The organism is Microbacterium sp. BWR-S6Y (genome assembly GCF_041379845.1).
GTDB lineage: Bacteria > Actinomycetota > Actinomycetes > Actinomycetales > Microbacteriaceae > Microbacterium > Microbacterium hydrothermale.
Map to the genome: position 1 here is coordinate 112,354 of NZ_JBFECV010000007.1, position 57,671 is coordinate 170,024.

The following is a 57,671-nucleotide window of genomic DNA, read 5'->3' on the forward strand; positions in this document are numbered from 1 at the left end:
CGGCGATCGCGAGGATCGTCTGTCCCGGGATGACGGCGTTCGCGCCGACGTAGCCGGGACCGGTGATGCGCTCAGACGGCTCGACGAGGGAGCGGAAGCGGTCGAGCCACAGGCTCGCACCCTGCAGCAGCAGGTACAGGCCGGCGAGGATCGCGAGCTGGATGCGCGCGGCCTTCGAGATGCGCAGCTCGCGCTGGCCGACGCGCACCGAACCGTAGAGGTACGACACCACGGCCGTCAGCAGCAGGCAGACGAGCACGACCGCCGACGCGAACCCGAGGGCGGCAGCGTAGAACGGCATCGCGAACAGATAGAAGCCGGTGTCGAGACCGAACTGCGGGTCGGTCGTCGCGGTCGAGACGCCGTTGGCCCACAGCCAGGTGGTCTCCCACTGCGCGGATGCCGCGAACCCGGCGAAGAAGCCGAAGAAGATCGGGATGCCCCACATCGCCAGACGGCGCAGCGGCTCGACGACCTCCTGGTAGCGGTCGAGCTGCGAGCTCAGACGCGCGTAGACGGGTCGGAGGCGGTACGCCAACTGGATCGCGCCCCACACCGGAACCGCCATCGCGAGGAACCCGACCGCGAACATCACGGTGCGCGCGATCCACTGGGTGGTGAGCACCCCCGTGAAGCCCAGCTGCTGGAACCACAGCCAATCGGAATAGAGGTTCGCGAAGACGAAGAACGCGACGACGAGCGCTGCGATCACCGCCAGGGTGATCGAGATGATCCGTCGGGAGCGGTTCGGGGGCGTGGCCTGGTTCGGCGCTGAGGTCGTGGTCACCTCTTCATCCTAGGCGCGCCGTTCTCGGGGTTCGCCGTGAATGCTACGATCCCGAACCACACGTCGGCAGGGCGTCGAGATCGCCGCCGTCGCGGATGGTCTGCAGTACCGTGAGCGACTGTTCGAGGGTCGCGGTCGAGAACACCCGGATGCCGTCGGGCACGTGCCCCACCACCTCGTTGCAGTTCGACTCCGGGGCGAGGAACACCGTCGCCCCGGCATCCCGGGCTCCGTAGAGCTTCTGCCGGATGCCACCGATCGGACCGACGTTGCCGTCGGCGTCGATCGTCCCGGTGCCGGCGATGTGCTGGCCCCCGGTGAGGTCTCCCTCGCTCATCTTGTCGATGATGCCCAGCGCGAACATCATGCCGGCGCTGGGTCCGCCGACGCCGTTCAGCTGGATCTTCACGTCGACGGGAAGGTCGAACGACTGCTGCAGGCCGATGCCGAGCAGCCACTGCTGCTGGCCGTTCGCCTCGGTCGACTTCGGCGTGATCGTCGCGGTGCCGGCGACGCCGTCGCGCGTGTACGCGACCGTCACGGGCTTTCCCGCCGCGGCCTGCACCGCGGAGCGGATCGCGTCGATGTTCGCGGCGGCGACGGCGTCGACCGAGGTGACGACATCGCCCACCTGCAGCGCGCCCGCGGCGGCCCCCGCATCGTCGACCGTGCCGATCGCGATCTCGCCGGGCACGTCGTACCCGAGCTCGCGGAGGGCTGCGGCCGACGCCTCGAGCTGCGAGTCGCTCATCAGGGCGGCGTTCTCGGTGTTGCGCTGCTCGGTGGTCTGCCCCGCGGGGAAGATGCGGTCGATGGGAACGACCGCGCGGGAACGGTCGAACCATGCCATGGCGAGCTCGATCCACGACGGCGTGCGCTCGCGGTTGCCGCTGACCTGCACGGTGAGCAGGTCGAGCTGACCGGTGGTGGTGCTGTCCTTCTCCTCGGGCACGGTGATGAGGGGCGTCTCCACGCCGTCGGCGTCGGTCGACGTGCCGAGCGTGTTGTAGACGGGTCCCGGCTGCTGGATGACGTACGCCGTGGGCAGGAACGTCATGACCAGGAGCACCACGAGCGCCACGGCCAGAGCCCACACGCCGGCGACGGTGGCGCGGCTCCATCGCTGTCGGGGCGCGGGCACGAGGGAGACGTTCTCGTCGAACAGCGTCACAGTGGGGGTCCTTCGTCCGGGTCGTTCGCGCGCGGCGTAAGCGGCGAGGGGCCGGGCCGACTGTTGCGGGGAAACGTGCGACTAGCGTAGATCTCGTTCCCCCAGACCTGGCTGAAAGGCGGCTGAAGTGGCAGACGACGACCGGAGCCCCGAGGAGGAGTTCCAGGAGCTCATGCGTCGCCTCATGTCGGGCGACACCAGCGGGATCGACCCCGAACAGCTCTCCCGCCTGTCGGGGATGCAGATCGATCCGGCGATGCTGCAGCAGGTGATGAACCAGCTGCAGGGCGCGTTCTCGGGCACGCAGGAGGGCGTCGACTGGAGCCTCGCCGAGCGTCAGGCGCTCCACATCGCCAACCAGGACGGCCTCGGCGTGACCACCGGTCAGCGCACCGACCTCGATCAGGCGTTCACTCTCGCGGGCCTGTGGCTCGGCGAGGCGACGACGATCAGCGACCTCCCGCGTCCGCCGCGCGCCGTCACCCGCGGCGCCTGGGTGAGCGCGACCCTGCCCGTGTGGCAGGAGCTCGCCGAGCCCGTCGCGACGAGCATCGCCGACGCGCTGACCACGGCCCTCGGGCAACAGGCCCCCGAGGACATGCAGGACATGATCGCGGGCGCCGGGCGCCTCATGCGCACGGTCGGCGGGTCCCTGTTCGCCACGCAGCTGGGGCACGTCGTCGGGCGCCTGTCGACCGAGGTCGTCGGCGGGGGCGACGTCGGCATCCCCCTCATGCCCGACGGGGACGCGGCGATCCTGCCGCAGAACTTCGCCGATTTCGGCCGCGACCTCGAGATCCCCGACGACCAGCTCGCCCTGTATCTCGCGACGCGTGAGCTCGCGCACGCCCGCCTGTTCCGCCACGCCCGCTGGCTGCGCCTGCACGTCATCTCGCAGGTGCGCGACTTCGCGCACGGCATTCGCGTCGACACCGACGCCCTCGAAGAGCTGGCGTCGCGGTTCGACCCCTCGCAGCCCGACGAGCTGCGAGGTGCGCTCGAGAGCGGCGCGCTGCTGCCCGAGCGGTCCGAGGAGCAGACGGCGGCGCTTACCCGGCTCGAGAACCTGCTCGCGACCATCGAGGGATGGGTCGACGTCGTGACCGAGGACGCCACCTCGCGTCTCCCCTCCGCCGCGCGCATCGCCGAAGCGGTGCGTCGCCGCCGCGCCGTCGGCGGACCTGCCGAGCAGGCGCTCGGCTCGCTCGTCGGTCTCGAACTGCGCCCGCGACGCATGCGCGAAGCCGCCGCCATGTGGCGCGCGGTCACCGCGGCGGTCGGCGTCGAGGGGCGCGACGCGCTGTGGGACTACCCCGACCTCATGCCCTCGTCCGACGACATCGACGACCCCGCCGCCCTCATCGCCCGGGTCACCGCGGCGTCGCGGGGAGAAGCCGCCCCCGCCGACGCGATGGATGACGCCCTCGCGCAGCTGCTCGCCGAAGAGGCGAGCGGCGGTCGCCCGGATGCCGAGGACTCGGCGCCCGCCGATCGCGCCGGTGCCGCCGGGGCGACGGATGACGCGACCCCGGCGACTGCGGACCAGGCCGACGAGAGCGGGGCGGCGGGTGCCGACGACTCCGGGCCCCGTGCCGACCCCGACGACGACGCCGCCCCGGGAGACCAGCGACCGGTCTGACGACGCACGGTCGTGGCGCGGCTCTCCGCCGCGCCGCGGCCGTCCCTTTCGTGCGCGGCGACGCTTCTGGAAAGGGCGAGAGAGCGGATGACGGATCGCCCTGATCTCGGCAGCCACCCGTGAGCGCGCCGTGGGGATGACGCGGCACCGCTCCTCCCCACCGCCATAGGTCGGCGCAGGACGTGTGGACAACGGCATCCAAGGGCTGACGGCGCGCCATGATCGGGCGATGATCCGTCTCTCCGCCTCCGCCCTCCCCCTGTGGCGCGACGACGGCCGGGTGCAGTTCGGTGCGCCGCCGCTCGCCGTCGCCCCCTACGCCGCCGACTGGGTCGACGTCGTGGTGGCCGCCCTCGTGGAGGGCACGACGCGCGCGGCCGCGCGCAATCTCGGACAGCTGTGCGGCGCACCCGAGGGGCACGTCGACGATCTGCTCGCGGCCGTCGCGCCGGCGTGTCGCTCGCGGCGACGGCATGCCCCGGTCGTCGTGCAGACCGCCGACGATCTGCCCGCGCGCGCCGTGCGGGCGGTGCTGGCCGCTCTGCCCGCGCGGGCGCGCGTGCTGTCGTGGGCCGGACCGGCCAGCGAGACGGCGCCGCCCGGATCAGCGGTCGTGATGCTGGGCGCCTACCGCGTCGAACCCCGACGGGCGGCGACGTTCATGAGGGACGACATCGCGCACCTCCCCCTCGTGCTCGACGGCGGCCGGGCCCGCATCGGACCCGTCGTGCGACCGGGCCTCACCGCCTGCTTGGCCTGTATCGACGCCGATCAGCGCCGCGACGACCCCAACTGGCCCGTCATCGCCGCGCAGCTGGTCGGGCGACCGCGGCCCGAGGTCGACGTCGCCCTCGCGGCCGAGGCCGGGCGCGCCGCGCGGTTCCTGCTCACCGCTCCGCGCGCGCCCCAGACGCGGTCGTTGCGCCTCGACGTCGATTCGTTCCGGCGGGTCTGGGAGATGCATCGGCCGAGCGCAGACTGCCACTGCCGATCTCTCGCAGAAAACGCGACGGAGACCGCTCCATCCGTCCGAAACCCCGAGCCCAGCTCACCGACAGGGTGCGCGCCGCGCGCGTGACACCGACGTAGGCGAGACGGCGTTCCTCGTCGACCGCCTCGAAGGTCTTCGCATACGAGATGGGCAGCAGCCCCTCGCTGACGCCGATGAGGTACACATGGTCCCACTCGAGTCCCTTGGCCGCGTGCAACGTCGCGAGCGTCACGGTGCGCGTCGTCGGTTCGTGCTGGTCGCGCGCCCGCGCCTGCAGGTCGTCGGTGAATCCGCGCAGATCGGTTCCCTCTGGAGCCTCCTCGGCCAACCTCAGGAGAGCGGCGCGCGCCTCCCACGCCTCGCGCAGGGCGCCGCCGGCCTCCGGCGGATCGTCCGTGAGTCCCACGCTGCGCAGCACGTCGCGCACCGTGCCGAGGAAGCCCGTCTGCATCGGAGCGACCGACGCCGCCCGCAGTGCCATGAGCGCCTGCCGCACCTCGGGCAGGTCGAAGAACTTGCGCCCGCCCAGCACCGAGGCGGCGATCCCCTTCGCCGCCAGGGCGGTCATGATCGCGGCGGACTGCGCGTGAGAGCGGTAGAGCACGGCGATGTCGTGCGGGTCGACTCCCCCGGCGAGGGCCTCGGCGATCGACCGGGCGACCGCGACGGCCTCGGCCTCGTCGTCGTCGAAAGCCCGCACCGTCGGGACGGGGGCCTCCTCGGCGCGCGCGGCGACGAGTTCGAGCGCCCCCGCGCGTCCGCGCATGAGGTCGTTGGCCACGGCGAGCACGGGAGCCGCGGAGCGGTAGTTGCGTTCGAGGCGCACCACCCGCGCGTCCTCGTGCGTGCGCGCGAACTCCAACAGGTAGCGCGCGTCGGCACCCGTGAAGGAGTACACCGTCTGACTCGCGTCGCCCACCACGCACAGGTCACGGCGGTCGCCGAGCCACAACTCCAGCAGGCGGTTCTGCAGGGGCGACACGTCCTGGAACTCGTCCACCGTGAAGTGGCGGTACTGCTCCCGCACTGCCGCCGCCACCCGCGGCTCCGCCTCGATCATGCCCGCGCACGTGAGCAGCACGTCTTCGAAGTCCATCTGCCGCCGCTCGTCTTTGAGCTTCTCGTAGGCGCGCTGAAGGGCGACCACCTGATCGACACCGAGACGGCCCACCCCCTCGGGGCGGTCGGCCGCGTACTGATCGATCGAACGGAGCGTGACCTTGCGCCACTCGATGGACGCCGCCACGTCGCGCAGCGTCGCCGTGTCGGGGGCCAGGCCCACGCCGTCGGCCGCGTGAGCGAGCATGCGCACCTTGTTGTCGATGATCGACGGCGCCTGATCCCCCGCGAGGGTCGGCCAGAAGAAGTTCACCTGCGCGAGGGCGGCGGCGTGGAACGTGCGCGCCGAGACGCCCGAGACGCCGAGGGCGCGCAGTCGCCCCCGCATCTCACCCGCCGCCTTCGCCGTGAAGGTCACCGCCATCACGCGCTGCGGAGAGTAGGCCCCGGTGTCCACGCCGTGCGCGATGCGTCGCGTGATCACCCGCGTCTTGCCGGTGCCGGCGCCCGCCAGCACGCACACGGGACCGCGCAGGGCCCGAGCCGCCTCGAGCTGGTGCTCGTCGAGCCCGTCGAGAGGACCTGTCACGCGACGCCCCGATACCAGTCCTCGATGAGCCGACGCGCGATCGAGGCCGGGCCGGGCAGCTGCGCCGTCCCCTCACCGCGCAGGGACGCGCCGATCTCCTCGCGATCGAACCACCGCACCTCGACGATCTCCTCGCCGTCGGCGCGCGCGTCGTCGTCGTCGATGACGCGCGCCCGGAAGCCGAGCATGAGCGAACGCGGGTACGGCCAGGCCTGCGACCCGCGATACGCGATGTCGTCGAGACGGACGCCCGACTCCTCCCCGACCTCGCGCCGCACCGCGTCCTCGAGGGACTCCCCCGCCTCGGCGAAGCCGGCGAAGCAGGAGTACCGATCACCGCCCCAGGCGGCGTTGGCCCCCAGGAGGATCCGATCGTCGGACTCCGCGGACTGCACGAGCACGATCACGGCCGGATCGGTGCGCGGGAAGTGCTCGCGGCCGCAATTCGGGCAGTGCCGCGACCATCCGGCGTGGCGCACCTCGGTGCGCGTTCCGCACGCCGGGCAGAACGGAGCGTCGCGCAACCAGCCCGCCAGGGCGACGGCGTTCGTGAACACCTCCGCCTCCGTCGCCGGGAGGTCGCCCCCCGCCGCCCGCAGCGCCGCCCACGCGGCATCCGGGACGAGATCATCGGGAGCATCGTCGTCCACGACGGCCAGCAGCACCGCCGCGCCGTCGGCCGAGCGGCCGAGGAACGCCCACTCGCGCACGGGCACGCCACCGGATGCCGGCGATCCCGCCTCGACGAGGACCAACCGCCCGTCGCGCATCGGCGCCGCATCGCGACGCACGAGCAGGACGCGGCTTGACCGGTCAGCACGCAGACGGCCGAGCAGAGCGTCGTCGACGCGCTCGTCTCCGGAACGGGCGACGCGCAACGGCTCCGAAGCGTCGACCGGGATGGGCGCGGAAAGCGGCATCGGGCACCTCTCTGGTGGCGGCTGCGGACGGGGAACGGGAAGGCCCGACCTCACCGCAGAAGGGCGTGGCGCAGGCCGAGGGGTGAAGCCCCGACCTACCCTGGGGGGCATGGCACGCTCGCCCCTCATTTTAGCCGCGTCGGCGACGGCGGCCCTCCCGCGCACCGCGATCTCGAGCGTCAGTGCGCTGACCGAGAACAGCGGCGGACGCTTCGATTCCGCGCTCGCGACGACCGACGACGGACGCGATGTCGTCGTGCGGATGCCCGCGAGCGACGAGGCGTCGTCGGATCTCGCCGCGGAGGCTCGAGCTCTGCACGCGCTGACCGCGGGAGTCCGCGCGCTCCTGCCGTTCGCCGTGCCCGAGGTGCTCGGCGAGGCCGGGTCGGGCGCGCAGCGCGTGCTGGTCGTCGACCACATCGACGGGTACCGCATCGACCCCGCGCACCTGCCGAAAGGCCCCGGCTACGCTCCGGCGATCGGCGCCGCGCTCGCGGCCGTCCACGCCCTGCCCGTGTCGATCGTGCGCACCGACGGACTGCCGGTCCGCTCCCCCGAGCAGGTGCGCGACGACGTGAAGAGGCTCCTCGATCGCGCCGACGCCACCGGACGCGTCAGCGACGATCTCATGCTGCGCTGGCGCCGCGCCGTCGACGTCGACGACCTGTGGCGTTTCGAGTCCGCCGTCGTCCTCGGCGGGGCCACCAGCGCCTCGGTCGTGCTCGCCGACGACGAGCACGACGTGCCGCACGTGGTCGGCATCCTGGAATGGGGCGGTCTCAGCGTCGGCGACCCGGCGGTCGATCTGCGCTGGCTGGCATCCGCTCCCCTCGCCGCCGACGACGTGCACGAGGGTTATGCAGCGGCGGGCGAACGCTCCCCCGATCCGTTGCTGCGCGAGCGCGCCCGTTTCTACGCCGAACTGGAGTTCGCCCGCTGGCTCGTGCACGGTCACGACGCGGGTGAGAGCGACGTCGTCGCCGACGCGGTCGCCCTGCTCGACGCCCTCGCCGACGGGGTGCGCGGGGACCACATCGTGCCCGATTCCCGCAGCGACATCGACGACGCCATGGCCCTCGTCGAGTCGGTGCCTCCCGTCGCCGCGCCCGCCGTCGTCGACACGTCGATGCAGACCGACGCTTACGACCCCGAGGCCCTGTCGCTGTACCTCTCGGCCGAGCGCGATCGCGTCGCCGCCGCGGAGGCTCTCGCGGAAGCCCTCGACGACCACGATCCGGATGCCGACACCGGAGCGATCCACGTCGATCAGCTGCCCGCTCGAGACGACGTCGACCCCGAGGAGACCGCCCCCCTCGACCTGGACGGCTGGGACGACGACGACGCGCGCACCCAGGGGCCCGCCCTGCGGGGCGAGACCGCGACCACCTCGCTCTGGGGCTCGTCGGCCGTGTCCGGCGACGCCGGCGAGGGGGCCGAGCCCGCGATCCGCGCGCACCGCGACTCCGCCGAGCCCGACCCCTCCCCGGTCGACGATGAGGAGGATGCCGCGCGCGCGAGCCGCGCCGCCCTCCGCCGCTGGGGCGTCGCAGACGACACGGTCTGACACCGCGGCGGCGGGCTCTCGCGGCTCTTCCGGGGGCGGCGGGTTCCCGCAGCTGATTGCCGTGGGCTCCCACGGCGGCGGGTTCCCGCAGCTGATTGCCGTGGGCTCCCATGGCGGCGTGCGCTGCGTGTACCCCCGCAGCAGGGGCTCTCCGGATCTCCCCGCCGCAATGGGCGCCCCGTGCCGGCGGCTCCCGCTGTCCCTCGCGCCGGTGGAGAGGTGCCGCCGGCTCAGTCAGCCCCGGATGACCAGTTCGTCTCCGACGTAGAACAGCGCGACGTCGATGAGGTCGAGGTCGATGCCGTGCTTCGCGTGGTACGCCTCGCGGTACAGCTCGAGCTGCACCATGCGCGATCGACGCTCGGCCTCGGTGGTCGGCGGGCGCCCCGTCTTCCAGTCGACGATCTCGTAGCGATCCCCGTGCCGGTAGACGGCGTCCAGCTTGCAGATCACCACGTGGTCCCGGCCGTCGAGCCGCCTCGTGACGTAATCGATCTCGGTCTCGACCTCGATCGGGCGCAGTGACGCCCACTCGGACCGCTCGAAGCACTCGCGCAGCCGCTGCAGCTCGGCCGCATCCGCGGCGGAGGAGCCGGCCTCGTCGTCGTCCCACAGCGCGTCGTCATCGAGCCCGACCCCCGACCCCACGAGCCCCGAGCGCTGCTCGACCCACGCGTGGAAGAGTGTGCCGAGACGGGTCTGCCGATACGGGCGTTCCGGCATCGGTCGACGCAGATCCTCGACCGCTCCGCCGTAATCGGCGACGAAATCCTTGAACTTCGACGCCGGGATGCGGGTGGGCGCGGGCGCATGCTCCGGGCGGAGCCGCTCGGCCCGCTCCGCCAACAGCAGATCGAGGTCGGGGTCGGGCGCTGCCGGCGGAGCGTTCCTGGCCGCCTGCGCGTGCGCGACCGCCGCCGTGACGGCCGTGCGGCGCGCACCCAGCGGATCGAGCGGCCAGTGCAGCAGGCGGCGTTCCCCGTCGTACGGGTCGTCACCGGGATCGTCGATCACGAGGTCGATCCCGAGCGCCTCGAGGGCTTCGTCGAGGAAGACGCTCGGCCGGCGCGGGCGCTTCGTGCCCGACCAGCTCGACCCCGACAGGAGCAGGTGATCGCGCGCGCGGGTGAAGCCCACGTAGGCGAGTCGACGGTCCTCGTCGAGCTGTCGGCCGCGGTTGTCGGCGACGAAGGACTCGATCGCGGCCTTCAGATCCTGTTGGGTCTCGGCCCCTCGCCACCCGAACACGGGGAGCCAGGCCGCATCACCGCGGAATTCGGACGGAAGGATGCCGAACCCCAACCACCCCTTCGTGTCGCGCGCGAGCGAGGGGAGCTCGTCGGTCACGAGACGCACCACGGCGACGGCATCCCACTCGAGACCCTTCGACCCGTGGATGGTGAGCAGCTGCACGACGTCGTCCTCGGGCGGCTCGGTGCGCGGCGCGAACTCGTCGGCCTGCTCGGCGTGGTCGAGCCACGCCAGCAGACTCGACACCGAGCCCGATTCGTCGGCCGCGAGGAAGCCGCGGATCTCGTCGACGAAGGCCCGCAGCTGCGCCGAGGCGACGCGCGCGGGGCCGCGGGATTCGTTCGCGGCGAGCTCGATGTCGAGCCGTAGCTCGGCTTCGATGAGGCGGATCAGTTCGGGGATCGGCGCACCGAGGCTCCGGCGCAACCCGGCGAACACCGCGCCTGCCTCGCGCAGCCGCGCGCGCCCGTCGGGCGTGATGTCGGCGAGCCAGCCGTGACCGTCGCTCTGACGCGCGACGAAGTCGAGGGCGTCGACGAGCGACGCGCGGTCGGCACCGGGCGTCGAGCGCAGCCGATCGACGACGTCGGGCTGCAGCGGCTGCAAAGCGACGTCATGCGTGGCGAGACGCTTCGCGAGCTGGGCGAGCGCGCGCAGATCGGCCAGGCCCACGGCCCAGCGCGGGCCCGACAGCAAGCGGATGAGCGCCGACCCCGCCTCGGGGTCGCTGATCACCCGGAGCACCGACACCACGTCGACCACCTCGGGGGTCGTGAGCAGTCCCCCCAGCCCGAGGATGCGATGGGGGATGCCGCGTCGCCCGAGCGCGTCGCCGAAGCGCACCATGTGCTTCTTGCTGCGGAACAGCAGGGCACCGGTCGTGGAGCGCCCGTGCGCAGCGCGTTGCGCGCGCACCCCGACGAACCAGGCCGCCACGCGGTCGGCCTCGGCGTCGAGGTCGTTCTCGAAGACCGTCTCGACGAGTCCTTCCGGTGCACCGGGTCGCGGTCGCAGCTCGTCGACCGCCACGGCGGCGCGCGGCGCGAGAGGAGCGAGTACCGCGTTGGCCGCGGTGAGCACCTGCGCGCTGTTGCGCCAACTCGTCAGCAGCGTGAACCGTCGGCAGTCGACGCCGGGGGCGAACGCCGCCGGGAAGCCGCCCAGGTTTCCCGCGCTCGCCCCGCGCCACGCGTAGATGGCCTGATGCGGATCGCCCACCGCCATCACCCCGGTGCCGCCGAACAGGGTCGCCAGCAGGTCGGTCTGCACGACGGAGGTGTCCTGGTACTCGTCGAGCAGCACCACGCGGTAGCGAGCACGCAGCTCCGCCACCACCGCGGGGTGCTCGCGGGCGATGCGCAGGGCCCCGGCCACCTGGTCGGCGAAGTCCATCACGCCGAGCCGGGCTTTCTCGCGGTCGTAGGCGGCCGCGAGCGTCGCCAGGAGCGACAGCGCCGAGACCTTCGCGGCGGCATCCCCGACCTCTTTGTAGACGCTCACGCGCGCGGAGGTCGAGGGCCGCTCGACGATCCGCCCGAACTCGTCGGGGAACGCGGCCAGGTCGTCGAGGTCGACGAGGTTGTCGACGCCGTCGCGGGCGATGCGCAGCGCCGCGTCGATCAGCGTGCGGGGGGATTCTTGACGCTCCTCCAACCGCGGGTCGTCGGAGGCGAACACGACACGTCGCATGAGCAGCCACGCCGCGGACTCCGACAGGATCGCCGCCTCGGCATCCCGACCGATGCGCAGGCCGTGCTCGCGCACGATCGAGTCGGCGAAGCTGTTGTACGTCGACACGGTGGGGCGGTGCAGCAGCTGGTCGCCGTCGTGCGCGTCGGGCACCTCGGCCCCGGTCATGGCCACGAGCGCGTCGAGTGCCTCGCGCCGCGCCGCGTCGCCGCGCGCCCCCTCGAGCGCCGAGAGGTCGGCGAACACCTCGAGGCGGCCCTCCGCGTGCAGACGCGGGAGGAACGGCAGGAGCCCGCGCGCCTCGAATTCGGACAGTCGTTGCAGGCGGCGCTGGATGCGCTCCGCCAGCTCTCCCGCGGCCTTGCGCGTGAAGGTGAGTCCGAGCACCTCGTCGCGACGCACAAGGGCGTTCGCGACGAGCCAGACGACGCGGCCCGCCATCGTCTCGGTCTTGCCGCTGCCGGCCCCCGCCACCACGAGCGCGGGTTCGAGCGGGGCCTCGATCACGGCGGTCTGTTCGACCGTGGGGGGGAACTGCCCCAGAGCCGCGGCGATGGTCGCCGCCGACAACACCTCGCTCATGACGCGCTCACCGCCGAGACGGTGTGGATGCGGCACAGCCCGTACGAGAACTCGTCGCGGCAGTGCACCTCATAGGGGGCCGCGAACGTCGTCCCCCGCATGACGTCGACCGCGCTCTGCACACGCGAGACGAACGCGGCCCGCTGCTCCTCGTCGAACGGCTTCTGCGTCGGCTCGGCGTAGTCCTTCGTCGCGGCCGTCGGCCGAAGAACCAGCAGCTTCGCCCCGCCGGCGGGCGGGCCCGCCACCTGGTCGATCGCGCCCGACGAGAACGCCAGCTGATAGGCCGCGAGTTGCGGATTGTCGGCGACCTTCGCGTCGGTCTGCGGTTCGCTCTTGCCCGTCTTGAGGTCGACGATGACGACCTCGCCCGACGGGGTGAGCTCGACCCGGTCGATGTCGCCGCTGAGCACGGCCCCGTGCGCGCCGGCATCGGCGATCGGGATCGGCACCTCGAAATGCCGCTCGGCGGCGATGAGCCGTCCACCCGCGTCGTCGAACCGACGCAGGTAGGCCGCGAGCCGACGCACGAGGTCGCGCGCACGCACGCGCTCGGCGCGCTCGCGCCACGCGGCGTCGAACACGAGCTCTCCCCACCTCTCGTCGACGACCGCCCACAGGTCGTCTTCGGACGAGGATGCCGCGGTCTCGAGCGCCGCGTGGATGATGGTGCCGATGCCCGCCGTGGTGCCGCCGCGGTCGCCGCCCAGATCGGCGATGACCCAGTCGAGCTGGCACTCCTCGAGGGCGTGCAGTCGCGAGGGCGAGACGCGCACGTCTTCGCGGTCGAGATCGCGCAAGGGGGCGGTGGAGCTCGGCGGAGCGACGCCGTACCACTGCTCGACAGCGGCACCGGCGACACCGGCGTTCGCGAGCAGGGCGAGTTGCCCGGCGGCGTGCACCCGCTCGGCGGCGGTGACGCGCGGAGCGGTCAACGAGCGGCGATGCCGGGCGACGAGCCCGCGCAACGACAGCGGGTGCTCCGGGATCGCCGCCGCGGGCTCGGGGGTCGGCAGCATCTCGAACAGCACGCTGGGCCCGGTGTCGTCGTCGTCGACCGCGGTGACGACGAGCAGGGAGTCGGCACGGCTGATCGCGCGGACGAAGAGGCGCAGCTCGTCGTGCATCGCGGCGCGGCGGCGATCGAGCATGCCCGCCGCGGGAAGGTCGGGGTTCTGCACGGCGTCGGCGAGACGCCACGTCTCGAGCAAACCGCCGCGCAACCGCGTGTTCGGCCAGACGCCGTCTTGCACACCGGCGATGACGACCGTGTCGAACGCCGTGCCGGCGGCCGCAGCGGGGGTGAGGATGCGCACGGTGTCGACCACGGCCGGCTGCTCGATGCGGTCTTCGGCGACATCGCTGTCGAGGACGGACCGCAGGAACACCGCCGCTTCGCCGTCGGGTTCGCGTTCGGTGAAGCGTTTGGCGGCTTGGAACAGGGCGACGATCGCGTCGAGGTCGCGATCGGCCTGCTCCGCGATGGGCCCGTGACCGCGGGCGGCCTCGCGCCAGGTGCGCGAGAGGGCACTGCGCTCCCACGCCGTCCAGAGGAGCTCGTGCGCGGTCGCCCGGCCCTCCGCCTGGCCGCGCAGCGCCGCGAGGGTCTCGCCGAGACGGATCGCTCGGCGAGCCTCCCGGGAGTCGATCGTGGCCAGCTCGAGGGGGAACCGCACGCCCGACACCAAGAGTTCGGTCGCCGCGCGCACTCCCCCTGCCCCGACCTCTTCGTGGCGCAGGGCCGTGCGCAGTCGCCGCAGCTCGATGGCATCCAGGCCCCCGAAGGTGCCGAGCAGAGCGTCGACGACGTCATCGGCGACCCACTCCTCGGGGGCGGTGGTGCCGAGCTCGACCAGGCGCACGAGGTCGCGCACCGGTCGCTGCGCGCCCAGGGCGAGACCGGGCCCGCTGGCACGAGCGGGCACCTCGCGAGCGGCCAGCTCGGCCTCGAGGGTCGCGACCTGTCGTGAGTCGTGGGCGATGACCGCGCACGAACCCCAGGCCACTCCCTCGATCACGTGCCGTTCGCGCAGGATGCGCGCGATCGCGTCGGCCTCTTCGGCGGGCGAGCGAAGCAGGTAGGTGCGCACCGAGCCCTGCCTCGCCACGCCGACGGGCGCGCTGCGGTGCGCCACGACGCCGGCCGCGCCGATGCGGGATGCCACCTGGCGCACCAGGTCGATCTGTTCGGGCGTTCCACGGTGGGGGGTGCGCAGGGCCGCGAGGGTCCCGAGTTCGCGCGCGAGACGCGCGAAGTTCTCGGGCGTCGCCCCACGGAAGGCCCCCGATCCCACGTCGGGGTCGCCGAACGCGACGACCCCGATCCCGAGGGCGCGACAGGCGCGCAGCAGGTCGATGCCTCCCGCGGTGAGCTCCTGGGCGTCGTCGACGAGGATGCACCGCAGCGTCGCGAAGCGCCCCAGCAGCGCGCGGTCCGCGAGGGCTTCGTCGAGGACCGACACCGCCTCGCGCGCGAGGTCTGCCGCGTCGCGGTGCGCGCCGCGCATGGCCGCCCGCACCGCGCGGTATTCGTCGGCGAACGACGCCAGCGACGCCCACACGGGGAGGTCGTGTCGCGCGGCCAGCGCGGTCAGGTCGTCGGAGCCGAGTCCGAGCTCGGTGCACTCCGCCAGGAAGGCGCGCAGGTCGCCGCGGAACCCCCGGGTGGCGCGGATGGTCGGGCCCAGCCAGTCGGGCCAGCGCGACGCGCCCTCGAGCTCGTCGAGGGCGTCGCCCTCGAGCAGGTCGCGGATGATCTGGTCTTCGTCGCCGCCGGTGAGCAGCTGAGGGGGCTCGCCGCCCCGCCGCACCTCGGCGCCCCGCACCAGGTGGAACGCGAACGACGCCACCGACCGCGCGAGCGCACCGCCCGTCGCGCGCTCGACCGCGAGCGCGAGGGGATCGCGCAGCGCCGTCGCCGCGGGCCGCGTGGGGGTGAGGACGAGCAGGTGGTCGGGATCGACACCGGATGCCACGAGCTCGCGCACGCGCGCCAGCAGGGTCGTCGTCTTGCCCGACCCCGGAGCCCCCACGACGACGCCGCTGGCGGTGGCGGGCCACGCGACGATCTCGCGCTGGTCGGCGTCGAGACCGTCGCTCGCCGTCGCACCGCCGGGGGTGGCGGCATCCGTCATCTGCATGCGTTCCACGCTAACGGCGACCTCCGACATCGCTCCGGTGCGACGGGCGGGGCGGCATCGATCGGCGACGTTCGACGGTGTGCGCACCGCGGCCGGCGCACGCCTGGCGCGTCGCGTTCGCCATCCGCGAAGCGGCCCGCGCGACGGGCTGCCGTGTCGGAACCCTGCCCTAGAGTCGAAGCACGCGCCGGGCCGACCGCGGCCCGCGGGGAAAGGACGCATCGTGGAGATCCGCATCGGCATCACCAACACCGGCCGCGAGCTCAACTTCGAGACCAACGAGAGCTCCGACGCCGTCAAGTCGGCCGTCGCCTCGGCCCTCGACAGCTCCGCCAGCCACGTCACCTTCACCGACGTCAAGGGCAACTCGTACCTCGTCCCCACCGCCAACCTCGCGTTCGTCGAACTCGGCACCGAAGAGTCGCGACGCGTCGGCTTCGTCGCCTGATCCTTCCGCCGTGCAGATCCTGCTCGGTCTCCTGGTGGGCGCGGTGATCGGCCTCGCGGCCCACGTCGCGCTCCCCGGCCGCGACCTGCGCGGAGCCGCGCTCGCCCCGTTCGCGGGCGCGGCGGCGGCCGCCGTCGCGTGGACGGCGCTCACCTGGACGGGGCTCGGCGACTCGCCCCTCGTCTGGGTGGTGGCTGTCCTCGCCCCCGCGGCCACGGTGTTCGCGCTGATCCCGCTCGTCAGTCGTGCGCGTCGCGCCCGCGACGACGCGGATCGCGCGCACCTGACCGTCTGACGCTTCGCGACGCACGGCCTCCCGTCTCAGCCTCCGCGAGGGCCCGCACGGGAGCCACGGAGCCGAGCCGCGACAGCGCCCTCACGAGCGCACCGATGGCGCGTCCGAGCCACCGCGACGGCGCCCCGCACGAACGCAGCGGTGTCAGGCCGCCAGGCCCATGGCATCCATGCGTCGCGCGTGCGCACCCATCAGCTCGCTGAAGACGGGCTCGACCTTGGCCTCGTCGGCGCGGTCGAGGTGCCCGTGCCGCAGCGCCGAGCGCGCGACGAGCAGCGTGTCGCCGACGAGCCGGCGCCCCCACAGCGCGAGGAGCCAGCGCCACTCCTCATCGCTGTCGATCGTGGCGCCGAGGATGTCGACGATCGCCTGCCGGTCGTCGTCGGCCTGCAGGATGCGCGCCACGCGCTTACCGGTGTCGCCGTAGCTCGAGGAGAGCGCCAGGTAGAAGTCGTCGAGCATCCCGGCCGTGATGTGGACCGTCAGCATCGTCTCCTGGGGACGGATGCCGTGCGTGTTGCGGCGGAACTCGTCGAGCGACTCCCGGAACGGCAGCATCAGCTGCGTCGGGTCGGCCCCGCGCTCGCGGATGAGCGCCACGAGCTCCTGGTGCTTGATCAGCGCCGCGCCCGCCGCGCGCGACAGCGACTCCTTCTCGGCGAGCTCGGGCGTGAGGGCGATCAACTCGCTCAGCGTCTCGAAGAAACCGAGCTGCAGGTAGGCGGCCTGCCCGAGGAAGGTCTCGACGTCGGGGGCCAGCTCGGCGAAGTCGACGCGCATGGCCTCGCCGAGGTCTCCGCGCGAGCGCAACTGCAGCGTGCGGCCCACCGGGCGCTGACGACGACGAAGCCACTCGAACACAGACCACAGCCTAGGCGCGGTGTCGGGGGCTCGCGAGACACGCCGGGTAGAGTGGTCGGGTCCCGGCGATGGATCGGGACCCCGCGCCTGTGGACGAGTGACGGCGTGGATACGACTCCCCAGGCGGTCTCTCGCCGCCGGAACAGGCTGTTTCATGACGACCTTCGCCGAGCTCGGCATCGACCAGGACATCGTCGATGCCCTGGCATCCAAGGGCATCACCGATGCCTTCCCCATTCAGGAGCAGACCATCCCCCTGGGCCTGCCCGGCCAGGACATCATCGGTCAGGCCAAGACGGGTACCGGAAAGACGTTCGGCTTCGGCATCCCCGTGGTCCAGCGCCTCGGGCTCGACCCCGAGCCGGGCGTGAAGGCGCTCATCGTCGTCCCCACGCGCGAGCTCGCCGTGCAGGTCTACGAAGACATGGACATGCTGACCTCCAACCGCTCCACGAGCGTCGTCGCCATCTACGGCGGCAAGGCGTACGAGGGCCAGATCGACCAGCTCAAGGCCGGCGCCCAGATCGTCGTCGGCACACCCGGCCGTCTGATCGATCTCGCCAACCAGCGCCTGCTCGACCTGTCGCACGCGACCGAGGTCGTGCTCGACGAGGCCGACAAGATGCTCGACCTCGGCTTCCTCGCCGACATCGAGAAGATCTTCTCGAAGGTCCCCGCCGTGCGGCACACGCAGCTGTTCTCGGCGACCATGCCCGGGCCGATCGTCGCCCTGGCGCGCCGGTTCATGTCGAACCCGATCCACATGCGCGCCAACGACCCCGACGAGGGCCTCACGCAGGCGAACATCAAGCACCTCGTCTACCGCGCGCATTCGCTCGACAAAGACGAGGTCATCGCCCGCATCCTGCAGGCCGAGGGCCGCGAGAAGGCGGTCATCTTCACCCGCACCAAGCGCGCCGCCCAGAAGCTCGTCGACGAGCTCGGCGACCGCGGCTTCAACGCCGCCGCCGTCCACGGCGACATGAGCCAGGAGGCGCGCGAGCGCTCGATGGCGGCGTTCAAGGCCGGCAAGAAAGACGTGCTGATCGCCACCGACGTCGCCGCGCGCGGCATCGACGTGAACGACGTCACGCACGTCATCAACCACACGATCCCCGACGACGAGAAGACCTACCTGCACCGCGCCGGCCGCACCGGCCGCGCCGGTCGAACCGGTATCGCGGTGACGTTCGTCGACTGGGACGACGTGCACAAGTGGGCCCTCATCAACCGCGCCCTGGAGTTCGGTCAGCCCGAGCCCACCGAGACGTACTCGTCGAGCCCCCACCTCTACACCGACCTCGACATCCCCGAGGGCACGAAGGGCCGTCTCGTGACCGCGCCGAAGGCGGCCGAGTCCAAGCCCAAGCCCGAGCGCAGGAGCGAGGGATCGACGGATGCCGAGGGCGAGCGCGCCCCGCGTCGTCGCCGTCGTCGCGGGGGCTCGTCGAGCGGCGAGTCGTCGACAGAGGGCGCTCCGCGCACCGAGGGCGGCGCCGGAACGCACGACGGCTCCGGCAAGGAGCACCACGACGGCAACGCCGCACCGCGCCGCCGTCGTCGCCGCCGCAGCGGCGGCAGCTCGGGAGCCCCGACCGCTCCCGTCGCCTGACACGCGCACGTTCCGACGGCGCCGATTCCTTCGGGGGTCGGCGCCGTCGCTCGTCGCGGTCGGACGGCGGCATCCGGCCCCTCTGCTCCCCACCCGGAGGGCGCACCCCGCCCTCACCCCCGCGAGAAACGCCTCCTGTGTCGAGACACGCTTCGAGGACGCGTTTCTGAGCACAAACGGCGTTTATCGCGGCTCCCACCACCCCGGCCCGCACCGGCATCCCAGCCCGCACGAGCACCCCGGCCCAGACCGACGCCCGGCGGCCCACCCCGGCGCCCCGGCCCGCACCGGCGCGGCGGCCCCCGCCTCAGGCGTAGATCGGCGCCGTTCCGCGGCCGCGAGCGACGATGCGCGCGACCATGTCGTCGGCCGTGGTGTTCTCCCCCGGGACGTTGGGTTTGCCGAGGCCGTGATAGTCGCTCGACCCGGTGACGATGAGGTCGCGCTCCGCGGCGAGGGCGGCGAGCAGCGCGGTGGGCTCGGGAAGGTTCTCGCGGTGCGCGAGCTCGAATCCCGCCAGGCCCGCCCGGAGCATCGCCTCGATCACGCTGTCGGGCAGCAGGGCACGACCGGCCGGGTGTGCGACGATCGGCACGCCCCCCGCCGAGACGACCAGCTCGACGGCGGTCACCGGGTCGGGAGCGTAGAGCGCGACGTAGTAGTCGCCGGAAGGGTGCAGGATGCCGGCGAACGCCTCGGTGCGGTCGGCCACGATCCCCCGCGCGACGAGGGCGTCGGCGATGTGGGGGCGTCCCACGGTCGCGCCGTCGGTGGTCTGCGCGACGATGTCGTCCCACGCGATGTCGTAGTCGTGCGAGATGCGCTCGGCCATGATCTGGGCGCGATCGAGGCGGGACGAGCGGATGCGATCGGTCATCGCGCGCAGGCCCGCGTCGTCGGGATCGACGAGGTAGGCGAGCAGGTGGACGCTGCGCCACCGGTGCCGGGCCGACAACTCCATGCCGGGGAGGAACGTCATCCCGAGCGAGGTCGCCGCCTCGGCGGCCTCGGCCCAGCCGGAGGTGGTGTCGTGGTCGGTGAGCGCGGCCGTGCGCACGCCGTGGCGGTGGGCGGCCGCCATCACCTCGGCGGGGGGCTCGGTGCCGTCGGAGTGCGAGGAGTGCAGGTGCAGATCAGCCGGTCCGTGGAATCGACGATCGTGTGGCACCCGTCGAGCGTATCGCTCCGGGTTCCGCCGCGGCGCGCGCGGGCACCGCGGGGCCTCGTCGTGCCGCGCGGTATCGCGCCCTGCCGTCTCCGGGCACCCCGTCACCCACCCTCACAATGACGACGCTCGGGCTCCACCCTGCCGGCATCCGCCGATCTCCCAGACGGCTGTCCTAGGGTCGGTCGGGTGCGTCGGCTGCTCGGATTCCTCGTCGCGCTCGTCTTCGCGGCGGGCGCTGCGGTGCTCACGTGGCCCTCGGCCTTCGGACTCGAGCGCACCTTCCCCCTCGCGCAGATCATCTCCTTCCGCGCGGCGCTGGCGGCCGTGTTGGTGGCCGCGACGCTGCTCATGCTGCTGTTCGCCCTCATCCGGCCCCTCCGCGCCCTCGCGCTCGTGCTCGCGCTCATCCTGGGCCTGGCCGGCGGGGTCAACGTCGCCCTGCTGAGTCAGCGCGGTCTCGGCACCGAGGCGCTGCCGGCCAAGACCGACACGAGCCTGCGCGTGATGACCTGGAACACCGCGGGATCGGCGACCTCGGCGGAGTCGATCGCGCAGTTCGCCGTCGGCATGCAGGCCGACGTCGTCACGCTCCCCGAGACGACGATCGACACGGGCGCCGAGGTCGCGAAGCTCATGCGCGACATGGGCCAGCCGATGTGGGCGCACCACGCCGAGTACGGCGAGTACGGCATCACCGGATGGGATGCCACCTCGACCACCGTGCTGATCCGGCCCGAGCTCGGCGACTACTCCGTCATCCAGTCGTCGCTCGACGGGTCGAGCAACACCTCCACCGTGCCCAGCGCCGTGGCGATGCCCGTGTCGGGAGACGGTCCGATCATCGTCGCCGCCCACGCCGTCGCCCCGCGCGAGGAGTACATGCCGCAGTGGCGCAGCGACCTGCAGTGGCTCGCCGACCAGTGCGCGAGCGACAACGTCATCCTCGCGGGCGACTTCAACGCGACCCTCGACCACATGACCGGCATGGGCGTCGACGGCGGAACCCTCGGTCGCTGCCACGACGCGGCGTCGGAGAGCGGCAACGGCGGGGTGGGCACCTGGCCGACCGATGCGCCCGCCCTGCTCGGCGCCCCGATCGACCATGTCATGGCGACGCCCGACTGGACCGTGTCGGGCTCGGTCGTGATGCGCTCCCTCGACGGCTCCGGCAGCGACCACCGGCCGATCGTCGTGCAGCTGGAGCGCACCGGGGGCTGAGACGGCTCCTCCCCGCGCGTCGGTGCGGGGGCATCCGTGCGCGACGCGGCGACGGGTGCGAGACTGGAACGATGGACGCCCCCTCCACCAGCGACACGACCGCACCCGCCGAGCCCACGACCGCCGAGCCGCAGACCGACGAGGTCGCCCTCGACGCCCCCAGCAACCGCAAGGCGCCGTTCCCCCGCGGCTTCCTCGACACCATCTCTACCGGTTGGGCGGAGCACCCGGCAGCGCTCCCCGAGCCGCGCGAGCAGGCCGCGTGGGCCGCGCGGCGTCGCGCGCGCGTCTCGCGCGCCTTCCCCGGCCAGCGCGTCGTCGTGCCCGCGGGCGGCCTCAAGCAGCGCAGCAACGACTGCGACTACCCCTTCCGCGCCCACTCGGCCTTCTCGCACCTCACCGGCTGGGGCAGCGACGCCGAGCCCGACGCCGTGCTCGTCTTCGAGCCGCGCGACGAGGGACACGAGGCCGTGCTGTACTTCCGCGAGCGCGCCGACCGCACGACGGCGGAGTTCTATTCGGATGCCACGATCGGCGAGTTCTGGATCGGACCGCGTCCCGCCCTCGACGGCGTCGCCGCCGACCTCGGCCTGACCACGGCGCACCTGGACGCGTTCTCGCCCGAGGCGGACGACCGCACGGTGGGCACCGACGACGAGCTGACGCGCTTCGTCTCGGAGCTGCGCCTGATCAAGGACGACTACGAGCTCGCGCAGATGGCCCTGGCCGTCGAGGTCACCGGCCGCGGCTTCGACGACATCGTCGCCGAGCTCCCCCGCATCATCGAGCACCCGCGCGGTGAGCGCGTGGTCGAGGGCGTGTTCCACCAGCGCGCGCGTTCCGACGGCAACAGCGTCGGATACGACACGATCGCCGCGTCGGGCCCGCACGCGTGCTATCTGCACTGGACCCGCAACGACGGCGCCGTGAAGCCGGGAGATCTGATCCTGGTCGACGCGGGCGTCGAGGTCGACAGCCTCTACACCGCCGACATCACGCGCACCCTCCCCGTCTCGGGAACGTTCACCGATATCCAGCGCCGCATCTACGAGACGGTGCGCGAGGCCGCCGACGCGTCGTTCGCCGCGGCCCGCGTGGGCGTGCCGTTCCGGCGCCTGCACGAGGCCGCCATGGAGGTCATCGCCAAGCGCGTCGCCGAGTGGGGCCTGCTCCCCGTCACGGCCGACGAGGCCCTCGACGCCGACAAGGGCGGCCAGCACCGCCGCTACATGGTGCACGGGACGAGCCACCACCTCGGCATCGACGTGCACGACTGCGCGCAGGCCCGTCGCGACATGTACTACGACGGTCTGCTCGAGCCCGGCATGGTCTTCACGATCGAGCCCGGTCTGTACTTCCAGATCGACGACCTGACGGTCCCCGAGGAGTACCGCGGGATCGGTGCGCGCATCGAAGACGACATCGTCATGACCGAGGACGGGCCCGTCAACCTCTCCGCGGGCATCCCGCGCACCGCCGACGAGGTCGAGGAGTGGATCGCCCGGCAGTCGCGATGACGTTCACGCCCCCGGCATCCTTCACCACGCGGCCGACGCTGCGCGGCACGTTCGGGATGTCGGCATCGACGCACTGGACGGCGACCGCCACCGCCCAGGCCGTGCTCGAGCGCGGCGGCAATGCGTTCGACGCGGCTGTCGCCGGTGCCTTCGTGCTGCACGTCGTCGAGCCGCACCTGAACGGACCGGGCGGCGACCTCGTCGCCCTCGTGCGGCCCGCGGGCGCCTCGGAGCCCGTCGTGCTAATGGGACAGGGTCCGGCACCGGCCCGCGCGACGATCGCGCACTTCCGCGGGCGCGGTCTCGACCTCGTCCCCGGCGCGGGCGGTCTTGCGGCCGCGGTGCCGGGGGCGGTGGACGCGTGGCTGCTGCTGCTCCGCGATCACGGCACCTGGGAGCTAGGCGACGTGCTCGCCTACGCGATCGGCTACGCCCGCGACGGGCACCCGCTCGTGGCGGGGGCCGCGGTGACGATCGCCCGGGTCGCCGCACTGTTCCGCGACCACTGGCCGTCGTCCGCGGAGCGATGGATGCCGCAGGGCACGCCTCCCGCCGCCGACTCGCTCGTGCGCAATCCGGCGTACGCCGACGTGCTCGAGAGTCTGGTCGCGGCGGGGCCCCGGGGCGATGACGTACCCGGCGACGGCCGCGCCGCGCGCATCGACGCCGCCCGTGCGCACTGGATGACCGTGGTGCTGCCCGAGGCCGCGGCCTTCATCGCGCAGCCGCATCGGCACGCCGACGGCGCCGATCACGCCGGCATCCTGGACGAGGACGACCTGCGCTCGTGGAGCGCCGGATTCGAGCCGGCCGTGAGCACGGAGTTCCGCGGGTGGGACGTCTTCAAGGCGGGCACCTGGTCCCAGGGACCCGCCCTGCTGCACACCCTGCGGATGCTCGACGCCGCCGACGACGCCGAGCTCGATCCCGCGACCGTCGAGGGGGCGCACCGCGTGCTCGAGGCCCAGAAGCTCGCCTACGCCGATCGCGACGCCTGGTTCGGCGACGCCGATGGGACCGTCGGCGTCGACGCCCTGCTCGCCGACGACTACGTCGCCGCCCGCCGGGCCCTGATCGGACCCGAAGCCTCGACCGCGTGGCATCCGGGGTCCCCCGAGGGCCGCGCTCCGGTGCGCCCTCCCCTGCGCACAGACCCCGCGCGCACCGACGGGTCGACCGGCGAACCCACGGTCGACCGCTCGGGGCAGACCCGCGGCGACACGTGCCACATCGACGTGATCGACCGCTGGGGCAACGTCGTGTCGGCGACCCCGTCCGGCGGGTGGCTGCAGTCCTCCCCCACGGTGCCCGCGCTGGGATTCTGCCTCGGCACCCGGCTGCAGGCGACGTGGCTCGTCCCGGGGCATCCGGCATCGCTCACCCCCGGACGCCGCCCGCGCACGACCCTCACTCCGACCCTGCTCTCGCGCGGTGACGAGGTGATCGCCCTCGGTTCGCCCGGCGGCGACCAGCAGGACCAGTGGCAGCTCACCGTGCTGCTGCGCATGCTGGTCGGCGGATACTCGGCCCAACAGGCCATCGACGCCCCGAACCTGCACACGACGGCCCTCGTCGACTCGTTCTGGCCGCGAACCTGGACGCCCGCGGGCGTCGCAGTCGAGGACCGCCTCGGCGCCGAGGTGATCGCGGGCCTCGAGCAGCGCGGGCACCGCGTGCGCCACATGGGCGACTGGTCGCTGGGGCGCGTCACGGCCGTCGGGCGGGGCGCCGACGGCACGCTGTGGGCGGCCGCGAATCCCCGCGGCGCGCAGGGGTACGCAGCGGGTCGCTGAAACATAGCGGTCGGACGCCGCTGCGCGGCCCGCAGCAGCGTCCCGCGGCCGCCCGCACCGGGCTGCCCGCGCCCGCCCGCACCGGCCTACCGCGGCCGCCCGCACCGGGGTGCCCGGCCATCGCCCCCGCGCCGACGCGCAGGCGGCACGACGTCGGAGTAACCGGCGCCTCGACGCGTTCCACGCCCTTCGCCCCTGCGCCGACGCTCAGGCCGCACAACTCCGGAGAATCCAGCGCCTCGACGCGTTCCACGCCCTCGCCCCTCGGATCTGCAGGAGTTGTGCAGCACGACCCCGGGTGTGCAAGCGCCCGAAGCGCGCGATGCGGCGTCAGAGCGACCGCACGAACCCCGCGACCACCGGGGCGAGCCCCGCACCGATCTGCTCGGCCGGACGCCGCGCGCCCTTCACCTCGAACGAGTGGTTGCCTCCCGCGACCCACTCCACGCGCGCGTCCCGGCACGTGGCGACGACTTCGTCGAACTGCGCGCGCGGGTCGATGAAGGGGTCGTTCTCGCCCTCGATGAACAGCTGCGGCGTCCCGATCGCGGGCAGGTGCGCCGCGCGCGGCTTGTCGCTGCGTCCGGGCGCGTGCAGCGGGTACCCCAGGTAGACGAGCCCGGCGGGGGCGATGATCCCCTCGGCCGCGGCGACGGATGCCATGCGCCCGCCGTACGACTTCCCCACGGCGGCGTACGCCCCCGGAGCCGCCCCGGTGAGCCACGCCTGGACGCCCGCCCACGTCGCCACGGCGTGTGCGGCGGGTCCCGGCATCCGTCGTCCGGCCTCGACGTAGGGGAAGACGAAGCGCAGAACCGACACGCCGTCGGCCACGAGGGCCTCGGTGAGGCCCGCGAGGAACGGGTGCTCCATGCCCGCACCCGCCCCGTGCGCGAGCGCGACAGTGGTGCGGGTGGTGGATCCGGATGCCGCCGACCACAGCCCCGAGACCTCCGTGGCGCCGGTCGGGAGCGCGACGGCGATGCGGACGGGCTCGGCCGCCGCAGCGGCGTCGGCGCTCACCGCTCGGTCGGTCGCGTGGCGTCGGTTCCGGCGGCGTCGTCGGTGCCGGTGGTGTCCCCCGCGGCGGGGGTCGATCCGCTCGAGGTACCGGGCCCGGCGTCGTCCGACGGCGCCTGCGGCCGCGGCTCGGGCGCCTTCGGCGCGATCCGCTCGCCGTAGCGCGGGGGCTCATCGTCGGAGGGCGCGACCGTCGGTGCCGGCGGCCGCGGCGGGGCGGTGGGCGCGGTCGACCCGGGGGTCACGCGCTCACCGTACTGCGGCGGGTCAGACGGCGAGACCGCGGGACGCGACACGACGGTGCGCGGAGCGCCGGAGGGGCCGACGATGCCGCGCGCCTTGTGCACGCTCGTCGCGGCCACGCACACGTCGTAGTGGTCGGCGGCGACCTGCATCACCGAGGCGAAGTCGCGGCGGCGGCGCACGATCGAGTAGGTGCCGAGGCTGAGGAGCATGCCGAGCGCCATGCCCACCAGCAGCACGCCGACGAACAGCGAGATCTGCACGGTGGGCTGGCCGAGCACGAAGATGAAGGCGAACAGCAGACCGAGCATCAGTCCGTTGAGCGCCCCCGAACGCGCGGCGGTGGCGTAGCCGAGGCGGCCCGTGACGCGCTCTATCGAGCGCAGGCCCGACCCGACGATGGCGATGTCGCGCGCGGGGACCTCCCCGGCGATCAGCGACGAGACGGCCTTCTGGGCCTGCTCGTACGTCGGGAACGAGGCGATCTTCTCGCCGACCTCGTCACGGCCGGCGCCCGGACGCTGTGCGAACATACTCATTTCACCATCCTGTCACGCGCGCCTGGGGCGTTCCGAGGTGTTGCGCATGAGGCGCGGACTACGCTGTACCGGTGAGCACGCAAAGGGTTTTCGTCGCCCGCTTGGCGGGCTGCACGGTGTTCGACCCGGCGGGCGACCGCCTGGGCAAGGTGCGCGACGTCGTGGTGATCTACCGCGCGTCGGCCGCGCCGCGCGTCGTGGGCCTCGTCGTCGAGATCCCCGGGCGCCGACATGTGTTCGTGTCCATCGGACGCGTCACCTCCATCCAGGCCGGTCAGGTCATCACGACCGGCCTCATCAACGTGCGCCGCTTCCAGCAGCGCGGCGGCGAGGTGCGCGTGATGGCCGAGATGCTCGGGCGTCGCGTGAGCCTCGTCGACGGCTCCGGCAGCGCGGTGATCGAAGACGTCGCGATCGAGCGCAACCGCCTCGGCGAGTGGGACGTGGGGCAGCTGTTCCTGCGTCGCCCGCGTACGAGCGCATCGCCCTTCGCCAAGGGTGCGACCACCTTCGCCGCGTGGGGCGAGGTGCGCGAGAACCAGACCCCCGGCGAGGCGCAGTCCGCTGAGCAGCTGGTCGCGACGTACTCCGAGCTCAAGCCGGCCGACCTGGCCAACACCCTCCTCGACCTCCCCGAGGAGCGCCTCATCGAGGTCGCCGAAGAGCTCAGCGACGACCGCCTCGCCGACGCGCTCGAAGAGATGCCCGAAGACGAGCAGGTGCACATCCTCGAGCAGCTCGGCGACGAGCGCGCCGCCGACATCCTGGATGCCATGGAGCCCGACGACGCGGCCGACCTCCTCGGTCAGCTCCCCGAGTCGCGCTCCGAGCAGCTGCTCGAGCTCATGGAGCCCGAGGAAGCCGACGACGTCCGCGCCCTGCTGCAGTACAGCCCCGACACCGCCGGTGGTCTCATGACCCCCGAGCCGATCGTGCTCTCGGCGGATGCCACGGTCGCCGAGGCCCTGGCCCTCATCCGCCGTCACGAGCTGCACCCCGCCCTGGCGGCATCCGTGTTCATCACCCTCCCGCCCTACGAGACGCCCACCGGACGTCTGCTGGGGACGGTGCACTTCCAGCGCATGCTGCGCTACCCGCCGCACGAGCGCCTCGGGGCGATCATCGACGACACGCTCGAGCCGGTGCCCGCCGACGCCACGGCCGCCGAGGTCGCGCGCCTGCTCGCGAGCTACAACCTCGTCTCGCTCCCCGTGGTCGATCAGGCGCACCGCCTCGTGGGCTGCGTGAGCGTCGACGACGTGCTCGACTACCTGCTGCCCGATGACTGGCGCACGCACGACAGCGACGATCCGAAACCCCCGACCTCGGTCAGAGCCCTGCAGACGCAGAGCATCCCCACCCAGATCCCGCAGACCCCGAGGAGGCGCTGATGGCACGCAACAACAAGACGCCCGCCCTCGATGCGCCCCGCGGGCGCACCGGCGTCCTCGCCCCGCGTGCGCCGCAGCCCTCGCGCGACCGCTTCGGGCGCTTCACCGAGTGGGTCGCCCGTGCGATGGGGACCCCGACCTTCCTGCTGTCGCTGACGCTGTTCTGCGTGGTGTGGATGGGGTGGAACTCCCTCATGCCCGATGAGCTGCGCTTCGACTCCGCCGACATCGGCTTCACCGCCCTCACGCTCGTGCTCTCGCTGCAGGCGTCGTACGCGGCTCCCCTGATCCTGCTGGCGCAGAACCGTCAGGACGACCGCGACCGCGTGCAGATCGAGCAGGACCGCCAGCGCGCCGAGCGCAACCTCGCCGACACCGAGTACCTCGCGCGCGAGATCGTCGCCCTGCGCATGGCGGTGAAAGACCTGACCGACGAGGTCATCACGAAAGACACGCTCCGCACCGAGCTCAAGGCGCTGCTCGAACGCCTCGACGAGCAACCCGAGGCGGTCGCGCGCCCGGGGTCGACGCGGGCCACCCCGTGACCGCGGAGCTCGCGGCGCGCGTCCGCGTCGCGGTCGCCGCCGTCACCGATCCCGAGTTGCGGCGCCCCCTCGGCGAGCTCGACATGCTGCGCGAGATCGACGTGCGCGGCGGTGTCGCCGAGGTGGGCATCGCCCTGACGATCGTGGGCTGCCCCGCCGCCGACCGCATCGAGAGGGACGTGCGGGATGCCGCGGCCTCGGTGTCCGGGATCGACGAGGTCGACGTGCGCGTCGGCGTCATGTCGCCCGACGAGCGCAGAGCGCTGACCGAGAAGCTGCGCGGGGGCCGCGCGAAGCGCGAGATGCCCTTCGGGCCCGACTCGCTCACCCGCGTCATCGCCGTCACGAGCGGCAAGGGAGGCGTCGGCAAGTCGACGGTCACCGCCAACCTCGCCGTCGCCCTCGCGGCGCGCGGACTGCGCGTGGGTCTGATCGACGCCGACGTGCACGGCTTCTCGATCCCGGGACTCCTCGGTCTGGTCGACGACGACGGACTGCCCCCGGCGCCCACCCGCCTCGACGACCTGATCCTCCCGCCCGTCGCCTACGGCGTGAAGGTCATCTCGATCGGCATGTTCCTGCGCCGCCCCGGGGAGGATGCCGCGGGCGCGGTCGCGTGGCGCGGTCCGATGCTCCACCGCACGGTGCAGCAGTTCCTCACCGATGTGTTCTTCGGCGACCTCGACGTGCTGCTGCTCGACATGCCGCCGGGAACGGGCGACGTGGCGATCTCGGTCGGACAGCTGCTCCCCCACGCCGATGTCCTCGTCGTGACCACGCCCCAGGCGGCCGCCGCCGAGGTGGCCGTGCGTTCGGGGCTCGTGGCGCGTCAGACCGGTCAACGTCCGATCGGCGTGATCGAGAACATGGCCGCCATGACGCTCCCCGACGGCACCGTCCTCGACCTGTTCGGAGCCGGCGGGGGCGACGAGGTGGCGCGCGCCCTGTCGACCGACGACGCGGAGGTGCCGCTCCTCGCCTCCGTCCCCCTGAGTCCCGCTCTGCGCGCGGGGGGCGACGACGGCCGACCCGTCGTGCTGTCGCAGCCCGACGACCCCGCCGCCCGGGCGATCGACGCCGCCGCCGCGGCGCTGGCGATCCGCCCGAGGGGCCTCGCGGGCAAGCCGCTGCGCCTGAGCGTCTGACGGATCCGCATCACCGGCTGCCAAGCCCGTCGGAGCCCGAGACCACACACACAGACACCAGGTGACTGAGCCCGTCGAAGCCACCGGGCCCCCACGCACACCGGCTCCTTCGGCAAGCTCGGTGACCTACCGCACACACGCCACGAGGTGGCTGAGCCCGTCGAAGCCACCGGACCCCCACGCGCAACGGCCCGTTCGGCAAGCTCAGCGACCTACCTCACACACGCCACGAGGTGGCTGAGCCCGTCGAAGCTACCGGACCCCCACGCGCAACGGCCCCTTCGACAAGCTCAAGGACCCGCCTGAGTCGTGAACCCCCGCGCTCCCCGGCCCCGGCGCTCGCCCGCGGCTCAGGTGGCTTCGTCGTCGAACGGGGGCCGCTCCCCGGGCGTGAACGGCGGAACCGTCGGCTTGGGCTTCGCCGCGAGAGCGGCGGCCCCGGCGGCGCGCATGGTCGCCGTGGGGGTGTCGTCCAGCAGCGCCTCGCGGATGATGCGCCGCGGGTCGTACTGCCGGGGGTCGAGCTTCTTCCAGTCGACGTCGTCGAACTCGGGGCCCATCTCGTCGCGCATGCGCGTACGGGCTCCCTGCAGCGTCTCTTTCGCGCGCTTCGTGAGTCTGGCGAGCGTCTCCGCGTAGCGGGGCAGACGCTCGGGGCCGACGAGCAGAGCGGCGATCACGCCGATCAGCAGCAGCTTCTCGATCGTGAGGCCGAAGAACATGGCACCAGATTACCGGCCGCGCCTCGGGGGCGCGCACGCCCGGGCCGTCTAGCCTGAGTCGAGGAGGTCCACGTGAGCGGTCAGCAGGCGAACGAACGGTTCGTGCAGGAGTCGACGGTCGAGCCCGAGCACATCGCTCGCGCCCGGGCGCACGCGCTCGAACTCGGAGCCGCGCCGGTGAGTCCCGCCGTCGGCGCGCAGGCCGCCGTCATCTCGGCCGCCTCCCGCGCGCTGAACATCGTCGAGGTCGGAACCGGCGGCGGCGTCTCGGGGCTCTGGCTGCTGCACGGCTCCCCCCGCGCCACGATCACGACCATCGACAGCGAGCCCGAGCACCTGGGTGCCGCGCGGCAGGCGTTCGCCGACGCACGGGTGCCGGCCGCCCGCGCGCGGTTCATCACGGGTCGCGCCTCCGATGTGCTGCCGCGCATGAACGAGGCGTCCTACGACATCGTGTTCATCGACGCCGACCCCGAGGGCGTGATCGAGTACGTCGAGCACGGCCTGCGTCTCGTGCGCGCGGGCGGGACGGTGCTGATCCCCCGCGTGCTCGCGGGAGGAGCGGTGGCCGACCCGGTGCGCCGCGACGCCGTCACGACGGCCTATCGCTCGCTCATCCAGGAGGTGCAGGCCTCTCCCGCGGTGATCGGCGCACTCTCCACCACCGGCGAAGGCCTCCTCCAGCTGACGACGCGCGCGGCCGACGCCTGACGCATCGCCTGCGCGGGATCGGCTCGCAGCCCTCGCGCGCGGCTCCGGTGCGCCGCGGCGGGCCTCCCCGGCGAGCGGCCGCAGCGGGCGGCTCCGGTGCGCCGCTCTCGCGCGCGGGCGGACGACGGATGCCGCTCGCCGCGGCTCCGCGATCGCGCACGTCCCGTCGATCCCGAATGCCGCGCCCCCGGGAACGACGAAGGCCGGCCCCCGAGGGGACCGGCCTTCGTGCGGGATGATCGTCAGGCGGCGCCGACGACACCACCGAGCACGTCGTGGAGTTCCTTCGCCTCGGCGTCGTTCACCGAGACGACGAGACGCCCGCCGCCCTCGAGCGGCACGCGCACGATGATCAACCGGCCCTCCTTCACGGCCTCCATCGGTCCGTCGCCGGTACGCGGCTTCATGGCTGCCATCGCGGCCCCCTTTTCCTCGTTGGTCTGAGAACTAGTTTAGTGCGTCAGCGCACGACCTCGTCGAACCGCCGACCCCGTCGGTCATCCCGACGCGAGAGGAGGTGCGCAGGGGCGCTCAGGGGATCTGCCAGAACGTGTTCCCCAGGGCGTACATGTTGTAGATCCACCACCATTGGCCCAGCAGCGCCGCGGCGAGAACGCCCACGCGCCATCGGAGCGAGCGCGGCACCGCCAGCGCGCCCCACAGCGGCGACACCGGCACGAGCAGACGGAAGATGCTCGACTGCGGGAAGAACACCAGCAGCAGGTAGACGAGATAGCTCGCCGACCACAGGCGCACCTCGACGCCCAGCTTCTTCACCTGCGGCAGCGTCACGAGCGCGACGGACACCGCACCGATCAGCAGCACGAGCGCGACGACGCCCACGACCGGACCGAGACCCCACTGCGTGAACCAGAACTCCGCGGCCTGCACCCAGCCCTCGACGGGCACGAACGCCCCGCTGCCGTCGGCGATCCAGTTGCGACGCCAGGCCAGTTCGGTCGCGAGGTAGGCGCCCGCGTCCCCCGTCACTGCCGCCGCGATCGCCTGCCAGGCGAAGCCCACCGTCCCCGACAGCAGCCCGAGCACGACGATGTGCGCTACCTCGCGCGCGGGAAGGGGCTCCGCGCGGCGACGCACGAACCTGTAGACGCCGTACAGCGCGAGGAACAGCGCGAAGGCCAGGATCCCGGGCCGGGTGAATCCCATGACCGGGACGAGCAGGTACAGCCACCCCCACCGCCGACGCTGGACGCACCACAACGCGACGAAGAGCAGGAAGAGGAAGAGCGCCTCGGCGTAGCCCACCTGGAAAAGAGCGGCGAGCGGGCCACTGGCGAAGAACACGACGGCCCACATCGCTGCGGAGGCGCCGATGCGCTCGCGCAGGAGAGCGTAGAGCATCACGCTCGCGCCGTAGCCGGAGGCGAGCGAGATCGCGACCGCCCCCGCGCCCCACGAACCGAGCACCGTGCCGAGGCCGGCGGACAGGTAGGCGTAGAGCGGCATGAAGGCCCACGCGTTCTCGGCGACGTGCCCGGTCGTGGTGATCGGCAGGTGCTGCGGGTAGCCCGAGACCGCGGCGAACCAGTACCACTGCGCATCCCACCCGAGGGCCAGATCGCCCAGCGACGGAGCGATGCCGTACCGCGATCCGGGGCCCGAGAGGCTCGACGCCAGCAGGAAGAAACCCGTGGTCACCAGACGCGCCGCGACGTAGATCACGGCGATGCGCGCGGCCACGGGCAGCGCCCGCCACGCGCGCACCGGCGCGGGAACCGTGACCGCGGTCGTCACGACCCGCTCAGCCAGGCCCGCAGGCCCCGTTCGACCGCGTCGATCTGCGCCACCGGCACCCGCTCCTCGTCGTGGTGCGCGAGGTGCGGGTCGCCCGGACCGTAGTTGACGGCGGGGATGCCGAGGGCCGAGAACCGCGCGACGTCGGTCCATCCGTATTTGGGCGTGGGCGTGGCGCCGACGGCCTCCACGAACTCGCGGGCGAGCTCGGCGTCGAGGCCGGGACGCGCCCCCTCGGCGATGTCGACGATCTCGACGTCGAAGCCCGCGAACACATCGCGCACGACGCGCTCCGCGGCGGCGGCGTCACGGCTCGGCGCGAAACGGTAGTTGACCTCCACCTCGCACGCGTCGGGGATGACGTTGCCGGCGACACCGCCCGTGATGCGCACGGCGTTGAGCCCCTCGCGGTACTCGAGCCCCTCGACCGCGATGGTCCGCGCGTGGTACTCCGCCAGGCGGGCGAGGATCGGTGCGGCCTTGTGGATGGCGTTCTCGCCGATCCACGAGCGGGCGCTGTGGGCGCGGACGCCGTAGGTGCGCACGAGCGCGCGCAGGGTGCCGTTGCACCCGCCCTCGACCTCTCCGTTGCTCGGCTCGCCGAGGATCGCGAAGTCACCGGTGAACAGGTCGGGGCGATGGCGCGACAGTCGGCCGAGGCCGTTGAGCGACGAATCGACCTCTTCGTGGTCGTACCACATCCAGGTGATGTCGACCCCGGGAGCCGTCAGCTCGACGGCGAGCTTCAGCTGGACCGCGACCCCCGCCTTCATGTCGACGGTCCCGCGGCCCCAGAGGAAAGCCTCGCCGTCGATCTCGCGCTCCTCGACCGGGAGGTTGCGGTTGATGGGAACCGTGTCGATGTGCCCCGCGATCACGACGCGACGCGCGCGGCCCAGGTCGGTCCGCGCGACGATCGTGTCGCCGTCGCGGATGACCTCGAGGTGACCGTATCCGGCGAGGGCGGCCTCGATGGCGTCGGCCAACGTCTTCTCGTCGCCCGACTCGCTGGCGATGTCACAGACCGCGCGGGTGAGGTCGACGGAGGAGGCGGTGAGGTCGAGCGCGGTCATGCCACCGATCCTTTCACACGCGGTCCCGCCGGTAGCCTGGGCCTGTGAGCAACGAACGACGCATCAGCGCTGCCGGCCTCTCGACGCGGACCACCGACGGGACGGTGCTCGACGCCTGGTTCCCGAAGCCGGTTCTCGGCGTCCCCGACGACCTGGATGCCGCGGCTGCGGCGCTGGAGTCGTCGACCGGCCCCGACGAGCGTCGCGACGTCGTCGTGGAGACGGTCGCGTTGACCATCGACGCCGACGCCGCCCCCACCTCGACCGTCGACGCCTACCTCCGTCTGCACGCGCTGTCGCACCTGCTCGTGCGCCCCAACGACATCAACCTCGACGGCATCTTCGGGCACCTCCCGAACGTCGCGTGGACGAACGCCGGCCCCATGCACCCCGAGACCGCGGCGCGCACCCTCCCGCAGCTGAAGCGCCACGGTATCCAGCTGCAGGGACTCGACAAGTTCCCGCGCCTCACCGACTACGTCCTCCCCGCGGGAGTGCGCATCGCCGACGCCTCGCGCGTGCGCCTCGGCGCGCACCTCTCCCCCGGCACGACGGTGATGCACGAGGGCTTCGTCAACTTCAACGCCGGGACCCTCGGCGCCTCGATGATCGAGGGGCGCGTGTCGCAGGGCGTGGTGATCGGCGACGGCACCGACATCGGCGGCGGCGCCTCCATCATGGGCACCCTCTCGGGCGGAGGGACGCACCGCGTCTCGATCGGCGCGCGCACCCTGCTCGGCGCCAACGCGGGCATCGGCATCTCGCTCGGCGACGACTGCATCGTCGAGGCCGGGCTGTACGTCACGGCCGGGACCAAGGTGCGCGTGGGCGACGAGACGGTCAAGGCCGGCGACCTGTCGGGCCGCGACGGCATCCTGTTCCGTCGCAACTCGCTCACCGGTGCCGTCGAGGCGTCCGCGCGTGCCGGCGTCGGCGTGACGCTGAACGAGGCACTGCACGCCTGAGGTCCCACCCGCACGATCGACGACGCCGTTCCTCCCGGCCGCGCTGCACCGCGGCACGCTTCGGGAGGAGCGGCGTTCATCGCTCCGCGTCGTCGCGCCGGGGCGGCCCTTCCCGCCGCTCCGCGAGCCGCCGCCTCGCGATGCGCAGCGCGTGCGCGGACGAGGCGACGAGGTCGGCCGCGTTGTTGCCCTCGCGACGCAGCTCGAGGGCTCGAGCAAAGTCGTCGATCGCATCGCCGATCTCCCCCGCCGCCATCAACACCTTGCCCCGGTGCTGCCGCATCACCGCCTCACTGGCCGTGCCCTCGGCCTCGCGCACGAGCTCGTCGTACTCGTCACGGGCGGCGGCGATGTCGCCGAGCGCGCAGAGGCAGTCCGCGCGCAGAGCGCGGCGCCGAGCAGTGGTCGCCGGTTCCAGCATCCGGAGCGCCCGTTCCGCATCGCCGCTCCACAGGGCCTCCACGGCGTCGACGAGCGGATCCGCGCGCAGGGCGTGCCGGAAGGCCGCGGCATCCGTGATCCGCGGTCGCAGGTCGGCGCCGATCACCCAGCCGAGGCCGCCGGGGATCTCGTCGGCACCCATCTCAGTCGCGGACGCGCACCGACAGGCACGTGACGCACCCTTCGAGCTTCTCGAACTCGCTCACGTCGACGGTGACGACCTCGAGGCCGCGCGATCGGTGCTCCTCGGCGGTGACGGGGGCGTCCGCCGACATCAGCACCGTCTCGTCTTCGAGGACCACCACGGCCGTGCCGTGCTCCTCGGGGACGCCCGCGAACACCGGGAACAGCGAGGCGTCGTCGATCAACGGCTCGAATCCCACGACCGTCCCGTCGGGAAGAGCCGTCACCCCCGACTTCAGATGCAGGACCTTCGTGACCGGGATCTCGCGCACCTCCCAGCCGCGCGGGGCCAGCAATTCGCGTAGCTGGCCGATGCCCGCGGCGTTCGTCCGCGACGAGGCGCCCACGTAGACGGTGCGCCCGACCTTCAACACGTCGCCCCCGTCGAGGGTGCCCGGCTCGTCGATCTCGGCGATCTCGATCCCGGATGCCGCCATCGCGGCCCGCACGCTCTCGATCTCGCCGCGGCGCGAGACGGCGCCCGCGCGGCACAGCACCGCGAGACGGTCGAACATCACCACGGCATCCTCGACGAACACCCCGTCGGGCTGATCGTCGGCCGGATCGATCTCGATGACCTCCCACCCGCGCGAGGCGAACACCTCGACGTAGGCGCGCCACTGGGCGAGGGCGAGGGCCGCGTCGACGGGAACGCGGTCGAGGTGGGTGAGCTCGCCCTCGGCGAGTCGCGACGACGGACGGCGGACGAACAGACGCGGCATGCCCCGACCCTAGCGGGTGGGGCGCGAGCGCTGGCGCCCGCCGGCCTCCCCGCCGCGCGATCACCCCTCGTCCCACTTGTGCCGGTGCTCGTCCCACTCATGGCTGGTCCAGGCGCCTCCAACCGGCCACAAGTGGGACAAGGTTCCGCTCCTCAGCACAGCCCCCAGCGACCCGTGGCACGGGGCTCATCCCTCCGGCCTCCCCGCCGCACCGTCGCCCCCTCGTCCCACTTATGACGATGCTTGTCCCACTTATGGCTGCTCCACAGGCCCCCAACCGGCGATAAGTGGGACGAGGTTCCACCCCCGGCCACAAGGGGGACGAGGTCCCACCCCGCGCGCACAGCAAAGCGCCCCGCCCCTCGCAGGAGGGACGGGGCGCTTCGGGCCGGGTCAGACCCCGGGGTAGTCGCGCTCGGCGGCACCCGTGTAAAGCTGCTGCGGGCGGCCGATCTTGGTCTGCGGGTCGGTGATGGCCTCGCGCCACTGGGCGAGCCAGCCGGGCAAGCGACCGATCGCGAACAGCACCGTGAACATGCGCGTGGGGAAGCCCATCGCCTTGTAGATGACGCCGGTGTAGAAGTCGACGTTCGGGTAGAGGCGACGCTCCTTGAAGTAGTCGTCCTCGAGGGCGATCTGCTCGAGCTCCTTCGCGAGGTCGAGGAGCGGGTCGCTGACGCCGAGCGCCTCGAGCACCTCGTCGGCGGCACCCTTGACGAGCTTGGCGCGCGGGTCGTAGTTCTTGTAGACCCGGTGGCCGAAGCCCATGAGCTTGACGCCCTCTTCTTTGTTCTTCACCCGCTCGACGAAGCGCTCGACGCTCTCGCCGGAGTCGCGGATGCGGCCGAGCATCTGCAGCACGGCTTCGTTCGCACCGCCGTGCAGCGGACCGGAGAGGGCCTGGATGCCGGCGGAGATCGACGCGAACTGGTTCGCTCCGGTCGAGCCGACCAGACGCACGGTCGAGGTCGAGGCGTTCTGCTCGTGGTCGGCGTGCAGCATGAGCAGCAGGTCGAGTGCCTTCGTCATGACCGGGTTGACCTGGTAGATCTCGCTCAGCACGCCGAAGTTCAGCTTGAGGAAGTTGTCGACGAAGCCGAGGGAGTTGTCGGGGTACAGGAACGCCTGGCCGATGCTCTTCTTGTGCGCGTACGCGGCGATCACGGGGAGCTTCGCGAGCATGCGCACGGTGTTGAGTTCGACGTGCTCGGGGTTGTGCGGGTCGGACTCGGCCTCGTAGTAGGTCGACAGGGCCGCGGTGGCGGCCGACAACACCGACATGGGGTGCGCGGTCGGCGGCAGCGCCGAGAAGAAGCGCTTCAGGTCTTCGTGCAGCAGGGTGTGACGGCGGATGCGCTCGTCGAACGACGCCAGCTCGGATGCCGAGGGCAGCTCGCCGTAGATGAGCAGCCACGCGACCTCGAGGTAGGTGCTGTTCTTCGCCAGCTGCTCGATCGGGTATCCGCGATAGCGCAGGATGCCCTGGTCGCCGTCGATGAACGTGATGTCCGACTTCGTCGACGCCGTGTTGACGAAGCCGTAATCGAGGGTGGTGTGCCCCGTCTGCTTGGTCAGCGACGCGATGTCGATGCTGGGGACGCCGTCGGTGCCTCGCAGGACCGGGAATTCGGCGGTGGAGCCCCCTACCGTCAGAGTGGCCTTGTCCTGCTGCGTGCCCGCGTCGCTCACCGCGCCTCCTTGCGATTTCTGGTCGCCCATGTGGTCGATCGCGGGAGCTGCGGCACCCGCGGTCTTCTCGACCGGTGGATGCCACGGGTATGGCATCCGGGTCGGCACGCGCACGGAAGGTACCCGGACACAGTGCTTTTACAGCCTAGTAGGCACGCCGACGTACAGATGACATCGCCAAAGGATCGCCCCATCGAATGGAGGGATCCTCCTGATCAGCGGGCCGGATGCCCCTTCGCGGTCCATGACCGCCCGGGCGGGTCGCTCCACTTGCTCCGTCCGGGGGGAAGAGCCTCAGGAGATCAGACGCTCCGCCGCCGCCGCGATCCGCTCGTCGGTCGCGGTCAGCGAGAACCGCACGTGATTCGGGAAGTACGCCCCGTAGAAGTGTCCCGGGCCGACCAGGATGCCGAGATCGGCGAGCCGCCCCACGCTCTCCCACGCGTCGCGTCCCTCGGTCGCCCACAGGTACAGGCCGCCCTCGCTGTGGTCGATCGTGAAGCCAGCGGCCTCGACCGCGGGCTTCAGCACCGCGCGGCGACGTGCGTACAGCTCGCGCTGGGCCGCGACGTGGGCGTCGTCGCCGAGGGCGACGGTCATGGCGCGCTGCACGGGGGCGGGAGGCATGAGCCCGAGGTGCTTGCGCCCGGTCAGCAGGCGCGCCACGAGAGCGGGGTCGCCCGCGAGGAACGCGGCACGGTATCCCGCGAGATTCGACTGCTTGCTGAGGGAGTACACCGACAGGACGCCGGTGAGGTCTTCGCCCACCACGGCCGGGTCGAGCACGCTGGGCACCGGCTGCGCGTCCCACGGAGCGTCCCAGCCGAGTTCGGCGTAGCACTCGTCGGAGGCCAGGACAGCACCGATCTCGCGCGCCCGGGTCACGGCATCCTGCAACTCCTGCGGGGTGAGCACGCGGCCGTCGGGATTGCCGGGAGAGTTGATCCAGACCAGTTTCGCGTGGGCCGGCCACTCGGCGGGGTCGTCGAAGGCGACGGGCTCGGCACCGACGAGGCGAGCTCCGACCTCGTAGGTCGGATACGCGGCTCGGGGGTGCACCACCGCATCTCCGGGCCCGAGGTCGAGCAGCAGTGGCAGGAGGGCGACGAGTTCTTTCGAGCCGACCGTGGGGAGCACGTGCGACGCGTTCAGCCCGGGCACCCCGCGCCGACGGTGGTACCACTCGGCGATCGCCTCGCGCAGGGCGGGCGTTCCCGCGGTCTGCGGGTAGGCGTGGGCGTCGGTCGCGTCGGCGAGGGCCGCGGCGATGACCGCCGGCGTCGGATCGACGGGCGAGCCGATCGAGAGGTCGACGATCCCGTCAGGATGCCGCCGCGCGCGCTCCGCGTACGGGGCGACGGCGTCCCACGGGTAGTCGGCGAGGTCGGCGACGCCCACGGCTCAGTGGCTCTGCGGGGGCAACGACGAGACGACCGGGTGATCCTTCGCGATCACGCCGACCTTGGCCGCGCCGCCGGGCGATCCGATGTCGTCGAAGAACTCGACATTGGCCTTGTAGTAGTCGGACCACTCTTCGGGCAGGTCGTCTTCGTAGTAGATGGCCTCGACGGGGCAGACCGGCTCGCACGCACCGCAGTCGACGCATTCGTCGGGGTGGATGTAGAGCGACCGCTCGCCTTCGTAGATGCAGTCGACCGGACACTCGTCGATGCAGGCGCGGTCTTTGACATCGACGCACGGGAGAGCGATCACGTAAGTCACGAGCTCAGTCTAATCGCGACCGGGCGGCGGGCCCCGCGCCGACCCGCGGGCTTATGATCCGCTCGGCCGCGCGGGCGCCGGGAGCTTCGAGAAGTCGGGCCAGAGCGCGACGAGCACCATCAGCGCGGGGCCGACGACCGTCCACACGAGCGGGACCCACTCGGTGCCGGCGGTCGGAGCCGCGACGATCGCCGAGCCCCCCGGTCCGATCTGCGAGAACACGTAGGTCGCGAGGGTGATGCCGAGCCCGCCCGCCAGCGCGTTGACGCGGTCACCGGTGAGGGTGCGCAGGGCGATCAGCAGGGCCGCACTGCCGACAGTCGCCAGCAGCAGCCCGACGGGGACAGGACCGACGAGGAACGCCTGCGCCACCGTTCCGGCCGCGCCGTAGAAGGCTCCGACGAGCAGCGCGACGATCCACCCGATGACGCGAAGGATGCCAGCATTCACCGGCTCAGTCTAGACAGTCGCGGTTGTGCGGCGGCTCCGGGCGCCCTCGATCCTCCCCTCGGCATCTCGGTGGTGAGCGGTGTCGCTGCGGCGGGTGATTCGGGCGGTCGGCGAGAGCGCCCGCTCCGCCTCGCCTCGGCTTCCGCCGCGGGGGAATCTCCGTTTCACCCTCGTCGACGCCGCCCCGACGCCATCCGTCGCGCCACAGGCATACGTGCAGGATCAGTCCCGACCTCTCCGAACATTCCGTCTCGCATCCGATCCAGAGGAGACCACTGCCATGACTTCACTCACCTCCGAAGACCCCGCCCCCTCGCTCTCTCGGCGCACGATCATCACGAGCGCGGCGTGGTCCGTGCCCGTGGTCGTCGCCGTCACCGCGACCCCCGCGTTCGCCGCTGCTTCCGGACAGACGAGCATCACCGCCACGACGCCCAACATGCAGACGCCGGCCGGCGGCACCAGCACGGTCACCGCGGTGGTGAAGGACGGCACCGGGAAGCCCCTCGCCGGTCAGGCCGTGTCGTTCACCGGACCGAGCGGAACGTCGTTCTCGCCCACCACGGCCACGACCAACGGCTCCGGCGTCGCGACTTCGACGTTGACGGTGTCGGATTCGTGGACGACGGCGGGGACGACGATCACGGCGACGGCGACCAGCAACGGCGTGTCGGGGACGGCCGCGCTCACCGTGCTGGGCGCGAACGCGTACGCGCTGGGGCAGAACACCGGCGGGTTGGCCGGCACCGGATCCTCCGCCACCCAGGTCAGCCCCGCCGCGCAGCTGACCCGCGCGTTCCCCTCCCCCGTGGTCTCCCTCTCGGCCGCGGCGACGTTCTCGCTCGCCCTGCTCAAAGACGGAACCGTCTGGGCCGTGGGCAACAACGACTCCGGTCAGCTCGGCGACGGCACCAACACCTCCCGCACCACCTGGGCGCCCGTCCCCGACCTCACCGGCGTCAAACAGATCGTCGCCGCCGGCTCCTCCGGATACGCACTGCTGTCGGACGGTTCGGTGAAAGCGTGGGGGTTGAACACGGGTAGCCAGCTCGGCGACGGCTCCTCCACGAACAGAAACGTCCCCGTCAGCGTCAGCGGCATCACCTCCGCCACCCAGATCGCCGCCTCGGCCACGAACGGGATGGCCTGCCTCTCCGATGGAACCGTGAACATCTGGGGCGACAACTCCCACGGCCAGTTCGGCAACGGAACCACCTCCTCCAGCAACTACCCGCAGACGGCCTCGGTCATCACCGACGCCGTCGAAGTCGCCACCATCGAAGGAAGCTGCTACGCCCGGTCCTCCAGCGGCACCATCTACTCCTGGGGCAGCAACAGCAACGGCGCCATGGGCACCGGTCTCCCCCTGGCCAACATCACCCGCCCCGGCCGGGTCAGCGGCATCACCACCGCCACCCAGATCTCCGCCGGCCGCTTCAACCCCTACGCCCTCCTCTCCGACGGAACCATCCGCAGCTGGGGACGCGGCGCCGACAACGCCCTCGGAAACGGCTCCACCAACAACGCCACCACCCCCGTCACCGTCAGCGGCATCACCACCGCCGTCCAAGTCGTCGGCGGCAACCGCACCGCCTGGGCCCTGCTCAAAGACGGCACCATCAAAGCCTGGGGATCCGCCAACACCAGCGACAGCACCTACGGCCAACTCGGCGACCCCAACACCACCACCGCCCCCACCCCCATCACCGTCAACGGAACCAGCCGCGTCACCCAACTCGCCGGCAGCTCCTCCGCCAGCACCCTCTTCCTCATCGTCGGCGACCCGGTCGTCACGGTGTCGGCCAATCCCACGATCGTCGCCGCCGGAGCGACGTCCACGATCACGGGACACGCGAACGGGGCAGCCTACGGCAGCGTGATGTCGGGACAACCGATCTCCTTCAGCGCCAGCGCCGACCCCTCCGCGACGGTGTCCGTTTCGCCCGCATCCGCCACGACGGATTCCTCGGGCAACGCGACCTCGACGTTGACGGTGTCGGATTCGTGGACGACGGCGGGGACGACGATCACGGCGACGGCGACCAGCAACGGCGTGTCGGGGACGGCCGCGCTCACCGTGCTGGGCGCGAACGCGTACGCGCTGGGGCAGAACACCGGCGGGTTGGCCGGCACCGGATCCTCCGCCACCCAGGTCAGCCCCGCCGCGCAGCTGACCCGCGCGTTCCCCTCCCCCGTGGTCTCCCTCTCGGCCGCGGCGACGTTCTCGCTCGCCCTGCTCAAAGACGGAACCGTCTGGGCCGTGGGCAACAACGACTCCGGTCAGCTCGGCGACGGCACCAACACCTCCCGCACCACCTGGGCGCCCGTCCCCGACCTCACCGGCGTCAAACAGATCGTCGCCGCCGGCTCCTCCGGATACGCACTGCTGTCGGACGGTTCGGTGAAAGCGTGGGGGTTGAACACGGGTAGCCAGCTCGGCGACGGCTCCTCCACGAACAGAAACGTCCCCGTCAGCGTCAGCGGCATCACCTCCGCCACCCAGATCGCCGCCTCGGCCACGAACGGGATGGCCTGCCTCTCCGATGGAACCGTGAACATCTGGGGCGACAACTCCCACGGCCAGTTCGGCAACGGAACCACCTCCTCCAGCAACTACCCGCAGACGGCCTCGGTCATCACCGACGCCGTCGAAGTCGCCACCATCGAAGGAAGCTGCTACGCCCGGTCCTCCAGCGGCACCATCTACTCCTGGGGCAGCAACAGCAACGGCGCCATGGGCACCGGTCTCCCCCTGGCCAACATCACCCGCCCCGGCCGGGTCAGCGGCATCACCACCGCCACCCAGATCTCCGCCGGCCGCTTCAACCCCTACGCCCTCCTCTCCGACGGAACCATCCGCAGCTGGGGACGCGGCGCCGACAACGCCCTCGGAAACGGCTCCACCAACAACGCCACCACCCCCGTCACCGTCAGCGGCATCACCACCGCCGTCCAAGTCGTCGGCGGCAACCGCACCGCCTGGGCCCTGCTCAAAGACGGCACCATCAAAGCCTGGGGATCCGCCAACACCAGCGACAGCACCTACGGCCAACTCGGCGACCCCAACACCACCACCGCCCCCACCCCCATCACCGTCAACGGAACCAGCCGCGTCACCCAACTCGCCGGCAGCTCCTCCGCCAGCACCCTCTTCCTCATCACCGGGTAACCCGACAGGAGACGGTCCGAAAGGGTGGATGCACTCCGGTGCATCCACCCTTTCGTGATATCGGCGGTCAGCCGTTCCGACAGGGAGGTGAAGAGCTCCAGAGAATCGGGTGAGACGCGAGAGCATCATGTGGACATGCGATCGCGCCGGTGCCAGCAACCGCGTCCTCAACCGGCCTTCACCCCTGCCTCCGGCGTTGCCCGCGGCGGCGCGAGAGCCACGCCTCGCGACACAATCGGCGCCAGCACCATCGTCCGCATTTCACTCGCATCGAGGACTCCTCACCATGACAACGCCCGCGCCTGCAGACACCGCACCCTCGACATCCCTCTCCCGCCGCACCGTCATCGCCGGTGCGGCCTGGTCGGTCCCCGTCATCGTCGCCGTCACAGCCACCCCGGCCTTCGCGGCAGCCTCGGGGCAGCCCACGCTCACCGTCAGCGCACCAAACATGCAGACCCCGGCCTCCGGCTCCAGCGTCGTCACCGCCATCGTCACGGACGGGTCCGGGGCCCCTTTGGCCGGCCAACCGGTGTCGTTCACCGGCCCGAGTGGAACCAGCTTCTCGCCGACGACCGCGACCACCAACGGCGCCGGAACCGCCACCTCCACGTTGACGACCTCGGATCCGTGGGCCCTCCCGGGATCGAGCGTCACCGTCACGGCGCTCACCAACGGGGTGTCGGGAACGGCGCCGCTCACGGTGATCGGTGCGAACGCCTACGGGATCGGGGACAACAGCAGCGGGCGCCTCGGCACGGGATCGTCCGCGTCGGCGGTGACCTCAGCGACCCAGCTCACCCAGGCCTTCCCCGCCCCGATCGTGTCCATCGCCTCCGGGGGTGCTTTCTCACTCGCCCTCCTCAACGACGGCAGCGTCTGGAGTGTCGGCAAGAACGACAAGGGCCAACTCGGCGACGGCACCACCACCGACCGGGCGACGTGGGCCAAGATCCCCGGCCTGACCGGCGTGACGAAAGTCTCCGCAGGACTCCGGGCAGCGATCGCGCTCCTGTCCAACGGCCAGGTTCGCACCTGGGGCAACGGCTCGCTCGGCCAGCTCGGCAATGGCTCCACGACGTCCAGCAACACCCCCGTGACGGTATCCGGAATCTCCACCGCCGTCGACATCGCGGGAGGAAACGCGATGTACGCCGTCCTCAGCGACGGCACCGTGCGCTCCTGGGGATCGGGGACCAACGGGGAACTGGGCAACGGCACGAGCGGAAGCAGCGCGACGAGCACAGTACCCGTCCAGGTCACCGGGATCACCACCGCCACCGCGGTCCAAGCGGGCGTGGGGTTCGGACTGGCGCTCCTCCAGAACGGGCAGATCAAGTCGTGGGGCGGCAACAACGTCGGTCAGCTCGGCAGCGGGAGCTTCGCCGCCTCGAGCACACCGGTATCGGTCGTGAACATCACGACCGCGAAGTCCATCGCCGCAGGGGGGAGCAACGGCTACGCCCTCCTCGGGGATGGGACCGTGCGCTCCTGGGGATACAGCGACCGGGGCCAGCTCGGCGACGGCAGCGCCATGGGCACTGACGTCTCGTCCCCGGTCACCGTGAGCGGCCTCTCGAACGTCACGCAGATCTCCGCGACGAACGCCAGTACGTACGCCCTGGCCTCGGGATCACTGCGAGCGTGGGGGGCGAACGAGAACGGTCAGCTGGGCGATGGGACGAGCACGAACCGCAACACCCCCGTCGCGTTCACCGGCACCTCCAGCGTCACCGCCCTGCTCGCGAACAGCCCCATGAGCTCCGGGACGTTCTTCATCGTGGGCCCGCGCGCGATCGCGCTCGCGTCGCTTCCGAGCCCGCTACCCATCGGAATCACCACCGGGGTCTTCGCGACGGTGACCGACCCGAAGACGGGTGCGGGGATGAGCGGGCAGTCGGTGACCTTCGCGACGGATCTGGGGTGGGTCTCTCCGGTGACGACGACCACGGACTCGTCGGGACGGGCGGTCACCACGCTCGTCGCCGGCGACACGTACCTCTTTCCGCAGACCAGCATCACCGTTCACGCGGAGAGCGCCGGGGTCGTCACGACGACGTCTGCTCCGCTCGTGGGGGCGAACGCCTTCGCGGTCGGCTCCAACGACACCGGCAACATCGGAAGCGCGGGTGGCGCCGGCACCGACTCGACGAGCCCGACCCTCACATCTCCCACCCAGCTCTCCAAGGTCTTCCCCTCGCCCATTCTCACCGTGGGGTCCGGCAACGGTTTCTCGATCGCCCTCCTCGAGGACGGCACCGTGTGGGGCGTCGGAAACAACCTGTCGGGGCAGCTCGGCGACGGAACGACGACGAATCGCACCACGTGGGCTCGGGTCAGCGGCCTGACGAACGTCACCGGGATCGCGGTGGCCGAGAGGCTCGTCTTGGCGGCCACCTCCTCGGGAACGGTGTATCGATGGGGACAGGATCGAAACGCGCACAACGCTCCGAAAGAAACAACCCCCCAGCTGGTATCGGGGATCACCACTGCCCGCCAGGTCGCCCTCGCCCCCGACGCCGGCTCGAACGGCAGCACGTTCATCGCGCTTCTCTCCGACGGGCGGGTGCTCACGTGGGGCGGCGGGGCACTGGGCGACGGCACGAGTGCGTACCGCACGACCCCGAGCCCGGCGACCGGTATCTCCACAGCCATCGCGATCGCCGCGAGTTCGGCGACGGTCTTCGCGCTCCTGTCCGACGGCACGATCCGTTCGTGGGGCACGAACTCCGCGGGGGCGAACCTGGGGAACGGAACAGTCGACGATCCCGACACCGAGAGCACCTCCCTCTCCCCGGTCACCGTGACGGGTATCTCGACGGCCACCGCGATCGCCGCCGCCGGCTACAGCACCTACGCAATCCTCTCCGACGGCACCGTCCGCGCGTGGGGTGGCAACGATGCGGGCCAGCTGGGCGACGGGACGACCACCGCGCGCAACACCCCCGTCGCGGTGTCGGGCATCTCCCACGCCGTCGCCCTCGGCACGGCCGCTTCTACCGCGTACGCGCTCCTCACCGACGGTACGTCGCTCGGATGGGGCGCGAACGACCAGGGCCAGCTCGGCGACAACACCGGCACGGCGCACAGCACACCGGTGGCCTTCCCGCCGAGCGGTTCGAACGTTCCCGCCATCCGCTCCTTCGGCGTGAACAGCACGTCGAACCGCGGCTTCGCGATCATCGAGCCGTCGACCTGATCCGACCCGCGAACCGGCGGCCGGGGACCGCGCACACCGTGCGCGCCACCCGGCCGCCGCCGTTTCGCGACGCGACCACGTCAGGCCGCGAGTCCCGCCCGTCGGAGCAGCGGGGCTCAGTCTCATCGCGCCCGGGCTCCGGGCTCAGCGTCGCCCCGCGAGCCGGAGCTCAGCGCGTCAGTGTACGGGCGGCGGCGACGGCTGGGCGTCGAGCGGTCCCGCTCACGCCGCCCAGCCCCACAGCCGCAGCAGCGCAGCGGTCACGGCCGCAGCCGCGACGACGACGAGGAACGGCGCCCGCGCCCAGAGCAGCAGCGCGGCGACGCCCACCGCCGGCACCCGCGCGTCGACAACGATCGCGGGGCCGGCGGCCAGCGTCTGCACCACCACGAGCGCCGCCAGAAGAGCGACCGTGAGCAAGTCGGCGATCCGCGCGGGGCGCGGGGCCTCGAGCCACTGCGCGGGGAGCAGGTACCCCACCGCCTTCAGGGCGACGCAGATGACGGATGCCAACAGCACCGCGTTCCACAGGGTCATGGCATCCCCTTCTCTTCGAGCGTGCCTGGCGCGGCGGGCGTGCGCCGACGCGGGTCGAACAGCCCCACTGCGACGGCGACACCGGCCGCGGCGATCACCGGGATGCCGGGCATGAGCACGGGAGTGAGAAGCGCCGCGACGACGGCGGCGCCGGCCGCGACCGCGAGCGGCTGACGGCCGCGCAAGCGGGGCCAGAGCAACGCCAAGAACGCCGCGGCTGCGGCGGCGTCGAGGCCGTAGGCCCTCGGATCGCCGAGCACGTCACCCACCAAGGCGCCGACGAGTGTCGACAGGTTCCAACCGACCCAGATGGCGATGCCCGTGACCCAGAAGCCGGCTTGACGGGCGCGCGCGGTGCCCTGCGAAAGGCCCACGGCGACCGACTCGTCGATGGTGAACTGCGTCGCCGCGGCCTTCCGCCAGAATCCGCCCGCGATCACCGGCGCCATCCGCATCGCGTAGGCGGCGTTGCGCACGCCGAGCAGCGCCGCCGACGCGATCGCGGCGGGCGCCGCGGCAAGACCGCCCGCCGCGATGACACCGACGAAAGCGAACTGCGAGCCGCCGGTGAACATGAGCAGACTCAGCACGCAGGCCTGCCAGACGTCGAGACCGGATGCCACCGCCAGCGCGCCGAACGAGATCCCGTAGGCGCTGGTCGCGAGGGCGACGGCGAGGCCCTGTCGTGAGGCGACACCCTCGGGTGTTCGGTAGAACGAACGCATGGACATCATCGTGAACGAGTGCCCGGTGTTCGTCAAGTCGAACGAACGGTGAGCATAATGAACACATGACGGATCTCGGGGATCGGATCGCCGCGGCCCTGCGACGCGAGCGCGAGCGACGCGATCTCAGTGTCTCGGAACTCGCGCGAAGAGCCGGGGTGGCCAAGGCGACCGTCTCCCAGCTCGAGAACGGTGGCGGCAACCCGAGCGTCGAAACCCTCTGGGCTCTGGCGACCGCACTCGAGCTCCCCTTCGCCGTCCTGGTCGACGAGGGCGTGCGCTCCCCCACCCTGATCCGCGCGGGCCAAGCGGCCACGGCGGTGCCGTCGTCGGCATCCGATTATCTCGCCGTACTGCTGTCGGCGAGCCCGCCGCACGCACGGCGCGACATCTACCTGCTGAGCGCCGAGCCGGGCTCGCCACGGCTGTCGGAACCTCACCCGCGCGGGACGGTCGAGCACCTCGTGATGGTGACGGGTCGCGGCTGGGTCGGCCCGGCCGACAACCCGTACGAGCTCTCGCCCGGCGACTACCTGTCGTATCCCGGCGATGCGCCGCACGTCTTCGAGGCGCTCACCCCCGGCATGAGCGCGGTGTGCGTGGTCGAGTCGCACTGACGCCGACGGGCGTTCCGGCCGGCACGGACATGACGCAGGAGAGACGTCGGTAGCAGGCCTCGGCCGACGGGCCGGGCGGTGTTCCCCGCCGCCGGATTCCTGCATTGTGTCCGCCGGTCGGTGCACAGCTCCTGCGGAGACGTCGCCCGGCGCGGGCCTGGATCGCCGTCAGTGACCGGCGATTTCGACAGGCCCAGCCACCACGCGCGGGGGAACGCGGGACGGCCCCGCCGAGCAGAACTCCGCGGGGCCGTCGGGTGACGAGAACGCTTACGCGTTGGCATCCTGGCGCTTGGCGCGCGAGGCGGCACGGCCGCGCTCGGTCGCGTCGAGCACGACCTTGCGGATGCGCACCTTCTCGGGCGTGACCTCGACGCATTCGTCGTCGCGCGCGAACTCGAGCGACTCCTCGAGCGTGAGCACGCGCGGGGGCGTCATCGACTCGAAGGAGTCGGAGGTCGACGAACGCATGTTCGTGAGCTTCTTCTCCTTGGTGATGTTGACGTCCATGTCGTCGGCGCGCGAATTCTCTCCGATGACCATGCCCTCGTAGACCTCTTCGGTCGGCTGCACGAAGAAGCTCATGCGCTCCTGCAGGGCGATCATGGCGAAGGGGGTCACGACGCCCATGCGGTCGGCGACGATCGAGCCGTTCTGACGCGTGGTGATCGAACCGGCCCAGTCGTCGTAGCCGTGCGAGATCGCGTTGGCGATGCCGGTGCCGCGCGTGATCGTGAGGAACTCGCTGCGGAAGCCGATGAGACCGCGCGAGGGAACGACGAACTCCATGCGCACCCACCCGGTGCCGTGGTTCGTCATGTTGTCCATGCGGCCCTTGCGGGCGGCCATGAGCTGCGTGATCGCACCGAGGTGCTCTTCGGGGGCGTCGATCGTGAGGTGCTCGTAGGGCTCCTTGAGCTTGCCGTCGTCGCCGCGCTTAGTGACCACCTGGGGCTTGCCGACGGTGAGCTCGAAGCCCTCGCGGCGCATGTTCTCGACGAGGATCGCCAGGGCGAGCTCGCCGCGACCCTGGACCTCCCACGCGTCGGGGCGTCCGATGTCGACGACCTTGAGCGAGACGTTGCCGATGAGCTCGCGGTCGAGGCGGTCCTTGACCATGCGCGCGGTGAGCTTGTGGCCCTTGACCTTGCCCATCAGCGGCGAGGTGTTGGTGCCGATCGTCATCGAGATCGCCGGGTCGTCGACCGTGATCGCCTTGAGCGGGCGCACGTCTTCGGGGTCGGCGATGGTCTCGCCGATCGTGATGTCGGGGAAACCGGCGATCGCGACGATGTCGCCGGGGCCGGCGTCTTCGGCGGGGAAGCGCTCGAGAGCGCGCGTCTTGAGCAGCTCGGTGACACGGGCGTTGCTGGTGGTGCCGTCGGCGCGCACCCACGCGACCGTCTGACCCTTCTTGAGCGTGCCGTTGAACACGCGCAGCAGCGCGAGACGACCGAGGAACGGCGAGGAGTCGAGGTTGGTGACCCACGCCTGCAGCGGCGCCTCGTCGTCGTACGACGGAGCGGGAACGTGCTCGAGGATCGCGCCGAACAGGGGCTCGAGGTCGTCGTTGTCGGGGAGGGCGCCGTTGTCGGGACGGGTGAGCGAGGCCGCGCCGGCACGACCCGAGGCGTAGACCACCGGAACGTCCAGGAGAGCGTCGACGTCGAGGTCGGGCACGTCGTCGACGAGGTCGGACGCGAGACCGAGGAGCAGGTCGTGCGCCTCTTCTTCGACCTCGGCGATGCGCGCGTCGGGGCGGTCGGTCTTGTTGACCAGGAGGATGACGGGGAGCTTCGCCTCGAGCGCCTTGCGCAGCACGAAGCGGGTCTGGGGCAGCGGACCCTCGGACGCGTCGACGAGCAGCACGACGCCGTCGACCATCGACAGACCGCGCTCGACCTCGCCACCGAAGTCGGCGTGACCGGGGGTGTCGATGACGTTGATCGTCACCGGGACCTCGGTGTGGACGCCGTTGTACTCGATCGCCGTGTTCTTGGCGAGGATCGTGATGCCCTTCTCGCGCTCGAGGTCGTTCGAGTCCATCGCGCGCTCTTCGACGTGCGCGTGGTCGCCGAACGAGCCGGTCTGGCGGAGCATGGCGTCGACGAGGGTCGTCTTGCCGTGGTCGACGTGCGCGACGATCGCGACGTTGCGGAGGTCAGGACGAAGGGCGTGCGCCATGGAGGGTCTCCAGGAAATTTAGGGGTGGCGCCCGGAATCGGGCCGTCCCAGTCTACCGGGCGCCCACGACACTCCCGGCAGCGCACGTTCAGGAAGCGCGACGGCGCACAAAAAGGGGCGGGATCCCGCAGGATCCCGCCCCCTCGCTCGATGCCGGACTCAGCTGTTCTGGAAGCCGACGATCGTCCAGTCGACGGTCTCGAACTGGGTCGCGCCCCAGTTCACGAGGCCCTGCTTGACCGCGTAGACGTTGGGCAGCGGCGCGATCGGGATGATCGGCACGTACGACCAGAGCACCTTGTCGATCTCCTCGGCCGTCTGCAGGCGCGAGTCGGGGTCGAGGTCGGTGTTGGCCTTCTGCCACAGGTCCGCCAGCTGCGGGTCGGTGATGCCGGTGTAGTTCTGGGCCGAGTCGACGGGCGAGAACAGCGACTCGCTCGACGAGATCGGGTACGCGGTGCCGCGCCACGAGAACGTCACCATCTGGAAGTCGCCCGGGATGATGTAGTCGCTGAAGTAGCCGCCGACGGGGACCGTGTTCAGGTCGACCGGGATGCCGAACTCGCTGAGGTCGGCCTGGACCTGCTCGGCGCGCTGGATGTTGGTCGCGGTGTCGGCGGGGACCGTCACCGAGAACTTCAGCGGGGTGCCGTCCTTGACCCAGGAGTCGCCGTCCTTGGTGTAGCCGGCGTCCTCGAGGTACTTCGCGCCGGCGTCGGTGTCGTACGGCAGCGACTCGTCGGTGTAGCCGTCCTGGCCCGGCATGAAGACGTAGCTGCCCTGCGTGATGGCGGGGACGCCGACCGGGGAGTTCGCCGTGTTGGCGATCTGCTCGCGGTTGACGATGGATGCCACGGCCTTGCGCACGTTGACGTCGGCGAGCGGGCCGTCGGAGGCGCGCATCGTGAGGTGCGTCCAGGTCAGACCGTTCGACGCCTGGATCTGCGCGCCCTGCACGTTCTGAGCGGTCTGGTAGAGGTCGGCGTTGGCGCTGATGTTGAGCGCGTCGATCTCACCGTTGCTGAACGAGGTGCCCTGCTGGTCCTGGCTCACCGCGCGGTAGACGATCGTCTCGAGCTTGGGCGCCTGGCCCCACCACTTGGGGTTGCGCTCGAGGGTCGCGATGCCGGCGGTCGCGTCGAAGCTCCCGAGCAGGAACGGGCCCGACGACGGCAGCGCCTTCGTCAGGTAGCCGGTGTTGAAGGTGGTCGGGTCGTTCGCGACGGATGCCGGGAGGACCTGGCTGAGCAGGCCCTGCCAGTCGGCGTAGATCGACGAGAACGTGATGATGACGTCGTACTCGTTCTCGCCCTGCTCGACCGAGGAGATCTGGTCCCACCCGGTCGTCGAGATGACGACGTAGTCGGGGTTGGAGCCGTTGTTCGCCTTCCACGTCGCCTGGTAGTCGGCGACCGTGATGGGCGTGCCGTCCTCCCAGACGGCCTTCGGGTTGAGCTTGATCTCGACCGTCTGGGGGTCTTCGTTGGTCAGCTCGACCGACTCGGCGTAGTCGGAGTTCACGACCGGCTTGCCGGACTCGTCGATCTTGATGGGGCCGCCCTGCATCGCCGAGACGATGTCGTTGGTGTTGGCCTCGTTGCCGTCGATGTGGAAGTTGTTCCAGTTGACCGGCATGGAGTCCACGGCGAGCGTCAGCGTGCCGCCGTCCTGCACGTCGGCCGCGTCGGCACGCACCCACGCGGTCGAGGGCAGGGAGTTCTGGTCGTCGGGATTCGCCGACGGCGCCGCGGTGTTGCCCGGCGCGCACCCGGCGATCGCCAGGGCGGCGGCGCTCAGCAGCGCGAGCGCGCCGAGCCCCTTCGCTTTGCGGATCTGCATGTGATCAATCCTCTCGTTGGTGATCAGGGAGGGCCTTCGACGACGTGGTGCCGTCGACCGAAGACGTTCGGGGGGAACCGGCCGCCGCCGTCTCGAGGACGAGGTCGGACCGTTCGGCGTAGTGGCACGCCACCTCGGAGTGCGCCGAGGGGCGCAGACCGGGGTCGTCGGAGTCGCACCGGCGCCGGTCGGCGTCGGGCAGCAGGCGGTAGAGCGGGCACCGCGTGCGGAAACGGCATCCGGAGATCTCCTGCGTGGGGCTCGGCAGGTCGCCGTCCAGCAGGATGCGGGTGCGCGAGCGCTCGATGCGCGGGTCCGGGATGGGCGCCGCCGAGATCAGGGCCTTGGTGTACGGATGCCGCGGATCGTCGAACACCTCGTCGACCGGCCCCTGCTCCACGATGCGTCCGAGGTACATGACCGAGACGTCGTCGGCGATCTGGCGCACCACCGCGAGGTCGTGCGCGACGAAGAGGAACGACAGGCCGAGTCGCTCCTTGAGGTCTTCGAGCAGGTTGATCACGCCCGCCTGGATCGACACGTCGAGCGCCGAGACGGGCTCGTCGAGGACGACCACGGCGGGGTCGGTCGCGAGCGCGCGGGCGATGCCGATGCGCTGGCGCTGACCACCCGAGAACTCGTGCGGGTAGCGGTCCGACATGTTCGGATCGAGACCGACGAGCTCGAGCAGCTCGGTCATCTTGCGATCACGTTCGGCGCGCGGCACACCCTGCACGAGGAGAGGTTCGGTGATGACCTCCCCGACCGGCAGGCGCGGGTCGATCGCGCCCATCGGGTCCTGGAAGACGATCTGGATACCCATGCGCAGCTGCGCCTTGTCTTTGCGGCTCACCGTCGCGACATCCGTGCCGTTGATCCGGATGCTGCCGCTCTGCGGGGCGACCATCTCCATGATCTCGAGGATCGTGGTGGTCTTGCCGCACCCGGACTCCCCCACCAGACCCATCGTGCGACCGGGCTGGATCGAGAACGAGATGCCGTCGACGGCGCGCACCGTGCCGATGCGGCGCGGGAAGACCGACCCCTTCATCAGCGGGAAGTGCTTCGTGAGGTCCGTCACCTCGACGGCGGGCGTGACGTCGGGCCGCAGCGGCGGGATCTCCCCCAGCGCCTCGGGGCGCGGGAAGATGTCGGGTCGCGAGAGCGAGCCCGAGGCGATCTCGTCGGCGCGGATGCAGGCGGAGACGTGCTCGGGGTCGACGCCGTGCACGACGAGCTCGGGCTCGACCTCGCGGCACGCGTCGATCGCGATCGGGCACCGCGCGGCGAACGGGCAGCCCGTCGGCAGGTTCGCCAGGGACGGCGGCCGCCCCTCGAGCGGGACCAGTCGCTGCGAGCCCGCCGTCTGCATGTTCGGCACGGAGCGCAGAAGTCCGACCGTGTAGGGCATGTGCGGGTCGTGGAAGATCTCGTCGACGGAGCCGCGTTCGACGAGCGCGCCGGCGTACATGACGGCCACGCGGTCGGCGTGACCGGCGACGACGCCGAGGTCGTGCGTGATGAGCACCACGGCGGCGCCCGTGACCTCGCGCGCCTTCTGCAGCACCTCGAGGATCTGGGCCTGGATCGTGACGTCGAGCGCGGTGGTGGGCTCGTCGGCGATGATCACGCGCGGGTCGTTCGCGATCGCCATCGCGATCATCGCGCGCTGACGCATTCCGCCCGAGAACTCGTGCGGGTACGCGCGGGCCCGACGCTCGGCATCCGGGATGCCGACGAGCTTGAGCAGCTCGACCGATCGGGCGTGCGCGGCTTGGGCCGACAGGGCGCGGTCGTGCAGCCGCAGCCCCTCGGAGATCTGGTCTCCGACGGTGTACACCGGGGTGAGCGCCGACAGCGGGTCCTGAAAGACCATCGCGAGTTCGGCACCGCGGATCTTCGACAGCTGGGCGTCGTTGATCGACAGCAGCGAACGTCCGTCGTAGAGAATGTCGCCCTCCACCTTCGCGTTCGAGGGGAGCAGTCCCATGACCGCGAGGGAGGAAACGCTCTTCCCGGAGCCGGACTCGCCGACGATGCCGAGGAACTCGCCCTCGTGCACGTCGTACGAGATTCCGCGCACCGCGCGGACGGCGTTCCCCTCCCGCTGGGGGAAGGTGACGCTGAGGCCGCGCACCGACAGCAGGGGCGAACGTCCGGTCGCGGACGACGGGGAGACGGTACGGGGGTCAGTCACGGTTCGCTCCCGAGGTGGGGTCGATGGCGTCGCGCAGGGCGTCGCCGATGAGGCTGATGGCCAGGAGCAGCACGATCAGCACGCCGGCGGGGTAGACGAACAGCCACGGGCGGGTCACGGCGGCCGAGGTGCCCGCCGAGAGCAGGGTCCCCAGAGACACGTCGGGCGCCTGGACGCCGAAGCCGAAGTAGCTCAGCGAGGTCTCGGCCATGATCGCCGCGACGATTCCGAGGGTCGCGTCGATGATGAGCAGCGAAGCGATGTTGGGGATGATGTGGCGCGCCAGGATCTTGCGCGTCGGCATCCCCATGTACCGCGCGGCACGGACGAAGTCGCGGTTGCGCAGCGAACGGGTCTGGTTGCGGACGACCTGCGCGAGGATCATCCAGCTGAACACCGCCAGGAAGAACGTCAACGCGAGCCACGACAGGCCGCGCGTCAGCGGGCTGAGCAGGACGAGCACGAAGAACGACGGCACGACCAGCAGCAGGTGGATGACCCACCCGATCACGGCGTCGATCTTGCCGCCGAGGTACCCGGCGACCGAGCCCACGGTCGCCGCGATCAGCGTCGCGCCGATGCCGGCGAGGGCCCCGATGATGAGCGACTTCTGCAGGCCCACCAGCGTCTGGGCGTAGATGTCCTGGCCGATGCCGTTGGTGCCGAACCAGTGCAGCTGCGTGGGCCCGAGGCCCACGTTGAGGAAGTCGCGCTGGGTGGCGTCCCAGGGAGAGAGCAGGGGGCCGATGAAGGCCCAGAGCACGATGAAGACGAGCACGCTCGCGCCGACCCAGAACCGGGGCATCTTGCGCAGACGAGCGCGCACCAGGGCTCCGCGAGAAAGCGGCTTTCGGTCGCGGGTGACCGGGCTGGTGGCGACGAGGGTGCCGTCGAGGGCATCTTCCTGCATGGTCATGTCAGCTCCTCACTCTCGGGTCGAGGGCTGCGTAGAGCACTTCGGACAGGGTCGACGAAAGCAGGACGAGGACCGCGACGAAAAGCGTCGATCCCGCCACCGCATTGATGTCCTGCTGGGTCACGGCGTTGAGCTGGAATTGCCCCATGCCGCGCCACGAGAAGACGATCTCGAGCATCGCGGAACCGGCGATCAGCGTGCCGAAGCTGTAGGCGAAGAACGTCGACATCGGGATGAGGGCGATGCGAACGCCGTGGCGGAAGAGCGCCTGCGTGCGCGGAAGGCCCTTCGAGCGGGCCGTGCGGATGTAATCGGCGCCGAGCACGTCGAGCATCATGCTGCGCTGGTAGCGCGAGAACGACGCCGCACTGATGAGCACGAGGGCGATAGTGGGCAGCAGCAGGTGCACCGCACGGTCGGCGACCATCGGCCAGAAGCCCTCGACTCCGGCGGTGTACTCGCCGGTGAAGCGGATGACCTGCGTGCCCAGCGCGTTGTTGAAGCCGGTCGCGGCGATCATCAGCAGCACGCCGATGACGAACGTCGGGGTCGCGAACACGAGATACGACGCGTACGTCGTCACCTGGTCGCTCGCGCGGTACTGCCGCACCGCACCCCACACGCCGATCAGCACGCCGACCACGGCGCCCAGGATCGACCCGATCAGCAGCAGGCGCAGGCTGGTGCCGGCCCGCGTGGCGATCTCGGTCATGACATCCTGGCCGCCGATCGTGGTGCCGAGGGAGAACTTCGTGAACAGGTTCACGAGCCAGTTCCACAGGCGCACGAGGATCGGCACGTCGGGGTTGGCGCCCAACGCGTTCAGGCTCGCGATGATCGAGTCCTCCGGCGGACGCGGGTTCATGCCGTAGAAGCGGTCCTGTGGCCGCAGCAGCGCGGAGCCGAGCACGTAAGCGAGACAGGTCGCCAGCAGGCTCAGGACGGCGTAGTTCAGGAACCGTCGCAGAACGTACAGCGTCATGACGCGCGCAGGCCCGTTCGCCCGGATTCCGTCCAGAACGTCTCGGTGGTCTGCATGGTGCTGGTCCTCTCGCCTTCGAGATCCCCGCCGATTGTTTCGCCTGGCTAAGGATCTTCGAAGACCCTACGTCGGCTTTTCGCGGAACGTGTGCCGGGGGAACACACTTTTCACGACCGTAACAAAGCTCTTACATGGCGCTTTGTCACGAGCGATGGGAGCTGGCGCAGCACTGCGCTCAGCGGACACCGCCGGAAATGAACAAAGCGATAATAACCCAGAGGACGAGAACCGCCAGGGAAATCAGCGAGGGAATGTCCCAGAAACGACGAACGGTACCGTCCGCGGGCGCGCCCGCCCGCGCGGACTCCCACGCGTCCTGGATGACCTGGAGATCGCGGATCGCGGGGGGCTCGCGGCGCCCCCGCTCGTCGTCGCGTCGCAGCGCGGGTCGGCCCGGTCGGCCGGCCACCGGGCCTCCGAAGGCCTTCACGACGCGCGGCTCGTCGGTGCGCACCTCGAGCTGCCACCGCATGTCGACGTCGCTCACGCGCGCCCAGGCGATCTCCGTGATGCGCAGGGGGTTGTGGATGCGGATGACGCGGGCGTCGATGCGTACGTGCGGCGCGAACAGCAGGGCGTAGACGCCCCACAGCGCCAACAGAACCCAGGGGGCGAGCAGGAGCATCTCGCCGAGGCCGGCGCGGAGCGCGGCATCCCCCAGGAGGACCACCGCGAGCACGGCCCCGAGCACGAGCCCGACGACCGAGGAGGGGGCGCGGAACACCCGTGGGTGCTCCGCGCCCCGATAGCGCTCGTCGCGCGTCACGCGCCGCCCAGCTGCAGCGAGGCGCCGGGGATCGCGTCGAGCAGGCGACGGGTGTACTCCTGCGACGGCTGCGCGAAGATCTCGTCGACCGTGCCCTGCTCGACGAGCTTGCCGCGCTCCATGACGCACACCAGGTCGGCGGCGACACGGACGACGGCGAGATCGTGCGTGATGAACAGGTAGGTCAGACCGAGTTCGGACTGCAGTTCGGCGAGCAGCTGGAGGATCTGCGCCTGCACGAGCACGTCGAGGGCCGAGACGGCCTCGTCGAGCACGAGGATGTCGGGCTTGAGCGCGAGAGCGCGCGCGATCGCGACACGCTGGCGCTGACCGCCGGACAGCTCGTTCGGGTAGCGCGAGGCCAGCTCCTGGGGCAGGGCGACCTGCTCGAGCAGCTCCTCCACGCGGGCACGACGCGAGGCGTTGTCGCCCACCTTGTGGATGTTGAGCGGCTCGGCGATGAGGTTGCCGATGCTGCGCAGCGGGTCGAGCGAACCGTACGGGTCCTGGAAGACGGGCTGCATGCGGCGACGCAGGGCGAAGGTGTCCTTCGCGCTGAGCTTGCCGGTGTTCACCCCGTCGACCTCGATCGAGCCCGACGTGGGCTCCTCGAGCTTGAGGACCATCTTCGCGATCGTCGACTTGCCCGAACCGGACTCCCCCACGAGCGCGAGCGTCTTGCCGCGCGGGATCTCGAACGAGACCCCGTCGACGGCGCGGAACTGCTCGCTGCGGAATCCGCCCTGGCGGATCTTGTACTCCTTGACGAGGTCGGTGACCTTCACGGTCGCCGGCGCGTCGATGTCGGCCTCGCGGATGATGCCGCGATCCTCCGCCTTCGCCTGGATGCGCTGCGACGCGATGCTCGGC

General features: G+C 71.5%; 45 protein-coding genes (2 of these 45 only partly in view). 16 read left to right on the forward strand and 29 right to left on the reverse strand.

The genetic code is table 11. The annotated features are described in order from the left end of the window. Together AB1K56_RS14975 and AB1K56_RS14980 are read right to left on the reverse strand one after the other, a co-directional pair. A protein-coding gene (locus AB1K56_RS14975; protein ID WP_136585325.1) for a UPF0182 family protein crosses the window boundary here: on the reverse strand, positions 1 to 787 show its 5' end (the start). 2,165 nt of this gene lie to the left of the window's left edge; 787 of the gene's 2,952 nt are visible here — the first part of the coding sequence; it begins with the start codon at positions 785 to 787; its stop codon lies off the left edge, out of view. 43 nt (positions 788 to 830) lie between these two features. Beyond that, positions 831 to 1,958 (reverse strand): PDZ domain-containing protein, encoded by a 1,128-nt coding sequence (locus AB1K56_RS14980; protein WP_371206294.1) that lies wholly within the window; start codon positions 1,956 to 1,958, stop codon positions 831 to 833. A gap of 127 nt (positions 1,959 to 2,085) precedes the next feature. Between AB1K56_RS14980 and AB1K56_RS14985 the strand changes: the two genes are divergently transcribed. Continuing rightward, a complete protein-coding gene (locus AB1K56_RS14985; RefSeq protein ID WP_371206295.1) occupies positions 2,086 to 3,597 on the forward strand; it encodes a zinc-dependent metalloprotease in 1,512 nt (503 codons plus the stop codon). A gap of 887 nt (positions 3,598 to 4,484) precedes the next feature. Here AB1K56_RS14985 and AB1K56_RS14990 read toward each other — a convergent pair. Both AB1K56_RS14990 and nudC read right to left on the reverse strand, forming a co-directional pair. Continuing rightward, positions 4,485 to 6,236, reverse strand: a complete 1,752-nt coding sequence (locus AB1K56_RS14990; RefSeq protein WP_371206296.1) for an ATP-dependent helicase — start codon at positions 6,234 to 6,236, stop codon at positions 4,485 to 4,487. Further along, on the reverse strand, positions 6,233 to 7,156 hold the full coding sequence (gene nudC / locus AB1K56_RS14995; protein WP_371206297.1) for an NAD(+) diphosphatase: 924 nt from the start codon (positions 7,154 to 7,156) through the stop codon (positions 6,233 to 6,235). Before nudC ends, AB1K56_RS14990 begins: the two co-directional genes overlap by 4 nt. Positions 7,157 to 7,265: 109 nt before the next feature. Here nudC and AB1K56_RS15000 point away from each other — a divergent pair, with 109 nt between their 5' ends. After that, positions 7,266 to 8,720, forward strand: a complete 1,455-nt coding sequence (locus AB1K56_RS15000) for a phosphotransferase (RefSeq protein ID WP_371206298.1) — start codon at positions 7,266 to 7,268, stop codon at positions 8,718 to 8,720. Between the two features lie 234 nt (positions 8,721 to 8,954). Here the strand turns inward: AB1K56_RS15000 and AB1K56_RS15005 are convergent, their stop codons facing one another. Together AB1K56_RS15005 and AB1K56_RS15010 are read right to left on the reverse strand one after the other, a co-directional pair. Continuing rightward, positions 8,955 to 12,242, reverse strand: coding sequence for a UvrD-helicase domain-containing protein (locus tag AB1K56_RS15005; protein ID WP_371206299.1), 3,288 nt, complete (start codon positions 12,240 to 12,242; stop codon positions 8,955 to 8,957). Then, positions 12,239 to 15,382: an ATP-dependent helicase gene (locus AB1K56_RS15010; RefSeq protein ID WP_371206300.1), complete on the reverse strand. Its 3,144-nt coding sequence runs from the start codon at positions 15,380 to 15,382 to the stop codon at positions 12,239 to 12,241. Before AB1K56_RS15010 ends, AB1K56_RS15005 begins: the two co-directional genes overlap by 4 nt. Positions 15,383 to 15,605: 223 nt before the next feature. Between AB1K56_RS15010 and AB1K56_RS15015 the strand changes: the two genes are divergently transcribed. Together AB1K56_RS15015 and AB1K56_RS15020 are read left to right on the forward strand one after the other, a co-directional pair. Next, the gene (locus tag AB1K56_RS15015; RefSeq protein ID WP_116537759.1) at positions 15,606 to 15,830 is read left to right on the forward strand and encodes a DUF3107 domain-containing protein; all 225 of its coding nucleotides are present in this window, start codon (positions 15,606 to 15,608) and stop codon (positions 15,828 to 15,830) included. A gap of 10 nt (positions 15,831 to 15,840) precedes the next feature. Further along, positions 15,841 to 16,125, forward strand: a complete 285-nt coding sequence (locus tag AB1K56_RS15020; RefSeq protein ID WP_371206301.1) for a hypothetical protein — start codon at positions 15,841 to 15,843, stop codon at positions 16,123 to 16,125. A gap of 144 nt (positions 16,126 to 16,269) precedes the next feature. Here the strand turns inward: AB1K56_RS15020 and AB1K56_RS15025 are convergent, their stop codons facing one another. After that, positions 16,270 to 16,986 carry a ferritin-like fold-containing protein gene (locus AB1K56_RS15025; RefSeq protein ID WP_371206302.1) on the reverse strand — a complete coding sequence of 239 codons (717 nt, stop codon included), beginning with the start codon at positions 16,984 to 16,986 and terminating at the stop codon, positions 16,270 to 16,272. A gap of 154 nt (positions 16,987 to 17,140) precedes the next feature. Here AB1K56_RS15025 and AB1K56_RS15030 point away from each other — a divergent pair, with 154 nt between their 5' ends. Further along, positions 17,141 to 18,598, forward strand: coding sequence for a DEAD/DEAH box helicase (locus AB1K56_RS15030; protein WP_371206303.1), 1,458 nt, complete (start codon positions 17,141 to 17,143; stop codon positions 18,596 to 18,598). Positions 18,599 to 18,905: 307 nt separating this feature from the next. On the opposite strand, the gene AB1K56_RS15035 is transcribed toward AB1K56_RS15030, so the two are convergent. Next, positions 18,906 to 19,766 (reverse strand): PHP domain-containing protein, encoded by an 861-nt coding sequence (locus AB1K56_RS15035; RefSeq protein WP_371206304.1) that lies wholly within the window; start codon positions 19,764 to 19,766, stop codon positions 18,906 to 18,908. Between the two features lie 186 nt (positions 19,767 to 19,952). On the opposite strand from AB1K56_RS15035, the gene AB1K56_RS15040 reads away from it, so the two are divergent. The 3 genes from AB1K56_RS15040 (at position 19,953) to AB1K56_RS15050 (ending at position 24,294) form a co-directional block, all read left to right on the forward strand. Further along, positions 19,953 to 20,984, forward strand: a complete 1,032-nt coding sequence (locus AB1K56_RS15040) for an endonuclease/exonuclease/phosphatase family protein (protein ID WP_371206305.1) — start codon at positions 19,953 to 19,955, stop codon at positions 20,982 to 20,984. Between the two features lie 71 nt (positions 20,985 to 21,055). Further along, positions 21,056 to 22,501 (forward strand): aminopeptidase P family protein, encoded by a 1,446-nt coding sequence (locus AB1K56_RS15045; protein WP_371206306.1) that lies wholly within the window; start codon positions 21,056 to 21,058, stop codon positions 22,499 to 22,501. Then, complete coding sequence (locus AB1K56_RS15050; RefSeq protein WP_371206307.1) at positions 22,498 to 24,294, forward strand: gamma-glutamyltransferase family protein; 1,797 nt, start codon at positions 22,498 to 22,500, stop codon at positions 24,292 to 24,294. Before AB1K56_RS15045 ends, AB1K56_RS15050 begins: the two co-directional genes overlap by 4 nt. Positions 24,295 to 24,624: 330 nt before the next feature. Here the strand turns inward: AB1K56_RS15050 and AB1K56_RS15055 are convergent, their stop codons facing one another. Both AB1K56_RS15055 and AB1K56_RS15060 read right to left on the reverse strand, forming a co-directional pair. After that, positions 24,625 to 25,317: an alpha/beta family hydrolase gene (locus AB1K56_RS15055; RefSeq protein WP_371206308.1), complete on the reverse strand. Its 693-nt coding sequence runs from the start codon at positions 25,315 to 25,317 to the stop codon at positions 24,625 to 24,627. Further along, positions 25,314 to 26,096, reverse strand: a complete 783-nt coding sequence (locus AB1K56_RS15060) for a general stress protein (RefSeq protein WP_371206309.1) — start codon at positions 26,094 to 26,096, stop codon at positions 25,314 to 25,316. The genes AB1K56_RS15055 and AB1K56_RS15060 overlap by 4 nt, the downstream gene beginning before the upstream one ends. Positions 26,097 to 26,167: 71 nt before the next feature. On the opposite strand from AB1K56_RS15060, the gene AB1K56_RS15065 reads away from it, so the two are divergent. From AB1K56_RS15065 to AB1K56_RS15075, 3 genes are read left to right on the forward strand one after another with little or no spacing between them, the layout of a single operon-like run. Continuing rightward, a complete protein-coding gene (locus AB1K56_RS15065; protein WP_371206310.1) occupies positions 26,168 to 27,487 on the forward strand; it encodes a magnesium transporter in 1,320 nt (439 codons plus the stop codon). Beyond that, complete coding sequence (locus AB1K56_RS15070; RefSeq protein WP_136585312.1) at positions 27,487 to 28,032, forward strand: DUF1003 domain-containing protein; 546 nt, start codon at positions 27,487 to 27,489, stop codon at positions 28,030 to 28,032. The genes AB1K56_RS15065 and AB1K56_RS15070 overlap by 1 nt, the downstream gene beginning before the upstream one ends. Then, the gene (locus AB1K56_RS15075) at positions 28,029 to 29,177 is read left to right on the forward strand and encodes a P-loop NTPase (RefSeq protein ID WP_371206311.1); all 1,149 of its coding nucleotides are present in this window, start codon (positions 28,029 to 28,031) and stop codon (positions 29,175 to 29,177) included. Before AB1K56_RS15070 ends, AB1K56_RS15075 begins: the two co-directional genes overlap by 4 nt. Positions 29,178 to 29,527: 350 nt before the next feature. Here AB1K56_RS15075 and AB1K56_RS15080 read toward each other — a convergent pair whose 3' ends face one another. After that, positions 29,528 to 29,899, reverse strand: a complete 372-nt coding sequence (locus tag AB1K56_RS15080) for a Sec-independent protein translocase TatB (RefSeq protein WP_371206312.1) — start codon at positions 29,897 to 29,899, stop codon at positions 29,528 to 29,530. 72 nt (positions 29,900 to 29,971) lie between these two features. Here AB1K56_RS15080 and AB1K56_RS15085 point away from each other — a divergent pair, with 72 nt between their 5' ends. After that, a complete protein-coding gene (locus AB1K56_RS15085) occupies positions 29,972 to 30,610 on the forward strand; it encodes an O-methyltransferase (RefSeq protein ID WP_264631078.1) in 639 nt (212 codons plus the stop codon). A 242-nt stretch (positions 30,611 to 30,852) separates the two neighbouring features. Here the strand turns inward: AB1K56_RS15085 and AB1K56_RS15090 are convergent, their stop codons facing one another. From AB1K56_RS15090 to dapE, 3 genes are all read right to left on the reverse strand, one after another. Then, entirely contained in the window at positions 30,853 to 31,026 is a 174-nt protein-coding gene (locus AB1K56_RS15090) for a DUF3117 domain-containing protein (protein ID WP_136585308.1), read from the reverse strand. Positions 31,027 to 31,141: 115 nt separating this feature from the next. Continuing rightward, positions 31,142 to 32,365 (reverse strand): hypothetical protein, encoded by a 1,224-nt coding sequence (locus AB1K56_RS15095; RefSeq protein ID WP_371206313.1) that lies wholly within the window; start codon positions 32,363 to 32,365, stop codon positions 31,142 to 31,144. Next, positions 32,362 to 33,438, reverse strand: coding sequence for a succinyl-diaminopimelate desuccinylase (gene dapE, locus AB1K56_RS15100; protein ID WP_371206314.1), 1,077 nt, complete (start codon positions 33,436 to 33,438; stop codon positions 32,362 to 32,364). Before dapE ends, AB1K56_RS15095 begins: the two co-directional genes overlap by 4 nt. Before the next feature lie 44 nt (positions 33,439 to 33,482). On the opposite strand from dapE, the gene dapD reads away from it, so the two are divergent. Then, positions 33,483 to 34,403, forward strand: coding sequence for a 2,3,4,5-tetrahydropyridine-2,6-dicarboxylate N-succinyltransferase (gene dapD, locus AB1K56_RS15105; RefSeq protein ID WP_371206315.1), 921 nt, complete (start codon positions 33,483 to 33,485; stop codon positions 34,401 to 34,403). A 76-nt stretch (positions 34,404 to 34,479) separates the two neighbouring features. Here dapD and AB1K56_RS15110 read toward each other — a convergent pair whose 3' ends face one another. The 6 genes from AB1K56_RS15110 to AB1K56_RS15135 all read right to left on the reverse strand — a co-directional run bounded on the left by AB1K56_RS15110 (position 34,480) and on the right by AB1K56_RS15135 (position 39,610). Beyond that, positions 34,480 to 34,986, reverse strand: coding sequence for a hypothetical protein (locus tag AB1K56_RS15110; protein WP_371206316.1), 507 nt, complete (start codon positions 34,984 to 34,986; stop codon positions 34,480 to 34,482). Position 34,987: 1 nt separating this feature from the next. Next, positions 34,988 to 35,749, reverse strand: coding sequence for a dimethylargininase (gene ddaH / locus AB1K56_RS15115; protein WP_371206317.1), 762 nt, complete (start codon positions 35,747 to 35,749; stop codon positions 34,988 to 34,990). 393 nt (positions 35,750 to 36,142) lie between these two features. After that, positions 36,143 to 37,438 carry a citrate synthase gene (locus AB1K56_RS15120; protein WP_136585302.1) on the reverse strand — a complete coding sequence of 432 codons (1,296 nt, stop codon included), beginning with the start codon at positions 37,436 to 37,438 and terminating at the stop codon, positions 36,143 to 36,145. Positions 37,439 to 37,732: 294 nt separating this feature from the next. Further along, complete coding sequence (gene dapC / locus AB1K56_RS15125; protein ID WP_371206318.1) at positions 37,733 to 38,836, reverse strand: succinyldiaminopimelate transaminase; 1,104 nt, start codon at positions 38,834 to 38,836, stop codon at positions 37,733 to 37,735. A 3-nt stretch (positions 38,837 to 38,839) separates the two neighbouring features. Continuing rightward, on the reverse strand, positions 38,840 to 39,160 hold the full coding sequence (gene fdxA, locus AB1K56_RS15130; protein WP_076676249.1) for a ferredoxin: 321 nt from the start codon (positions 39,158 to 39,160) through the stop codon (positions 38,840 to 38,842). A gap of 51 nt (positions 39,161 to 39,211) precedes the next feature. Continuing rightward, positions 39,212 to 39,610: a histidinol dehydrogenase gene (locus AB1K56_RS15135; protein ID WP_371206319.1), complete on the reverse strand. Its 399-nt coding sequence runs from the start codon at positions 39,608 to 39,610 to the stop codon at positions 39,212 to 39,214. Between the two features lie 280 nt (positions 39,611 to 39,890). On the opposite strand from AB1K56_RS15135, the gene AB1K56_RS15140 reads away from it, so the two are divergent. Together AB1K56_RS15140 and AB1K56_RS15145 are read left to right on the forward strand one after the other, a co-directional pair. Then, positions 39,891 to 42,779 carry a hypothetical protein gene (locus tag AB1K56_RS15140; RefSeq protein WP_371206320.1) on the forward strand — a complete coding sequence of 963 codons (2,889 nt, stop codon included), beginning with the start codon at positions 39,891 to 39,893 and terminating at the stop codon, positions 42,777 to 42,779. Positions 42,780 to 43,065: 286 nt separating this feature from the next. Further along, positions 43,066 to 45,978, forward strand: coding sequence for an RCC1 domain-containing protein (locus AB1K56_RS15145; protein ID WP_371206321.1), 2,913 nt, complete (start codon positions 43,066 to 43,068; stop codon positions 45,976 to 45,978). Positions 45,979 to 46,200: 222 nt separating this feature from the next. On the opposite strand, the gene AB1K56_RS15150 is transcribed toward AB1K56_RS15145, so the two are convergent. Together AB1K56_RS15150 and AB1K56_RS15155 are read right to left on the reverse strand one after the other, a co-directional pair. Further along, positions 46,201 to 46,515, reverse strand: a complete 315-nt coding sequence (locus AB1K56_RS15150; protein ID WP_371206322.1) for an AzlD domain-containing protein — start codon at positions 46,513 to 46,515, stop codon at positions 46,201 to 46,203. After that, positions 46,512 to 47,240 carry an AzlC family ABC transporter permease gene (locus AB1K56_RS15155; protein WP_371206323.1) on the reverse strand — a complete coding sequence of 243 codons (729 nt, stop codon included), beginning with the start codon at positions 47,238 to 47,240 and terminating at the stop codon, positions 46,512 to 46,514. The genes AB1K56_RS15150 and AB1K56_RS15155 overlap by 4 nt, the downstream gene beginning before the upstream one ends. Before the next feature lie 65 nt (positions 47,241 to 47,305). Here AB1K56_RS15155 and AB1K56_RS15160 point away from each other — a divergent pair, with 65 nt between their 5' ends. Then, entirely contained in the window at positions 47,306 to 47,857 is a 552-nt protein-coding gene (locus tag AB1K56_RS15160) for a helix-turn-helix domain-containing protein (RefSeq protein WP_371206324.1), read from the forward strand. 270 nt (positions 47,858 to 48,127) lie between these two features. Here AB1K56_RS15160 and typA read toward each other — a convergent pair whose 3' ends face one another. The 7 genes from typA to AB1K56_RS15195 all read right to left on the reverse strand — a co-directional run. Further along, a complete protein-coding gene (gene typA / locus AB1K56_RS15165; RefSeq protein ID WP_264631105.1) occupies positions 48,128 to 50,041 on the reverse strand; it encodes a translational GTPase TypA in 1,914 nt (637 codons plus the stop codon). 159 nt (positions 50,042 to 50,200) lie between these two features. Continuing rightward, a complete protein-coding gene (locus tag AB1K56_RS15170; protein WP_371206325.1) occupies positions 50,201 to 51,880 on the reverse strand; it encodes an ABC transporter family substrate-binding protein in 1,680 nt (559 codons plus the stop codon). A 4-nt stretch (positions 51,881 to 51,884) separates the two neighbouring features. Beyond that, positions 51,885 to 54,077: a dipeptide ABC transporter ATP-binding protein gene (locus tag AB1K56_RS15175; protein WP_371206326.1), complete on the reverse strand. Its 2,193-nt coding sequence runs from the start codon at positions 54,075 to 54,077 to the stop codon at positions 51,885 to 51,887. Then, positions 54,070 to 54,993: an ABC transporter permease gene (locus tag AB1K56_RS15180; protein WP_136585292.1), complete on the reverse strand. Its 924-nt coding sequence runs from the start codon at positions 54,991 to 54,993 to the stop codon at positions 54,070 to 54,072. The genes AB1K56_RS15175 and AB1K56_RS15180 overlap by 8 nt, the downstream gene beginning before the upstream one ends. Before the next feature lies 1 nt (position 54,994). Next, positions 54,995 to 55,975 carry an ABC transporter permease gene (locus tag AB1K56_RS15185; RefSeq protein WP_136585291.1) on the reverse strand — a complete coding sequence of 327 codons (981 nt, stop codon included), beginning with the start codon at positions 55,973 to 55,975 and terminating at the stop codon, positions 54,995 to 54,997. Positions 55,976 to 56,210: 235 nt separating this feature from the next. Then, a complete protein-coding gene (locus tag AB1K56_RS15190; RefSeq protein WP_371206327.1) occupies positions 56,211 to 56,759 on the reverse strand; it encodes a hypothetical protein in 549 nt (182 codons plus the stop codon). A gap of 38 nt (positions 56,760 to 56,797) precedes the next feature. Further along, on the reverse strand, positions 56,798 to 57,671 hold the 3' portion of the coding sequence (locus AB1K56_RS15195; RefSeq protein WP_371206328.1) for an ABC transporter ATP-binding protein. It continues 791 nt past the right edge of the window; 874 of the gene's 1,665 nt are visible here — the last part of the coding sequence; its start codon lies beyond the right edge, outside the window; it ends in the stop codon at positions 56,798 to 56,800.

Bases quoted from the DNA above. Each gene is read 5' to 3' on its own strand.
- AB1K56_RS15150 (WP_371206322.1), bottom strand. From the start codon at position 46,515: ATGACCCTGTGGAACGCGGTGCTGTTGGCATCCGTCATCTGCGTCGCC.
- AB1K56_RS15005 (WP_371206299.1), bottom strand. From the start codon at position 12,242: ATGAGCGAGGTGTTGTCGGCGGCGACCATCGCCGCGGCTCTGGGGCAG.
- AB1K56_RS15000 (WP_371206298.1), top strand. From the start codon at position 7,266: ATGGCACGCTCGCCCCTCATTTTAGCCGCGTCGGCGACGGCGGCCCTC.
- AB1K56_RS15060 (WP_371206309.1), bottom strand. From the start codon at position 26,096: ATGAGTATGTTCGCACAGCGTCCGGGCGCCGGCCGTGACGAGGTCGGC.
- AB1K56_RS15010 (WP_371206300.1), bottom strand. From the start codon at position 15,382: ATGCAGATGACGGATGCCGCCACCCCCGGCGGTGCGACGGCGAGCGAC.
- AB1K56_RS15070 (WP_136585312.1), top strand. From the start codon at position 27,487: ATGGCACGCAACAACAAGACGCCCGCCCTCGATGCGCCCCGCGGGCGC.
- dapE (WP_371206314.1), bottom strand. From the start codon at position 33,438: ATGACCGCGCTCGACCTCACCGCCTCCTCCGTCGACCTCACCCGCGCG.
- AB1K56_RS15170 (WP_371206325.1), bottom strand. From the start codon at position 51,880: ATGCAGATCCGCAAAGCGAAGGGGCTCGGCGCGCTCGCGCTGCTGAGC.
- AB1K56_RS15110 (WP_371206316.1), bottom strand. From the start codon at position 34,986: ATGGGTGCCGACGAGATCCCCGGCGGCCTCGGCTGGGTGATCGGCGCC.
- ddaH (WP_371206317.1), bottom strand. From the start codon at position 35,749: ATGCCGCGTCTGTTCGTCCGCCGTCCGTCGTCGCGACTCGCCGAGGGC.
- typA (WP_264631105.1), bottom strand. From the start codon at position 50,041: ATGGCGCACGCCCTTCGTCCTGACCTCCGCAACGTCGCGATCGTCGCG.
- AB1K56_RS15160 (WP_371206324.1), top strand. From the start codon at position 47,306: ATGACGGATCTCGGGGATCGGATCGCCGCGGCCCTGCGACGCGAGCGC.
- nudC (WP_371206297.1), bottom strand. From the start codon at position 7,156: ATGCCGCTTTCCGCGCCCATCCCGGTCGACGCTTCGGAGCCGTTGCGC.
- AB1K56_RS15045 (WP_371206306.1), top strand. From the start codon at position 21,056: ATGGACGCCCCCTCCACCAGCGACACGACCGCACCCGCCGAGCCCACG.
- AB1K56_RS15155 (WP_371206323.1), bottom strand. From the start codon at position 47,240: ATGCGTTCGTTCTACCGAACACCCGAGGGTGTCGCCTCACGACAGGGC.
- AB1K56_RS15145 (WP_371206321.1), top strand. From the start codon at position 43,066: ATGACAACGCCCGCGCCTGCAGACACCGCACCCTCGACATCCCTCTCC.
- AB1K56_RS15030 (WP_371206303.1), top strand. From the start codon at position 17,141: ATGACGACCTTCGCCGAGCTCGGCATCGACCAGGACATCGTCGATGCC.
- AB1K56_RS15140 (WP_371206320.1), top strand. From the start codon at position 39,891: ATGACTTCACTCACCTCCGAAGACCCCGCCCCCTCGCTCTCTCGGCGC.
- AB1K56_RS15090 (WP_136585308.1), bottom strand. From the start codon at position 31,026: ATGGCAGCCATGAAGCCGCGTACCGGCGACGGACCGATGGAGGCCGTG.
- AB1K56_RS15180 (WP_136585292.1), bottom strand. From the start codon at position 54,993: ATGACCATGCAGGAAGATGCCCTCGACGGCACCCTCGTCGCCACCAGC.
- AB1K56_RS15080 (WP_371206312.1), bottom strand. From the start codon at position 29,899: ATGTTCTTCGGCCTCACGATCGAGAAGCTGCTGCTGATCGGCGTGATC.
- AB1K56_RS15185 (WP_136585291.1), bottom strand. From the start codon at position 55,975: ATGACGCTGTACGTTCTGCGACGGTTCCTGAACTACGCCGTCCTGAGC.
- AB1K56_RS15050 (WP_371206307.1), top strand. From the start codon at position 22,498: ATGACGTTCACGCCCCCGGCATCCTTCACCACGCGGCCGACGCTGCGC.